54 protein-coding genes (2 of these 54 running past the window's edge) are annotated in these 56,180 nt (G+C 62.1%); 36 read left to right on the plus strand and 18 right to left on the minus strand.

Annotated elements, in window-relative coordinates; genetic code table 11:
• From ACSQ2Z_RS02750 to hemC, 3 genes are all read right to left on the minus strand, one after another.
• Positions 1-933: the 5' portion of a COG4223 family protein gene (locus ACSQ2Z_RS02750; protein ID WP_436079800.1), read on the minus strand. The gene continues 369 nt to the left of window position 1, outside the view; 933 of the gene's 1,302 nt are visible here — the first part of the coding sequence; the start codon lies at positions 931-933; the stop codon falls past the left edge of the window.
• 141 nt (positions 934-1,074) lie between these two features.
• Positions 1,075-1,785, minus strand: a complete 711-nt coding sequence (locus ACSQ2Z_RS02755) for a uroporphyrinogen-III synthase (protein WP_436079801.1) — start codon at positions 1,783-1,785, stop codon at positions 1,075-1,077.
• 4 nt (positions 1,786-1,789) lie between these two features.
• Positions 1,790-2,719, minus strand: a complete 930-nt coding sequence (gene hemC, locus ACSQ2Z_RS02760) for a hydroxymethylbilane synthase (RefSeq protein ID WP_436079802.1) — start codon at positions 2,717-2,719, stop codon at positions 1,790-1,792.
• A gap of 74 nt (positions 2,720-2,793) precedes the next feature.
• Here hemC and tsaD point away from each other — a divergent pair, with 74 nt between their 5' ends.
• The 5 genes from tsaD (at position 2,794) to ACSQ2Z_RS02785 (ending at position 6,484) form a co-directional block, all read left to right on the plus strand.
• On the plus strand, positions 2,794-3,891 hold the full coding sequence (tsaD, locus tag ACSQ2Z_RS02765; protein WP_436079803.1) for a tRNA (adenosine(37)-N6)-threonylcarbamoyltransferase complex transferase subunit TsaD: 1,098 nt from the start codon (positions 2,794-2,796) through the stop codon (positions 3,889-3,891).
• Positions 3,891-4,892 carry an NAD(P)H-dependent glycerol-3-phosphate dehydrogenase gene (locus tag ACSQ2Z_RS02770; RefSeq protein WP_436079804.1) on the plus strand — a complete coding sequence of 334 codons (1,002 nt, stop codon included), beginning with the start codon at positions 3,891-3,893 and terminating at the stop codon, positions 4,890-4,892. The genes tsaD and ACSQ2Z_RS02770 overlap by 1 nt, the downstream gene beginning before the upstream one ends.
• A gap of 20 nt (positions 4,893-4,912) precedes the next feature.
• The gene (locus tag ACSQ2Z_RS02775) at positions 4,913-5,206 is read left to right on the plus strand and encodes a YciI-like protein (RefSeq protein ID WP_436079805.1); all 294 of its coding nucleotides are present in this window, start codon (positions 4,913-4,915) and stop codon (positions 5,204-5,206) included.
• A 1-nt stretch (position 5,207) separates the two neighbouring features.
• Positions 5,208-5,639, plus strand: a complete 432-nt coding sequence (locus ACSQ2Z_RS02780; RefSeq protein ID WP_436079806.1) for an EVE domain-containing protein — start codon at positions 5,208-5,210, stop codon at positions 5,637-5,639.
• A 197-nt stretch (positions 5,640-5,836) separates the two neighbouring features.
• The gene (locus ACSQ2Z_RS02785) at positions 5,837-6,484 is read left to right on the plus strand and encodes a class I SAM-dependent methyltransferase (protein ID WP_436079807.1); all 648 of its coding nucleotides are present in this window, start codon (positions 5,837-5,839) and stop codon (positions 6,482-6,484) included.
• Positions 6,485-6,640: 156 nt separating this feature from the next.
• On the opposite strand, the gene ACSQ2Z_RS02790 is transcribed toward ACSQ2Z_RS02785, so the two are convergent.
• Entirely contained in the window at positions 6,641-7,213 is a 573-nt protein-coding gene (locus ACSQ2Z_RS02790) for a hypothetical protein (protein WP_436079808.1), read from the minus strand.
• A 304-nt stretch (positions 7,214-7,517) separates the two neighbouring features.
• Between ACSQ2Z_RS02790 and sdhC the strand changes: the two genes are divergently transcribed.
• The 19 genes from sdhC to ACSQ2Z_RS02885 all read left to right on the plus strand — a co-directional run bounded on the left by sdhC (position 7,518) and on the right by ACSQ2Z_RS02885 (position 26,220).
• Entirely contained in the window at positions 7,518-7,910 is a 393-nt protein-coding gene (sdhC, locus tag ACSQ2Z_RS02795) for a succinate dehydrogenase, cytochrome b556 subunit (RefSeq protein WP_436079809.1), read from the plus strand.
• Positions 7,911-7,923: 13 nt separating this feature from the next.
• On the plus strand, positions 7,924-8,304 hold the full coding sequence (gene sdhD / locus ACSQ2Z_RS02800) for a succinate dehydrogenase, hydrophobic membrane anchor protein (protein ID WP_436079810.1): 381 nt from the start codon (positions 7,924-7,926) through the stop codon (positions 8,302-8,304).
• Between the two features lie 6 nt (positions 8,305-8,310).
• The gene (gene sdhA, locus ACSQ2Z_RS02805; RefSeq protein ID WP_436079811.1) at positions 8,311-10,155 is read left to right on the plus strand and encodes a succinate dehydrogenase flavoprotein subunit; all 1,845 of its coding nucleotides are present in this window, start codon (positions 8,311-8,313) and stop codon (positions 10,153-10,155) included.
• A 12-nt stretch (positions 10,156-10,167) separates the two neighbouring features.
• Positions 10,168-10,947, plus strand: coding sequence for a succinate dehydrogenase iron-sulfur subunit (locus tag ACSQ2Z_RS02810; protein WP_436079812.1), 780 nt, complete (start codon positions 10,168-10,170; stop codon positions 10,945-10,947).
• Positions 10,948-11,379: 432 nt separating this feature from the next.
• Positions 11,380-11,928: a protease inhibitor Inh/omp19 family protein gene (locus ACSQ2Z_RS02815; RefSeq protein ID WP_436079813.1), complete on the plus strand. Its 549-nt coding sequence runs from the start codon at positions 11,380-11,382 to the stop codon at positions 11,926-11,928.
• Between the two features lie 161 nt (positions 11,929-12,089).
• Positions 12,090-13,244, plus strand: coding sequence for a cell division protein ZapE (gene zapE, locus ACSQ2Z_RS02820; protein ID WP_436079814.1), 1,155 nt, complete (start codon positions 12,090-12,092; stop codon positions 13,242-13,244).
• 197 nt (positions 13,245-13,441) lie between these two features.
• Positions 13,442-14,404 carry a malate dehydrogenase gene (gene mdh, locus ACSQ2Z_RS02825; RefSeq protein WP_436079815.1) on the plus strand — a complete coding sequence of 321 codons (963 nt, stop codon included), beginning with the start codon at positions 13,442-13,444 and terminating at the stop codon, positions 14,402-14,404.
• A 45-nt stretch (positions 14,405-14,449) separates the two neighbouring features.
• Positions 14,450-15,646, plus strand: coding sequence for an ADP-forming succinate--CoA ligase subunit beta (gene sucC / locus ACSQ2Z_RS02830; RefSeq protein ID WP_436079816.1), 1,197 nt, complete (start codon positions 14,450-14,452; stop codon positions 15,644-15,646).
• A gap of 5 nt (positions 15,647-15,651) precedes the next feature.
• Entirely contained in the window at positions 15,652-16,554 is a 903-nt protein-coding gene (gene sucD, locus ACSQ2Z_RS02835; RefSeq protein WP_436079817.1) for a succinate--CoA ligase subunit alpha, read from the plus strand.
• 161 nt (positions 16,555-16,715) lie between these two features.
• Entirely contained in the window at positions 16,716-19,712 is a 2,997-nt protein-coding gene (locus ACSQ2Z_RS02840) for a 2-oxoglutarate dehydrogenase E1 component (RefSeq protein WP_436079818.1), read from the plus strand.
• A gap of 13 nt (positions 19,713-19,725) precedes the next feature.
• On the plus strand, positions 19,726-20,040 hold the full coding sequence (locus ACSQ2Z_RS02845; RefSeq protein ID WP_436079819.1) for a YciI family protein: 315 nt from the start codon (positions 19,726-19,728) through the stop codon (positions 20,038-20,040).
• A gap of 22 nt (positions 20,041-20,062) precedes the next feature.
• Positions 20,063-21,307 carry a 2-oxoglutarate dehydrogenase complex dihydrolipoyllysine-residue succinyltransferase gene (gene odhB, locus ACSQ2Z_RS02850; RefSeq protein WP_436079820.1) on the plus strand — a complete coding sequence of 415 codons (1,245 nt, stop codon included), beginning with the start codon at positions 20,063-20,065 and terminating at the stop codon, positions 21,305-21,307.
• A 13-nt stretch (positions 21,308-21,320) separates the two neighbouring features.
• Complete coding sequence (locus tag ACSQ2Z_RS02855; RefSeq protein ID WP_436079821.1) at positions 21,321-21,734, plus strand: MAPEG family protein; 414 nt, start codon at positions 21,321-21,323, stop codon at positions 21,732-21,734.
• Between the two features lie 41 nt (positions 21,735-21,775).
• The gene (locus ACSQ2Z_RS02860) at positions 21,776-22,417 is read left to right on the plus strand and encodes a LysE family translocator (RefSeq protein ID WP_436079822.1); all 642 of its coding nucleotides are present in this window, start codon (positions 21,776-21,778) and stop codon (positions 22,415-22,417) included.
• A 2-nt stretch (positions 22,418-22,419) separates the two neighbouring features.
• Positions 22,420-22,914, plus strand: coding sequence for a hypothetical protein (locus ACSQ2Z_RS02865; RefSeq protein ID WP_436079823.1), 495 nt, complete (start codon positions 22,420-22,422; stop codon positions 22,912-22,914).
• 2 nt (positions 22,915-22,916) lie between these two features.
• Entirely contained in the window at positions 22,917-23,669 is a 753-nt protein-coding gene (locus ACSQ2Z_RS02870; protein ID WP_436082953.1) for an SDR family oxidoreductase, read from the plus strand.
• Positions 23,670-23,691: 22 nt separating this feature from the next.
• On the plus strand, positions 23,692-25,098 hold the full coding sequence (lpdA, locus tag ACSQ2Z_RS02875; protein ID WP_436079824.1) for a dihydrolipoyl dehydrogenase: 1,407 nt from the start codon (positions 23,692-23,694) through the stop codon (positions 25,096-25,098).
• Between the two features lie 135 nt (positions 25,099-25,233).
• Entirely contained in the window at positions 25,234-25,395 is a 162-nt protein-coding gene (locus ACSQ2Z_RS02880; protein ID WP_436079825.1) for a hypothetical protein, read from the plus strand.
• Positions 25,396-25,419: 24 nt separating this feature from the next.
• On the plus strand, positions 25,420-26,220 hold the full coding sequence (locus tag ACSQ2Z_RS02885; RefSeq protein ID WP_436079826.1) for a serine aminopeptidase domain-containing protein: 801 nt from the start codon (positions 25,420-25,422) through the stop codon (positions 26,218-26,220).
• Positions 26,221-26,321: 101 nt separating this feature from the next.
• On the opposite strand, the gene ftsZ is transcribed toward ACSQ2Z_RS02885, so the two are convergent.
• The 5 genes from ftsZ to ACSQ2Z_RS02910 all read right to left on the minus strand — a co-directional run bounded on the left by ftsZ (position 26,322) and on the right by ACSQ2Z_RS02910 (position 31,814).
• On the minus strand, positions 26,322-27,350 hold the full coding sequence (gene ftsZ, locus ACSQ2Z_RS02890) for a cell division protein FtsZ (RefSeq protein WP_436079827.1): 1,029 nt from the start codon (positions 27,348-27,350) through the stop codon (positions 26,322-26,324).
• 261 nt (positions 27,351-27,611) lie between these two features.
• Complete coding sequence (locus ACSQ2Z_RS02895) at positions 27,612-27,815, minus strand: hypothetical protein (protein ID WP_436079828.1); 204 nt, start codon at positions 27,813-27,815, stop codon at positions 27,612-27,614.
• A 425-nt stretch (positions 27,816-28,240) separates the two neighbouring features.
• A complete protein-coding gene (locus ACSQ2Z_RS02900) occupies positions 28,241-29,470 on the minus strand; it encodes an IS4 family transposase (RefSeq protein WP_436082954.1) in 1,230 nt (409 codons plus the stop codon).
• Between the two features lie 253 nt (positions 29,471-29,723).
• Complete coding sequence (locus ACSQ2Z_RS02905) at positions 29,724-30,815, minus strand: TraB/GumN family protein (RefSeq protein ID WP_436079829.1); 1,092 nt, start codon at positions 30,813-30,815, stop codon at positions 29,724-29,726.
• Between the two features lie 99 nt (positions 30,816-30,914).
• The gene (locus ACSQ2Z_RS02910; RefSeq protein WP_436082955.1) at positions 30,915-31,814 is read right to left on the minus strand and encodes a tyrosine recombinase XerC; all 900 of its coding nucleotides are present in this window, start codon (positions 31,812-31,814) and stop codon (positions 30,915-30,917) included.
• Positions 31,815-31,987: 173 nt separating this feature from the next.
• Here ACSQ2Z_RS02910 and ACSQ2Z_RS02915 point away from each other — a divergent pair, with 173 nt between their 5' ends.
• A complete protein-coding gene (locus ACSQ2Z_RS02915; RefSeq protein WP_436079830.1) occupies positions 31,988-32,914 on the plus strand; it encodes a GNAT family N-acetyltransferase in 927 nt (308 codons plus the stop codon).
• A 318-nt stretch (positions 32,915-33,232) separates the two neighbouring features.
• Positions 33,233-35,047, plus strand: coding sequence for a methyl-accepting chemotaxis protein (locus ACSQ2Z_RS02920; protein WP_436079831.1), 1,815 nt, complete (start codon positions 33,233-33,235; stop codon positions 35,045-35,047).
• Between the two features lie 74 nt (positions 35,048-35,121).
• Here the strand turns inward: ACSQ2Z_RS02920 and fsa are convergent, their stop codons facing one another.
• Positions 35,122-35,775, minus strand: coding sequence for a fructose-6-phosphate aldolase (gene fsa / locus ACSQ2Z_RS02925; RefSeq protein WP_436079832.1), 654 nt, complete (start codon positions 35,773-35,775; stop codon positions 35,122-35,124).
• Between the two features lie 82 nt (positions 35,776-35,857).
• Between fsa and ACSQ2Z_RS02930 the strand changes: the two genes are divergently transcribed.
• From ACSQ2Z_RS02930 to ACSQ2Z_RS02965, 8 genes are all read left to right on the plus strand, one after another.
• Positions 35,858-38,062 carry a primosomal protein N' gene (locus ACSQ2Z_RS02930; RefSeq protein WP_436079833.1) on the plus strand — a complete coding sequence of 735 codons (2,205 nt, stop codon included), beginning with the start codon at positions 35,858-35,860 and terminating at the stop codon, positions 38,060-38,062.
• A gap of 255 nt (positions 38,063-38,317) precedes the next feature.
• The gene (locus tag ACSQ2Z_RS02935) at positions 38,318-38,704 is read left to right on the plus strand and encodes an AGROH133_08824 family phage infection protein (RefSeq protein ID WP_436079834.1); all 387 of its coding nucleotides are present in this window, start codon (positions 38,318-38,320) and stop codon (positions 38,702-38,704) included.
• Between the two features lie 263 nt (positions 38,705-38,967).
• Positions 38,968-39,534 (plus strand): F0F1 ATP synthase subunit delta, encoded by a 567-nt coding sequence (locus ACSQ2Z_RS02940; RefSeq protein WP_436082956.1) that lies wholly within the window; start codon positions 38,968-38,970, stop codon positions 39,532-39,534.
• A complete protein-coding gene (gene atpA / locus ACSQ2Z_RS02945; protein WP_436079835.1) occupies positions 39,534-41,063 on the plus strand; it encodes a F0F1 ATP synthase subunit alpha in 1,530 nt (509 codons plus the stop codon). The genes ACSQ2Z_RS02940 and atpA overlap by 1 nt, the downstream gene beginning before the upstream one ends.
• Before the next feature lie 27 nt (positions 41,064-41,090).
• Entirely contained in the window at positions 41,091-41,975 is an 885-nt protein-coding gene (locus ACSQ2Z_RS02950; protein WP_436079836.1) for a F0F1 ATP synthase subunit gamma, read from the plus strand.
• A gap of 24 nt (positions 41,976-41,999) precedes the next feature.
• Complete coding sequence (gene atpD, locus ACSQ2Z_RS02955) at positions 42,000-43,520, plus strand: F0F1 ATP synthase subunit beta (RefSeq protein ID WP_436079837.1); 1,521 nt, start codon at positions 42,000-42,002, stop codon at positions 43,518-43,520.
• Between the two features lie 130 nt (positions 43,521-43,650).
• Positions 43,651-44,058: a F0F1 ATP synthase subunit epsilon gene (locus tag ACSQ2Z_RS02960; protein ID WP_436079838.1), complete on the plus strand. Its 408-nt coding sequence runs from the start codon at positions 43,651-43,653 to the stop codon at positions 44,056-44,058.
• 248 nt (positions 44,059-44,306) lie between these two features.
• Positions 44,307-45,734 carry a mannose-1-phosphate guanylyltransferase/mannose-6-phosphate isomerase gene (locus ACSQ2Z_RS02965; protein ID WP_436079839.1) on the plus strand — a complete coding sequence of 476 codons (1,428 nt, stop codon included), beginning with the start codon at positions 44,307-44,309 and terminating at the stop codon, positions 45,732-45,734.
• A 182-nt stretch (positions 45,735-45,916) separates the two neighbouring features.
• Here ACSQ2Z_RS02965 and ACSQ2Z_RS02970 read toward each other — a convergent pair whose 3' ends face one another.
• Complete coding sequence (locus ACSQ2Z_RS02970; protein ID WP_436079840.1) at positions 45,917-47,020, minus strand: saccharopine dehydrogenase C-terminal domain-containing protein; 1,104 nt, start codon at positions 47,018-47,020, stop codon at positions 45,917-45,919.
• A gap of 125 nt (positions 47,021-47,145) precedes the next feature.
• Here ACSQ2Z_RS02970 and ACSQ2Z_RS02975 point away from each other — a divergent pair, with 125 nt between their 5' ends.
• Positions 47,146-47,577 (plus strand): Lrp/AsnC family transcriptional regulator, encoded by a 432-nt coding sequence (locus ACSQ2Z_RS02975; protein ID WP_436079841.1) that lies wholly within the window; start codon positions 47,146-47,148, stop codon positions 47,575-47,577.
• On the opposite strand, the gene ACSQ2Z_RS02980 is transcribed toward ACSQ2Z_RS02975, so the two are convergent.
• The 7 genes from ACSQ2Z_RS02980 to ACSQ2Z_RS03010 all read right to left on the minus strand — a co-directional run bounded on the left by ACSQ2Z_RS02980 (position 47,567) and on the right by ACSQ2Z_RS03010 (position 55,956).
• A complete protein-coding gene (locus ACSQ2Z_RS02980; protein ID WP_436079842.1) occupies positions 47,567-47,863 on the minus strand; it encodes a formate dehydrogenase subunit delta in 297 nt (98 codons plus the stop codon). The genes ACSQ2Z_RS02975 and ACSQ2Z_RS02980 overlap by 11 nt on opposite strands.
• The gene (gene fdhD / locus ACSQ2Z_RS02985; protein WP_436079843.1) at positions 47,853-48,680 is read right to left on the minus strand and encodes a formate dehydrogenase accessory sulfurtransferase FdhD; all 828 of its coding nucleotides are present in this window, start codon (positions 48,678-48,680) and stop codon (positions 47,853-47,855) included. The genes ACSQ2Z_RS02980 and fdhD overlap by 11 nt, the downstream gene beginning before the upstream one ends.
• A gap of 287 nt (positions 48,681-48,967) precedes the next feature.
• A complete protein-coding gene (gene fdhF, locus ACSQ2Z_RS02990) occupies positions 48,968-51,847 on the minus strand; it encodes a formate dehydrogenase subunit alpha (RefSeq protein ID WP_436079844.1) in 2,880 nt (959 codons plus the stop codon).
• A gap of 177 nt (positions 51,848-52,024) precedes the next feature.
• A complete protein-coding gene (locus ACSQ2Z_RS02995) occupies positions 52,025-53,581 on the minus strand; it encodes a formate dehydrogenase beta subunit (protein WP_436079845.1) in 1,557 nt (518 codons plus the stop codon).
• Positions 53,578-54,057: a formate dehydrogenase subunit gamma gene (locus ACSQ2Z_RS03000; protein ID WP_436079846.1), complete on the minus strand. Its 480-nt coding sequence runs from the start codon at positions 54,055-54,057 to the stop codon at positions 53,578-53,580. The genes ACSQ2Z_RS02995 and ACSQ2Z_RS03000 overlap by 4 nt, the downstream gene beginning before the upstream one ends.
• A 199-nt stretch (positions 54,058-54,256) precedes the next feature.
• Positions 54,257-55,153 (minus strand): LysR family transcriptional regulator, encoded by an 897-nt coding sequence (locus tag ACSQ2Z_RS03005; RefSeq protein WP_436079847.1) that lies wholly within the window; start codon positions 55,151-55,153, stop codon positions 54,257-54,259.
• A 32-nt stretch (positions 55,154-55,185) separates the two neighbouring features.
• Positions 55,186-55,956 (minus strand): SDR family NAD(P)-dependent oxidoreductase, encoded by a 771-nt coding sequence (locus tag ACSQ2Z_RS03010; RefSeq protein ID WP_436079848.1) that lies wholly within the window; start codon positions 55,954-55,956, stop codon positions 55,186-55,188.
• A 162-nt stretch (positions 55,957-56,118) separates the two neighbouring features.
• Here ACSQ2Z_RS03010 and ACSQ2Z_RS03015 point away from each other — a divergent pair, with 162 nt between their 5' ends.
• Positions 56,119-56,180, plus strand: partial view of a DeoR/GlpR family DNA-binding transcription regulator gene (locus ACSQ2Z_RS03015; RefSeq protein WP_436079849.1) — the 5' end (the start) only. Its footprint extends 703 nt past the window's final position; only the first 62 of its 765 coding nucleotides appear in the window; it begins with the start codon at positions 56,119-56,121; its stop codon lies beyond the right edge, outside the window.

Consider the following 56,180-nt stretch of genomic DNA (forward strand, 5'->3'; position numbering starts at 1 on the left):
TGCCGCGTCGCCGGCAAGGCCGGCCACGGCCGGATCGGTGGCGGCGATGCTCTTCAGGGCGTCGAGTTCGGCAAGGAACGGCCCGCCGCGGTCGATCGCCGTCTTCAGGGCCGTGACAGCCACGGCGCGGGCCAGCTGCACGTCGCTCGCCGGCTCTTCGATCTTCTTCTCCGCCGCCTCGATGCGGGTCGAAAGCTCGGATTTCGCCGCTTCCGTCGATTGTTGAGCATCGGCAAGAGCCGATTTCAGCGTCGCGATCTCGCCGGTGAGGTTGGTGAGCTGGGCATTGAGGCCGGAGAGATCGGTTGTTGCACCGTTGCCGGTTTCGGCTGTCTTCTTTTCCAGCTCGGCGATGCGGGCTTCCAGCGGGCCGAGATCGACGGTTGCCGAGGCTGAGGGGGCTGCCGCGAGCTGCGCCTTGATCGCTTCGACATCGCTGGCAATACTCTGTTCGACCGCAGTCTCCCCCCCGCCGGGACCGAGTGCGGGCAGGAAGCCGGCATATTGCAGGCCGCCGGCGCCGAGAAGGGTGATCAGGCCGCCGAGAATGCCGGCGGCAAGCGCACCGGAATTCGAAGTGCGGCGCGGTTCGGCGTGGATTGGGCCGGCCGGCTGTTCCGCCGCCGTGGCGGCGGAGGTCGGTTCCTCTGCGAAGACGGCTGCCGCCGCTTCCGCGCGTGCATCCTCTTCATCCGATTTGGAACTGTCGCCGGTGTTCGGTTCCGGAATGTCCGTCGGCTCGGGAATGTCGGCGCGGACGGTTTCGTCCGCTTCGCCCGCCCGGATATCCGCCGCGTCGTCGACGACGGCTTCGCCTTCAGAGGCGGCATCGGCGGTTTTCGTATCGTCCTCTGGCGCCGCATTGGCTTCCAGTTCGATCGTCACCGGCTCCTGATCGGACTTCGAGCGGCGCGGAGGATTTTCCGGTCCCATGATGATCTCTTCCCGTTATCACATGAACTTAAGGCACTGCGTTAAACCTAGACACCGAGCGGGAAGAGGGAAAGCCCCCCAGCGACAATTCCTTGCCCGGCTGCTGATGGACAAAGGAGCCAGGTGCCCGCGAAGCGCCGGTCAAAGCAGCGCGAAAAGACTTTTTTCGTTGGGCTGGGCCGCCGTGGCTATATGCCCGATCCCCCGTGGTACGGCGTCCGCGACATGTTCGCTCAGGCAGAGCAGCCGCATGTCGTGAAACGCGGTCTTCGCCGCCATGGCATTCAGAGCGAAGAAATGCCGGGCGGTTTCGTGGGAGTAAAAGAGAACAGCCTCCGGTTTGCGCGATGAAAGCAGGTTTTCGATGGTTTCCGGCGCATGGGCGATGGGAGACATGCGATAGACGTCCGCGACGCGGCAGCGGATTCCCGCCTGCCGCAGCGCCGTTTCGAAACCAGGCGATCGCGGCAGGCCGGCCAGATAGACAAGGCCGTCGTCAAGGCTCTTCGCCGTGTCGGCAATCTGCTGGGCAAGCCCCAAGCCTGTCCCGGGGCCGGCGATAACAGATTGGAAACCCAATGCCTTTGTCGCTTCGGCCGTTGCCGTGCCAACGCAGAAGACGGGCGTCTGCAAGTGCGGTGCCAATTGGTTTTTGATGGCAGACAGCGCACGGATTGCTTCCGCGCTTGTGACGGTAATCGCCGCATGGGGAAGCGCCAGGATATCCAGCGCCGCCTGTGGCCGGTGGATGGCTTCCATCATCGGCAGGACGATGGCTTCATGGCCCAGCGCTTCCAGCCTTGCCGCCGTTGCCGTCGCTGAAGGTTGCGGCCGGGTGACAAGGACGCGCATGGGTTCAGGTCCAGCTCGAGAAGAAGTCCGGTCCGGCCTCGAGACGGATATCCTCGCCGGCCTTTGCGCCCAATTGCTCGGCATCCGAGGCCTTGCCTTCGGTCGTTACCCGGAAATGCTGGCTGCCGTCCGGCGTCAGGATCATGCCGGAGAAGCGGATTGTTTCGCCGTCCGATACGGCATAGCCGGCGATCGGTGTGCGGCAGGAGCCATCGAGCGTCGAGAGGAATGCCCGTTCACAGGTGACCGCCTGATGTGTCCTGACGTCGTTGATCGCGTCGAGAAGGCCGTTGACACGGCCGTCGCCAATGCGGCTTTCGACGCAGATCGCGCCTTGTGCCGGTGCCGGAGGGAAAATTTCGGGATCGAGGATTTCCGTCGGCACGTCGTCCTTGCCGAGCCGTTTCAGGCCGGCGAAGGCGAGCAGCGTCGCATCGACCTGGCCTTCCGCCAGTTTCCTCAAGCGCGTATCGACCAGTCCGCGAAAGGTGATGACCTTGATATCCGGCCGCAGCCGTTGGATCAGCGCCTGGCGCCGGAGCGACGACGAGCCGATGGTGGCGCCCTGCGGCAGGTCCATGAGCTTTGCGGCGGTGCGCCCGATGAAGGCGTCGCGGGCATCCTCGCGCGGCAGGTAGGCGGAGAGGAACAATCCGTCCGGCAGCTTCGTCGGCATGTCCTTGGAGGAGTGCACGGCGAAATCGAGGCCGCCGGAGAGAAGCATGTCCTCCAGTTCCTGGGTGAAAAGCCCCTTGCCGCCGATCGCTACAAGCGAGCGGTCGGTGATGCGGTCGCCCATGGTCGACAGCACGACGATCTCGAACATTTCGGACGGCAAGCCGTGCGCGGCCATCAGGCGATCCCGCGTTTCATGGGCCTGCGCCAGCGCCAGGGGACTACCGCGCGTGCCGATCCGAAAAGGTTTTGTTTGCATCCACTGCGATCCGTTGTTACCGGAGTTCCGTGTATCCGCCTTTCCCCGTGACCGCAATATTTGAGTAATGGCCAATGTCCTCGCCTTTGCGCATCCTCGGTATCGAAACAAGCTGCGACGAGACCGCTGCTGCCGTCGTGCTGCGCGATGCTGAAGGCCACGGCGAGATCCTCGGCGACGTGGTACTGAGCCAGCTCGAAGAACACAGCGTCTATGGCGGCGTCGTGCCCGAAATCGCCGCACGCGCCCATGTCGAGGCGCTGGATACGCTGGTCGAGGAGGCGCTGTTGCGCGCCGGCGTGACGCTTGCCGATATCGACGCGATTGCAGCTACCAGCGGGCCGGGCCTGATCGGCGGCTTGCTCGTCGGGCTGATGACCGGCAAGGCGATCGCGCGGGCTTCCGGCAAACCGCTCTATGCGGTCAATCATCTGGAAGGCCATGCGCTGACGGCTCGGCTGACGGATGGGCTTGCCTTCCCCTATCTGATGCTGCTGGTTTCCGGTGGCCATACGCAGCTTATTCTGGTGAAGGACGTTGGTGCCTACGAGCGCTGGGGCACGACGATCGATGATGCGCTGGGCGAAGCCTTCGACAAGACGGCGAAACTGCTGGGGCTCCCCTATCCGGGAGGGCCGGCCGTCGAGCATGCGGCAAAAAGCGGCAATCCGGATCGCTTCTCCTTCCCGCGCCCGCTGGTCGGCGAGGCGCGCCTCGATTTCTCCTTCTCCGGTCTGAAAACGGCCGTGCGCCAGGCGGCGCAGTCGATCCAGCCGGTGACCGAGCAGGACATTGCCGATATCTGCGCCTCCTTCCAGAAGGCGATTTCGCGGACGCTGAAGGATCGCATCGGCCGGGGTCTGGCGCGCTTCAAGGGTGAGTTTGCGGCGACCGTCGACAATCCAGCGCTGGTCGTTGCCGGCGGTGTCGCGGCCAACCAGACGCTGCGGGCGACGCTGCAGGAGCTGTGTGACAAGAGCGGTTTCCGCTTTGTTGCGCCGCCGCTGCAGCTGTGCACCGACAATGCGGCAATGATCGCCTGGGCCGGGGCCGAGCGGATGGCCGCGGGGTTGCCAGCCGATGCGCTCGACGTCTCGCCGCGTTCGCGCTGGCCGCTCGATGCCGACGCGAAAACCCTGATCGGTTTCGGCAAACGGGGAGCGAAGGCATAATGACTGAAGCCGTCGTCCAGACAGATCGAGTCGTCGTCGTCGGCTCCGGCGCTTTCGGCACGGCGCTCGCCGCCGTTGCCGCCGCATTGGGCAAGGCGCCAGTGACGCTGCTCACCCGCCGCGAGAGCATCGTCGCGGATTTCAAGGAAACCGGCCGTAACGACAGCGCCCTGCCGGGCATCGACCTGCCGGAAACGCTGACCGTTTCCGACGATCCGGTGGTTCTGGAGGGGGCCGGTATCGTGCTCTTTGCCATGCCGTCGCAGGCGCAGCGCGAGGCGGCGCGCTCGCTGCGCGGGTTCATCGGCAAGGGTGCGGATGTCGTCATCTGCGCCAAGGGCATGGAGCGTATGAGCGGCCGCCTGCTGACCGATGTCGTCGAGGAAGAACTGCATCTGCAGAACGTCGCCGTGCTCTCCGGCCCCGGTTTTGCCGCCGACATCGCCAAGGGCCTGCCGACGGCGATGGTGATCGCGGCGAGCAGCATCGAGCGGGCGGCCCAGCTTGCCGAGACGCTGTCCGGCGCGACGTTCCGCCTCTACCCGTCCGCCGACCGGATCGGCGTGCAGCTTGGCGGCGCCTTGAAGAATGTGCTGGCGATCGCCTGCGGCATCGTCGAAGGCGCGGGGCTCGGCGATTCCGCCCGCGCGGCGCTGATCTCGCGCGGTCTCGCGGAAATGTCGCGGTTTGTGGCAGTGCGCGGCGGCGAGGCCGATACGGTACGCGGCCTGTCCGGTCTCGGCGACCTCGTGCTGACGGCGACCAGCCACCAGTCGCGCAATCTTCGTTATGGCATTGCGCTCGGCGCGAGCGGCAGTGCCAAGGGGCAGGCGGGCGAACTGGTCGAGGGCGCGTTCGCGGCCTCCGTAGCAGCAGATGTTGCCCGCGAGCTCGGCGTCGATATGCCGATCACCGAGGCGGTGGCGGCGATCATCGATGGAAAGATGGATGTGAAGACGGCGCTGGAGCAGCTGATGTCCCGCCCGATCACGCAGGAATAAAGCCAATCAAGGAGAATACCATGCTGTTTGCCGTTTTGTGCACCGACAAGCCGAACGTCCTGCAAGTGCGGATGGATACGCGTCCGGAACACATCGTCTTTCTCGACGATCTCAATGCCAAGGGCGGGCTGGCCTTCGCCGGGCCGTTCCTCGACGAGGCCGGCAAGCCGAATGGCAGCCTGGTCGTCATCAAGGCGGAGACGATCGAGGACGCGCGCTCAATCGCGGCCGCTGATCCCTACGCCAAGGCAGGCCTCTTTGCCCATGTTGACATCAAGCCCTGGAACTGGGTTTTCAACAAGCCGGAGGCGTAAGATGGCGCACTGGCTTTACAAGTCGGAACCCTCCAAGTGGTCTTGGGCTATGCAGAAGGACGCCGGCGACAAGGGCACGGAATGGACTGGCGTGCGTAACTATCTGGCGCGCAACAACATGCGGGCCATGCAGCTCGGCGACAAGGGGTTCTTCTACCACTCCAATGAAGGTCTCGAGATCGTCGGCATTACGGAGGTCTGCGCCCTGTCGCATCCGGATTCGACTGCCGAGGGCGATGCCCGGTGGGACTGCGTTGATATTCGCGCGGTCTGCGACCTGCCGAAGCCCGTCTCGCTGAAGGAGATCAAGGCAAACCCGAAATTCGAGAAGATGGCGCTCGTCACCTCGATGCGGCTTTCCGTGCAGCCGGTGACAGACGAGGAATATCTCGAGATCTGCCGTCTCGGCGGCCTCGACAATCCGCCGCGCTGATTTGTGTTTGAGGCTGATGGATCGCCTGCTCCTTGGTGATTGCCCCTCACCCTAACCCTCTCCCCGCAAGCGGGGAGAGGGGACTGCCCCCGAGATTGCCGCCTGTTCCTTCTCCCCGTTGTGACGGGGAGAAGGTGCCCGAAGGGCGGATGAGGGGCCTTCATGCCATGGGCCTATCAATCGGAAGCATCCCAGCCGTGAAAACCGATCCCGAAACCTTCATCAGTGCCAATACCGATGTCATGCCGCCGCCGCATGTGCCGGAAATCCGGCTCAATCTGGCCAGCGAAGCGCATGATCTCTGGCTGAAGACGGAGGAGGAACTGGAAGAAATCGGGCTGCCGCCGCCGTTCTGGGCCTTTGCCTGGGCGGGCGGGCAAGGGCTGGCGCGGCATATTCTCGATCATCCCGAACTCGTCAATGGCAAGCGGGTCATCGATTTTGCCTCAGGTTCGGGGCTGGTGGCGATCGCGGCGATGAAGGCCGGAGCGGCTTTCGTGCTTGCCGTCGATATCGATCCCTGGACGGAAACCGCGATCCGGCTGAATTCAGCCCTCAACGGCGTCGAGATCGCTTTCACCGCAGCCGACATCATCGGCAATCAGCGTCGCGGCGACGTCTATCTTGCCGGCGATGTCTTCTACGACAAGGCTTTTGCCGACCGGATCGTCCCATGGTTTACCACCTTGGCAGGGGAGGGCGCCGCAGTTCTCGTCGGCGATCCCGGCCGCGCCTATTGCCCGCGCGAGCGGATGCAGATGCTTGCGACCTATCAGGTTCCGGTCACCCGGGCGCTGGAGGATAGCGAGGTCAAGAAGACCACGGTCTGGCGTTTTATCGGATAATTCCTGCGGCTTTCTCCCTCTCCACCCGCCGGGGAGAAGAGGAGCTTGTCGCAATCGCCTTCGATCTCCCTTGAGACGAGAGGTCAGGAAGTGACAGAGGGTATTCTCAAGACTATCGCGTACTTGGCGTCACTTTGGCGCGCAAACGGCGGGGCGTCAGCGGCGGATGACGCAGACGCCGGCTTCCCAGGAGCAGGCGCGGCCGGCGGTCGATGGGGTCACGCGGATGATCTTGGCGCGGGGGACGCGATAATCTGCGTCGGTATTGCCGCCGTAATAGCCATAGCCGCCACGTTCGGAGTAGAAATAGGTGCCGTTGCCCGGGTCGGTCCAGGCCGACAGTCCGCCGAAATAGGTACCGCCAAGGGTCTCGGAGGGAAAATCGCCGCCGCCATAGGCGGATTGCCGATAGTTCACGCGCTGGTCAGGATATTCGCGTATGATAATCCGTTGGCCGGGGCGGCGATAGGAACCGTAACGGCGCTCGAAATAGCGTCGGTTGGCGTTCAGGCCGGCAAGACGCACGTTGCGGTGGTGGCGGCGATCAAGGCGGCTATCGACATTGATGCCGGAAAGCACTTCCCGGTCGAGGCGCTCATGATGATGACGGCGGGTGAAATGCCGCTCGCCGTAACGGTCGCGCGCTTCGGCAATATCGGTAAACAAGAAGCCCACCGCAAAGACCGCGATCAGGACTTTCGTCGCATTCGACAGCTTGTTTGGACGCATTTCGGGCAGCCTCTCCGCGTAACACTTAACAAATCCTTAACAGGCAATGTGCGGCAAATGCCGGCAAAAGTCACGGGAATGCGTTGATTTTTCACGGTCTATCGTTAACGCGGTAGCCCTTTCGATTCGCTACGGCGTCCGTTTTCGTCTAATCGATTAAAATGATTTTGCACCGCAAACACACTTGTCGTTAATCAATATGGTGATTAAACGTCGACTGACTGAATTGTGCACAATCATGTGCAATACCGGATGAAAATAGTCCAGTTTTTGGGCGTCCGTCCGGTTGTTCCGTGGGGTTCCGATGACGAATGTCACCAAAAGCCGGCCGCTCTCGCCGCACTTGCAAATTTACAAGCCAATTCCGACCATGATCATGTCGATCGTGCACCGCATCACCGGTAGCGCCCTCTATTTCGGTACCATTCTCGTCGCCTGGTGGCTGATCGCCGCCGCCACCGGCCCGGCTTATTACGACTGGGTCATGTGGGCCTTCGGCACCCTCATCGGCCAGCTTATCCTGTTCTGCTATACCTGGGCCCTGGTGCATCACCTGTTCGGCGGCATCCGTCATTTCATCTGGGATCTCGGCTACGGTTACGAGAAACATTTTGCGACCAAGCTTGCGATCGCCAATCTGATCGCTTCGGTCGTCTTGACGCTTGCGATCTGGATCGTCGGTTACGCGGTTCGCTGAGAGGAGAATTTTCATGGATATGCGCACGCCTCTCGGCAAGGTTCGCGGTCTCGGTTCGGCCAAGGAAGGCACCGATCATTTCTGGCGCCAGCGGCTAACGGCGGTCGCCAACGTGCCGCTGATCATCTTCTTCGTCCTGTTCCTGATCAGATATGCCGGCGCGCCGCATGCGGATGTCGTTGCTGCCCTGTCGAACCCCTTCGCCGCGGTCATCATGGGGCTCATGGTCATCTCCGGCTTCACCCACATGAAGATCGGCATGCAGGTCATCATCGAGGATTATGTGCACGGTGAGGGCACCAAGATCGGGCTTCTCATGCTCAATACGTTTTTTGCGGTCGCAGTTGGCGGGCTCTGTCTTTTCGCCATCCTGAAGATCGCGTTTGCAGGGTAATTCAAAATGGCACCCAATATGTCGCCCGTTATCAACGGCAGAGCCTATACTTATGTCGACCATGCCTATGACGTGATCGTTGTCGGCGCCGGTGGCGCCGGTCTTCGCGCCACACTCGGCATGGCCGAACAGGGTTTCAAGACGGCCTGCATCACCAAGGTATTCCCGACGCGCTCCCACACGGTCGCAGCGCAGGGCGGCATCGCGGCCTCGCTGCAGAACATGACGCCGGACAGCTGGCAATGGCACCTCTACGACACCGTCAAGGGCTCCGACTGGCTCGGCGACGTCGATGCCATGCAGTATCTCGCCATGGAAGCGCCGAAGGCGGTCTATGAGCTTGAGCATTACGGCGTGCCCTTCTCGCGCAATGCCGAAGGCAAGATCTACCAGCGTCCGTTCGGCGGCCATATGCAGAACTACGGCGAAGGCCCGCCGGTGCAGCGCACCTGTGCCGCCGCGGACCGTACCGGTCACGCCATCCTGCACACGCTCTACGGCCAGTCGCTGAAGCACAACGCCGAATTCTTCATCGAATATTTCGCCCTCGACCTGATCATGTCCGACGACGGCAGCCGTTGCACCGGCGTCGTTGCCTGGAACCTCGATGACGGCACGATCCATCGCTTCGCTGCCAAGATGGTGGTGCTGGCGACCGGCGGCTACGGCCGCGCTTATTTCTCGGCAACCTCCGCCCATACCTGCACCGGCGATGGCGGCGGCATGATCGCGCGCGCCGGCCTGCCGCTGCAGGATATGGAATTCGTGCAGTTCCATCCGACCGGCATCTACGGCGCCGGCTGTCTGATCACCGAGGGCGCGCGCGGCGAAGGCGGCTATCTCGTCAATTCGGAAGGCGAGCGCTTCATGGAGCGTTATGCCCCATCGGCCAAGGATCTTGCCTCGCGCGACGTGGTCTCGCGCTGCATGACGCTGGAAATCCGCGAAGGCCGCGGCGTCGGCAAGAACAAGGATCATATCTACCTGCATCTCGACCATCTCGATCCGGCCGTGCTGCACGAGCGCCTGCCGGGTATTTCCGAGAGCGCCAAGATCTTCGCCGGCGTCGATGTCACCCGCGAGCCGATCCCGGTCCTTCCGACCGTTCACTACAACATGGGCGGCATTCCGACCAATTACTGGGGCGAAGTGCTGAACGCCGACAGCGCCAATCCGGAGCGGATCATTCCCGGATTGATGGCCGTCGGCGAAGCCGGCTGCGCCTCGGTGCATGGCGCTAACCGCCTGGGTTCCAACTCGCTGATCGACCTTGTAGTCTTTGGCCGTGCCGCTGCCATCCGCGCCGGCGAAGTGATCGACCGTGCCTCTTCGATCCCGGCGATCAACGAGAAGGCTTCCGAAAAGATCATGACGCGCTTCGACAGGCTGCGTCATGCCGATGGCGGAACGCCGACTGCCGTGCTGCGCGAAAAGATGCAGCGCACCATGCAGGAAGACGCCGCGGTCTTCCGCACGCAGGAATCGCTGGAATCGGGCTGCAAGCGCATGAGCGCGATCTGGCAGGAACTGCCGGATCTCAAGGTCACCGACCGCTCGATGATCTGGAACTCCGATCTCGTCGAAACGCTGGAGCTGGAAAACCTGATGGCCAACGCCATCACCACGGTCTACGGCGCCGAGGCCCGCAAGGAAAGCCGCGGCAGCCACGCCCGCGAAGACTATGCCACCGGTCCTTTCGCCGGCCGCGACGACGTCAATTGGCGCAAGCATACGCTGTCCTGGGTGAACGAGGCGGGCGAGGTGAGGCTCGACTACCGTCCGGTTCACACGGAACTTCTGCAGCCCGGCATCGATCCGTACAAGATCGAGCCGAAGGCACGTGTGTATTGAGGAGAATGAAACATGGTTGAACTCGCTCTCCCCAAGAATTCGCAGATGACTGAAGGCAAGGTCTGGCCGAAGCCGGCCGGGGCCAAGAACACCCGCGAATTGCGCGTCTATCGCTGGAGCCCGGACGACGGCAAGAACCCGTCGATCGACACGTTCTACATCGATGTCGACGATTGCGGCCCGATGGTTCTCGATGCGCTGCTCTACATCAAGAACAAGATCGACCCGACGCTGACGCTACGCCGCTCGTGCCGCGAAGGCATCTGCGGCTCCTGCGCCATGAACATCGACGGAACCAACACGCTTGCCTGCACCAAGGGCATGGACGAGGTGAAGGGCACGGTGAAGGTCTATCCGCTGCCGCATATGCCCGTCGTCAAGGACCTAGTGCCGGACCTCACCAATTTTTACGCCCAGCATCGCTCGATCGAGCCGTGGCTCAAGACCGTTTCGCCGACGCCGGCCAAGGAATGGAAGCAGAGCCACGAGGATCGCCAGAAGCTCGACGGCCTCTACGAATGCATCCTCTGCGCCTGCTGTTCCGCCTCCTGCCCGAGCTACTGGTGGAACGGCGACCGCTATCTCGGCCCGGCCGTGCTCTTGCAGGCCTATCGCTGGCTGATCGATAGCAGAGACGAGGCCAAGGGCGAGCGCCTCGACGATCTCGAAGACCCGTTCCGCCTCTATCGCTGCCACACCATCATGAACTGCGCCCAGACCTGTCCCAAGGGCCTGAACCCGGCCAAGGCGATCGGCGAGATCAAGAAGATGATGGTCGAGCGGCGGGTTTGACGGACTGGCGCTCTAGCACCCGAGTCCGGAGCCTCTTGCGTCGTTGTACTGTCCCCGCCCTTCTTTGTTTGAGAAGAAGGGCGGGCACCTTCTCCCCGTTTTGACGGGGAGAAGGTGCCCGCCGCACCCGCCGATTTCCAGAAGCCGAACAGCCCCTCTCCCAGCTTGCGGGGAGAGGTTAGGGTGAGGGGCAGAGTAGGCGTCTTCGCGGCTGGTTTTTGCGCCGTGGCGGAACGCATCGTTGGGAAAATTCAAGCGACAATAGTGCCTTCACACCGTCCGACAACCTCACGACGCAACGGATGCAACCGTTTCAATCATGCCACAGGCGTCAAAGAATTGCCGTTCTCTTGAATTGAAAGATGGTTTTAAGGTAATTCCGCCTATATGTCAGTCGATAACGCGGTGGCAGAGATGATCGGGAGCAGGAATATGCGGACAATACATGCGGTGGCGGGACTGGCCGTAGTGCTGGCGCTTTCTGGATGTCAGAGGACGTCCATGAGCGATTTCGGCGGAAACAGCATGTCGCCAGCCCCGTTGCAGGCGCAGCCCGTACCGAGCGTGTCTTCCGGCCAGCTCGACGCTCCGGCGACGACCGATACCTCGCAGTTCCCGGCAGCACCGGTCAGCGGCACCGCGACGGTCGGTGGCGTGCAGCAGCCGGCCGGGGTTGACGTCGCGGCGGCCACCAGTGCGCTCGATGTCACCAAGGAATCGATGGTCGGCAACTGGCGCGTCGCGAATGGCGGCAGTTCCTGCGACATGTTCCTGACGCTCACCAATCTCGGCAGCGGCTCGCGCGGCGGCACGCGCGGTTGCGCCGGTGAACTGACCCAGATGGGCTCATGGGAAGTGGCCGGCAAGCAGGTCGTCTTGAAGGATCGCAACGGCAATCCGCTGGCCCGCCTGTTCAAGACCGCCGATGCGCGGTTTGATGGCTCGACCAACAGCGGCCAGCCGGTCAGCCTCAGCCGTTAATCAAAAGCCCGGCAGACGCCGGGCTTTTTCTTGTTCGCCAGCCTGTGGAGCGTTTCCGCTTTTCTCCGAGTCACGAAAGCGCTCTATCTCTTTGTTTTCACGCATTTCCGGACGGAAAATCGTTTCACGCTTTCCCGGAAATGCACCAACCGGTCAAGCGCGTGCCAAATCCCGAAGACAGCATTTCGCGAAAACTCGAGGCCATGATCGCCGCCGGTACAGTGCGTCGCGATCCGGCCCAGCTTGGTATCGCCAGGCGTTTCGATCACCTGCTGATGGAGCTTGCCGGAAACCGCGCGGAGCGCAAGTCGAATGCGCTCGGCTGGCTGTTTGCCTCGCGCAAGCATGAGCACCCGCCGCTCAAGGGTCTCTATCTCCATGGCGGTGTCGGCCGCGGCAAGACCATGCTGATGGACCTGTTCTTCGAAACGGTGCCGATCCAGCGCAAGCGGCGGGCGCATTTCCATGAGTTCATGGCCGATGTGCACGAGCGCATCTTCAAGCACCGGCAGAAGCTGAAGAATGGCGAAACGCGCCAGGCCGATCCGATGCCGCCTGTGGCCTCGGAGATTTTTGCCGAAGCGCGGCTTCTCTGCTTCGATGAGTTTTCGGTCACCGATATTGCCGATGCGATGATCCTGTCGCGGCTGTTCGGTGCGTTGTTCGCCAAGGGCTGCGTGCTTGTCGCCACCTCCAATGTCGAGCCGGGCAATCTCTACATGGACGGCCTGAACCGCGGGTTGTTCCTTCCCTTCATCGACCTCCTGAAAGCCAATACAGAGATCATGCCGCTGGATGCCGGGACGGATTATCGCCTGGCGAAGATGGAGGGCCTGCCGGTCTGGCTGTCGCCGATGGGGCCTGCCGCGGATGCCGCGCTCGACCGGGCCTGGATCCATGCGACGGCCGGGCTTTCGGTTGCGGCCGCGGAGATTGCGCACAAGGGCAGGAAGATCAAGGTTCCGGCGGCGGCCAACGGCTGCGCCCGATTTTCCTTTTCGGACCTCTGCGAGCGGCCGCTGGGCGCCGCCGATTTTCTCGCCATCCTCTCGCATTACCGGACGATCTTCGTCGATCATATCCCGCATCTTGGGCCGGAGCGCCGCAACGAGACCAAGCGTTTCATCATGCTGATCGATACGATCTACGATCACGGCGCCCGGCTATTTGCGACGGCGGCCTCCATGCCGATCGAGCTTCTGACGGCCAAAAAAGGCACGGAGGGCTTCGAATTCGACCGCACGGTCTCGCGCCTGATCGAGATGCAGAGCGAGGACTATGCGCGAAATCATCGTACGGAAACAGTGGCTTCGTGACAATTTCTCGATGAAATTTCTTACGTTTACGTAAGAAATTTATGATCTAACCGATTGAATTTGTTCCACCCAAAAGTATCGGTTGATATTTTAGATTTTGAAGGTTAATTCCTTGCGCCGAAAGGTTTGCCACAGCTCGCGTCTTCGGCGCCACGTCAGGCCTTGTCAGATTTGGATCGCAAGAGGGAAGCACTTTCATGGCGCGCAACAAGATCGCACTTATTGGTTCTGGAATGATTGGTGGCACGCTGGCGCATCTCGCCGGCCTGAAGGAACTCGGCGACATCGTCCTGTTCGACATCGCTGACGGCATCCCGCAGGGCAAGGGCCTTGATATCGCCCAGTCCTCTCCCGTCGAAGGCTTCAACGCCAATCTGACCGGTGCCAGCGATTATTCCGCCATCGAAGGCGCCGATGTGTGCATCGTCACCGCCGGCGTTGCCCGCAAGCCCGGCATGAGCCGCGACGACCTGCTCGGCATCAACCTCAAGGTCATGGAACAGGTCGGCGCCGGCATCAAGAAATATGCCCCGAACGCCTTCGTCATCTGCATCACCAACCCGCTCGACGCCATGGTCTGGGCGCTGCAGAAGTTCTCGGGCCTGCCGAAGAACATGGTCGTCGGCATGGCCGGCGTGCTCGATAGTTCGCGCTTCCGCCTGTTCCTGTCCCAGGAATTCAATGTTTCCGTCCAGGACGTCACCGCCTTCGTGCTCGGCGGCCATGGCGACACGATGGTGCCGCTCGCCCGCTACTCGACCGTCGGCGGCATTCCGCTGACCGATCTCGTCAAAATGGGCTGGGTCACCAAGGATCGCCTCGAGGAAATCATCCAGCGCACCCGCGACGGCGGTGCTGAAATCGTCGGCCTCCTGAAGACCGGTTCGGCCTATTACGCCCCGGCAGCGTCGGCGATCGAAATGGCGGAATCCTTCCTCAAGGACAAGAAGCGCGTTCTGCCCTGCGCAGCGCACCTCACCGGTCAGTATGGCGTGAAAGACATGTATGTCGGCGTTCCGACGATCATCGGTGCCGGTGGCGTCGAGCGCATCATCGAAGTCGAGTTCAACAAGGCCGAGCAGGAAGCCTTCGACAAGTCGGTCGCTTCGGTCGCAGGTCTTTGCGAAGCCTGCATCACCATTGCTCCAAGCCTGAAATAATGGCCCTGAAGCCATTGCCGTTCGGCCCCAAACAGGAAATTTCCGATGAACATTCATGAATATCAGGCCAAGGCCCTGCTGAAGAGCTTTGGCGCACCGGTCGCGGAAGGTGTTGCCATCTTCTCGGCCGATGAAGCCGAAGCGGCTGCAAAGTCACTTCCGGGCCCGCTCTATGTCGTCAAGAGCCAGATCCACGCGGGCGGCCGCGGCAAGGGCAAGTTCAAGGAACTTGGACCCGATGCGAAGGGCGGCGTTCGTCTCGCCTTCTCGATTGAGGAAGCCAAGGCCCACGCCAAGGAAATGCTTGGGCATACGCTGGTGACGAAGCAGACCGGCGAAGCCGGCAAGCAGGTCAACCGCCTCTATATCGAGGACGGCGCCGACATCGAGCGCGAACTGTACCTGTCGATCCTCGTCGACCGCGCCGTCGGCCAGGTCTCCTTCGTGGTCTCCACCGAAGGCGGCATGGACATCGAGACCGTCGCGCATGACACGCCGGAAAAGATCATCAACGTCGCGATCGACCCGGAAAAGGGCGTCACGGCTGAAAACCTTGCTGCATTGACCTCGGCCCTGGAGCTCGAAGGCGAAGCCAAGGCGGATGCCGAAAAGCTTTTCCCGATCCTCTACAAGGCCTTCGTCGAGAAGGACATGAGCCTGCTCGAGATCAACCCGCTGATCGTCATGAAGAACGGCCGCATGCGCGTTCTCGACGCCAAGGTCTCGTTCGACGGCAACGCGCTGTTCCGCCATGAGGACGTCGTAGCGCTCCGCGACCAGACCGAGGAAGACGCCAAGGAAATCGAGGCCTCCAAGTACGACCTGGCTTACGTTGCCCTCGACGGCAATATCGGCTGCATGGTCAATGGTGCCGGCCTTGCCATGGCAACCATGGACATCATCAAGCTCTATGGCGCAGAGCCGGCGAACTTCCTCGATGTCGGCGGTGGCGCTTCGAAGGAGAAGGTGACCCATGCCTTCAAGATCATCACCGCCGATCCCGCCGTGAAGGGCATCCTCGTCAACATCTTCGGCGGCATCATGAAGTGCGACGTCATCGCCGAAGGCGTGATCGCGGCTGTCAAGGAAGTCGGTCTTCAGGTTCCGCTCGTCGTGCGCCTCGAAGGTACCAATGTCGAACTCGGCAAGAAGATCATCAACGAGAGCGGGCTGAACGTCATTTCCGCCGACGATCTGGACGATGCCGCCCAGAAGATCGTAGCTGCAGTGAAAGGTGCCTGATTCCGATGTCCATTCTCATCAACAAAGACACGAAAATCCTCGTTCAGGGTCTGACCGGCAAGACCGGCACCTTCCACACCGAACAGGCGCTCGCCTACCACGGCACCAAGATGGTCGGCGGTATCAACCCGAAGAAGGGTGGCGAGACCTGGGAAGGTTCCAAGGGCGAAAAGCTGCCGATCTTCGCGACCGTGGCGCAAGGCAAGGAAATGACCGGCGCCGATGCATCGGTGATCTACGTTCCGCCGGCAGGTGCCGCGGCTGCGATCATTGAGGCCATCGAGGCTGAAATCCGCCTGATCGTCTGCATCACCGAAGGCATTCCTGTTGCCGACATGGTCAAGGTCAAGGCCCGTCTCGACAAGTCGAAGTCCCGCCTGATCGGCCCGAACTGCCCCGGCGTTCTGACGCCGAACGAATGCAAGATCGGCATCATGCCGGGTAACATCTTCAAGAAGGGTTCGGTCGGCGTTCTCTCGCGCTCCGGCACGCTCACCTATGAAGCCGTGTTCCAGACCACCAACGAAGGTCTCGGCCAGACGACGGCTGTCGGCATCGGCGGCGACCCGGTCAAGGGCACCGAGTTCATCGACGTGCTGGAAATGTTCCTCGCCGACGACGAGACCAAGTCGATCATCATGATCGGCGAAATCGGCGGCTCGGCCGAAGAAGATGCGGCCCAGTTCCTCAAGGACGAAGCCAAGCGCGGCCGAAGCAAACCGATGGTCGGCTTCATCGCCGGCCGCACCGCGCCTGAAGGTCGCACCATGGGCCATGCCGGCGCGGTCATTTCCGGCGGCAAGGGTGGTGCTGAAGACAAGATCGCTGCGATGGAATCGGCCGGCATCCGCGTGTCGCCGTCGCCGGCGCGCCTCGGCAAGACGCTGGTCGAAGTCCTCAAGGGCTGAGACACGGCGATGTGATCGGGCCTGCGATTGCAGCGGCCCGGTTGCCTGCACGCAAAGAAAGGCAGCGGCGCTTCCGGCGCCGGTGCCAGCCAGGTCGACCGGGACTGAAAGCCGGCAGCGTTAACAAGTCAGGAGGCGGACGGACAGGTCCGCGAAGCACCATGGCAAGGCAAGAAGCCAACGAGCAATTTCTGCTGACCTCGTTCCTCGACGGAGCGAACGCCGGCTATATCGAGCAGCTTTATGCGCGCTACGAAAGCGATCCCTCGTCGGTCTCCGGCGAATGGCAGTCGTTCTTCAAGGCGCTGCAGGACCAGCCGGACGACGCGATCAAGGCGGCCAAGGGCGCCTCCTGGAAGAAGCCGAACTGGCCGATCGTCGCCAATGGCGAGCTGGTCTCGGCGCTCGATGGCGACTGGGGTACGGTCGAGAAGGTTATCGAAAAGAAGGTGAAGGCCAAGGCCGAGGAACAGGCCGCCGTCACCGGAGTCGCGCCGAGTGCGGCCGATGTCCACCAGCAGACCCGTGACAGCGTTCGCGCCATCATGATGATCCGCGCCTACCGCATGCGCGGCCATCTGCACGCCAAGCTCGACCCGCTCGGCATTGCAGCACCGGTCGAGGACTATAACGAGCTTTCGCCAAAGTCCTATGGCTTCGAGGAAAGCGATTACGATCGCCGGATCTTCCTCGACAACGTGCTTGGCCTTGAATACGCGACCATTCGCGAAATGCTCGAAATCCTCGAGCGGACCTATTGTTCGACGCTCGGCGTCGAGTTCATGCACATCTCCGATCCGGAAATCAAAGGCTGGGTCCAGGAGCGCATCGAAGGCCCCGACAAGGGCGTCGAATTCACGCCGGAAGGCAAGAAGGCGATCCTTCAGAAGCTGATCGAGGCGGAAGGTTTCGAGCAGTTCATCGACGTCAAGTACAAGGGCACCAAGCGTTTCGGCCTCGACGGTGGTGAATCGCTCATCCCGGCGCTGGAGCAGATCATCAAGCGCGGCGGCCAGGTCGGCCTCAAGGAAATCATCCTCGGCATGGCCCATCGCGGCCGTCTGAACGTCTTGACCAACGTCATGGGCAAGCCGCACCGCGCCGTCTTCCATGAGTTCAAGGGCGGCTCCGCCGCACCGGACGATGTCGAAGGTTCGGGCGACGTGAAGTACCATCTGGGTGCTTCTTCCGACCGCGAGTTCGATGGCAACAAGGTTCACCTGTCGCTGACGGCGAACCCGTCGCATCTCGAAATCGTCAACCCGGTAGTCATGGGCAAGGCCCGCGCCAAGCAGGACCAGATGGCGAAGGTCTTCGAAGGCGACATCATTCCGCTGTATGAGCGCGCCCAGGTCATGCCGCTGCTGTTGCATGGCGATGCCGCCTTTGCGGGTCAGGGCGTGACGGCGGAAATTCTCGGGCTGTCGGGTCTGCGCGGTCATCGCGTTGCCGGCACCGTGCACTTCATCATCAACAACCAGATCGGCTTCACCACCAATCCGGCTTTCTCGCGCTCGTCGCCTTACCCCTCCGACGTTGCCAAGATGATCGAAGCGCCGATCTTCCACGTCAACGGCGACGACCCGGAAGCCGTGACTTACGCGGCCAAGATCGCCACCGAATTCCGGATGAAGTTCCACAAGCCTGTCGTCATCGACATGTTCTGCTATCGCCGCTTCGGCCATAACGAGGGCGACGAACCATCCTTCACGCAGCCGAAGATGTACAAGGTCATTCGCGCCCACAAGACGGTCGTCCAGCTCTATGGCGAACGCCTGATCGCCGAAGGCCTGATTACCGAGGGCGAACTTGAGAAGATGCGCGCCGATTGGCGCGCCCATCTGGAACAGGAGTTCGAGGCGGGGCAGGCCTACAAGCCGAACAAGGCTGACTGGCTGGATGGTGTCTGGTCGGGCCTGCGCGCTGCCGACAATCAGGACGAACAGCGCCGCGGCAAGACCTCGGTGCCGATGAAGACGTTGAAGGAAGTCGGCCGCAAGCTGTCGGAGGTTCCGGCAGGCTTCAACGTCCACAGAACCATCCAGCGTTTCATGGATGGCCGCGCCAATATGATCCAGACCGGTGAGGGCATCGACTGGGCGATGGCGGAGGCACTCGCTTTCGGAACGCTCGCCATCGAGGGCACCAAGATCCGCCTGTCGGGCCAGGATTGCGAACGCGGCACCTTCTCGCAGCGCCATACCGTTCTCTACGATCAGGAGACCGAAGAACGCTATATCCCGCTTGCCAACCTGTCGCCGACCCAGGCGCGTTACGAGGTCATCAACTCGATGCTCTCGGAAGAGGCGGTGCTCGGTTTTGAATACGGCTACTCGCTTGCGCGTCCGAATGCACTGACGCTCTGGGAAGCCCAGTTCGGTGACTTCGCCAACGGTGCGCAGGTCGTCTTCGACCAGTTCATCTCGTCGGGCGAACGGAAATGGCTGCGCATGTCCGGCCTCGTCTGCCTCTTGCCGCATGGCTACGAAGGCCAGGGTCCGGAACATTCGTCGGCCCGCCTCGAGCGCTGGCTGCAGATGTGTGCCGAAGACAACATGCAGGTCGCCAACGTCACCACGCCGGCGAACTACTTCCACATCCTGCGCCGTCAGGTGAAGCGCGATTTCCGCAAGCCGCTGATCATGATGACGCCGAAGTCGCTGCTGCGCCACAAGCGCGCCGTTTCCAGTCTGTCGGAAATGGCGGGCGAGACCTCTTTCCACCGCCTCTTGTGGGACGACGCTGAGGTCATCAAGGACGGCCCGATCAAGCTCCAGAAGGACGCCAAGATCCGTCGCGTCGTTCTGTGCACCGGCAAGGTCTATTACGACCTTCTGGAAGAGCGCGAAAAGCGCGGCATCGACGATGTCTATCTGCTGCGCGTCGAGCAGCTCTATCCGTTCCCTGCCAAGGCGCTGATCAACGAGCTCTCGCGCTTCCGCAATGCGGAAATGGTCTGGTGCCAGGAAGAGCCGAAGAACATGGGCGCCTGGTCGTTCATCGACCCGTATCTGGAATGGGTGCTTGCCCATATCGATGCGAAGTACCAGCGCGTCCGCTACACCGGCCGTCCGGCCGCCGCCTCTCCGGCGACGGGTCTGATGTCCAAGCATCTCGCCCAGCTCGCCGCCTTCCTCGAAGACGCGCTCGGCGGTTGAGAGGCGGCGCGCCATGGCCTATTTTCATCTGAAACTAGTGCCACCCCGCAGCACATTTCCTCACGACGCGACGTCTGAGGAAATGGCTGCGATGGAGCGTCACTCCGTCTATTGGCGAGCGCAAGCCGATGCGGGACGAGCAATTGCGGTCGGTCCCGTGTTCGCCAAGGACGGCGCCTGGGGCATGGCTCTCGTGGAAGTCTCCGATGAGGAGGCCGCCCAGGCCCTTGCCGATGGCGATCCGGTCATCGCCGCCCGCCTGGGCTTCCAGTTCGAAATTGCCGCTATACCCTCACTCATTCTCCGGCACCTGCCGCATAACCGATAACGATCAAAGTCAGGATCTGAAAATGACCACAGAAATCCGCGTTCCCACCCTCGGAGAGTCCGTCAGCGAAGCGACTGTCGGGACATGGTTCAAGAAGGTGGGCGACACCGTCAAGGCCGATGAGCCGCTGCTCGAACTGGAAACCGACAAGGTGACGATCGAGGTTCCGGCGCCTTCCGCAGGCACGCTCTCCGAAATCGTCGCTAGCGCCGGTGAAACCGTTGGTCTCGGCGCACTGCTCGGCCAGATCGCCAACGGTGCCGCCGGCGCCGTTTCTGCCGCCCCTGCAGCGGAAAAGAAGGCGGCCGCTCCGGCCGCAGCTCAACCGGCCGCCGCCGCCGCTGCCCCTGCCGCTCCGCAGGTTGCTTCTGCGATGCCGGCTGCGCCGGCCGCTGCCAAGATGCTCGCCGAAAACAACCTCACCGCCGACCAGGTTGACGGCTCCGGCAAGCGCGGCCAGGTGCTGAAGGGCGATGTCATCGCTGCTGTCGCCAAGGGCCTTTCGACGCCGGCCGCGTCCGAGCCGATCAAGATCATAACCCGTGGCCCATCACCGGCAGAGGACGCGCCGCGCGAAGAGCGCGTCAAGATGACCCGCCTGCGTCAGACCATCGCCAAGCGCCTGAAGGACGCCCAGAATACGGCGGCCATGCTCACCACCTATAACGAGGTGGACATGTCGGCGGTCATGGACCTGCGCAACCGCTACAAGGACCTGTTTGAAAAGAAGCACGGCGTCAAGCTCGGCTTCATGGGCTTCTTCACCAAGGCCGTGACGCATGCGCTGAAGGAAATCCCGGCCGTCAACGCCGAGATCGACGGCACCGACATCATCTACAAGAACTTCTGCCACATCGGGGTCGCCGTCGGCACCGACAAGGGTCTCGTCGTTCCTGTCGTGCGCGATGCCGACCAGATGTCGATCGCCGAAATCGAGAAGGACATCGGCCGTCTTGGCAAGATGGCCCGTGACGGTGCGCTGTCGATGGCCGACATGCAGGGTGGCACCTTCACCATCTCCAACGGCGGCGTCTACGGCTCGCTGATGTCCTCGCCGATCCTCAATGCGCCGCAGTCCGGCATTCTCGGCATGCACAAGATCCAGGAGCGCCCGGTCGTCGTCGGCGGCCAGATCGTCATCCGTCCGATGATGTACCTGGCGCTCTCCTACGATCACCGGATGGTCGATGGCAAGGAAGCCGTGACCTTCCTGGTCCGAGTCAAGGAAAGCCTGGAAGATCCGGAACGTCTGGTTCTCGATCTGTAAGAGGCGCTGAAACATGGACGCGGCAGCGCTGGCGGCATCGCCCTTCCTTTCGCTCCTCGCCTGGAGCGTCGTGCTGCTCGTCTTTCATGTCGGCCTGCAGGGCATGACGTCGACATTGGAACTCGGATCGGCCTGGAATGCCGGTCCGCGCGACGTTGAGAAGAAGCCGTCCGGCAAGCTCGCCGGGCGGGCCGCGCGGGCATCGGCCAATTTCCAGGAGACCTACCCGGCCTTTATTGGGCTGGCGCTCGCGCTTGGCATTACCGGTGATCCGACCGGCTGGGGCCTCATCGGCGCCTGGGTTTGGTTCGCCTTCAGGCTTGCCTATATTCCGCTCTATCTGGCGGGCGTTTCCTACGTCCGATCCCTCATCTGGCTTGGCTCGCTCGCCGGGCTCCTCACTATGGTATCGGCGCTCGTTTTCTGAGAGGAAAGCGGTCGCCTGACAGCGATAACCGGAGACGTGCCGTGCACCCCTATCTTTTCGAACTCGCATCGCTGATGGCGATCTTCTTCTTCGCCATCGTTTCTCCCGGCGCCGACCTTGCCATGGTCATGCGTCAGTCGCTGGTTCATGGCCGCCGCTCGGCGATCGTCACCTCCTTCGGCGTCGGCACGGCGCTGATGTTCCATGTGACCTACACGATCCTCGGTCTCGGGCTGGTCATCTCGCAGTCGATCTACCTGTTCAACATCGTCAAATGGTGTGGCGTCGCTTACCTGCTCTATATCGGCGTCAAGGCACTCAAGGCCGGCAGGACGGATATGACGGTCGAGCACGGAGGGGCTGACCCGACGAAGAAGCGCCAGACCGTGTTGAAAGCCTTCGGTCTCGGGTTTGCCGCCAATGCGCTCAACCCCAAGGCCGTCTTCTTCTTCCTGTCGATCTTCTCGACGGTGGTCAGCGCCCATACGCCGATCGCGGTGAAGTTCGGCTATGGCCTCGTCATGGCAAGCAGCCTGATCCTCTGGTTCGTCGGCGTTAGCCTGTTCATGACGACGCCGAAGATGCGCGCTGCCTTTTCGCGCGCCAGCCAGTGGATTGATCGCGCCAGCGGCCTCGTCTTCATAGCCCTTGGCCTGAAGCTCGCTACTGAAAAGGCAGGCTGAGCATGCGCCTTGCCGCTCCCGCGTCAATCCTGGGTTTCCTGCTGGCTGTAACGCCAGCGACTGCTGCAGATTGCCTGCAGAAGCAGGCGATCTATGGCGATGCGGACGGCGCCTATGAAGTGCGTTTCGAACCGGTGGGCTCGGCCAGCGCCGCAACCAGCAATCATTTCAAGGTCAAGGTGGCGAAAACCGACCTGGTGCTGGATGGCATCGTCATGCCCTCGGGCGAACCGGTCCGGCCAAACGGCATGATCATGAACAATTGCCCGGAGGGCGACGTCACGGGCGAGGAGATTGCCGCCTGCACCGTCTGGGAAGGCGTGATCTACTCGATCGGCGTCGACGGCAAGGTTGGTTCCTTGCCTGAGGAGGGTTCGGAAGCGGCGGCGCAATTGCTCCTGCCCGATTTCGGTCCCGCCGTGCGCAACTCATCCATCTGGGGCAAGGCGACGGTCGCGCCCTGGGATGTTCTGGCTTTGAAGGGATGTGTCCAATGAAGATCAGCGATCAACCCGTCCTTTTGGTAACCGGCGGGAGCCGCGGCATCGGGGCAGCGATCTGCCACTCGGCGGCCGAGCAGGGCTGGGCCGTTGCCATCAACTATGCCTCGAACCGCCCGGCCGCAGATGGGGTCGTCAAGGCGATCGCGGCGGCCGGCGGCAAGGCGGTCGCGATTGAAGGCGATGTCGGCAGCGAAGCCGGGATCGCTGCGATTTTCGACGCGGTGGACAAGGCCTTCGGCCGTCTCGACGGGCTGGTCAACAATGCCGGCATCGTCGGCATGCCGGCCAGGATCGACGAGATCACGCCCGAGCGGCTGGAACGCATGCTGCGTGTCAATGTTTCCGGCTCGATCCTTTGCGCGGCTGCGGCCGTGCGCCGCATGTCGGTCCGTCACGGCGGCAAGGGCGGCGTCATCGTCAATATCTCCTCGATGGCCGCCGTGCTCGGCTCGGCCGGACAGTATGTCGATTATGCCGCCTCCAAGGGCGCGATCGATAGTTTCACCATTGGCCTGTCGCGCGAAGTCGCCTCCGATGGCATCCGCGTCAATGCGGTTCGCCCGGGCATCATCGATACCGACCTTCACGCTTCCGGCGGTCTTCCGGATCGCGCCCGCGAACTCTCGCCGACCATTCCGCTGAAACGGCCGGGCACTGCGCAAGAGGTCGCCGACGCCGTTATCTATCTGCTTTCCCCTTCGTCGTCCTATGTAACGGGCGCCATTCTCAACGTCAGCGGCGGACGATAGCCGCTCTCAAGAAGGACCATTCATGACTTATGATCTTATTGTTATCGGCACCGGCCCCGGCGGCTATGTCTGCGCCATCAAGGCAGCCCAGCTTGGCCTGAAGGTCGGCGTCATCGAAAAGCGCGCCACCTATGGCGGCACCTGCCTCAATATCGGCTGCATTCCCTCGAAAGCCCTGCTGCATGCCTCGGAGGTCTTCCACCAGACCGCCCATGGCATCGACGCGCTCGGTGTCGAGGTGTCTGCTCCGAAGCTGAACCTTGAGAAGATGCTCGCCCACAAGGACGCGACGGTAAAGTCGAACGTCGACGGCGTCGCCTTCCTCTTCAAGAAGAACAAGATCGACGCCTTCCAGGGCACCGGCAAGGTTCTTGGCGAAGGCAAGGTCTCCGTCACCAACGACAAGGGCGAGGAGCAGGTCATAGAGACGAAGAACGTCGTCATCGCCACCGGCTCCGATGTTGCCGGCATCCCCGGCGTCCAGGTCGAGATCGACGAGAAGATCATCATTTCCTCCACCGGCGGTATCGCGCTGGAGAAGGTTCCGGCCACCATGGTGGTCGTCGGCGGCGGCGTCATCGGGCTTGAGCTCGGCTCGGTCTGGTCGCGCCTCGGCGCCAAGGTGACCGTGGTCGAATATCTCGACATGATCCTCGGCGGCATGGACGGCGAGGTCGCCAAGCAGTTCCAGCGTATGCTCGCCAAGCAGGCTGTCGACATCAAGCTCGGCGCCAAGGTGACCGGCGTTGAAAAAACGGCTTCCGGCGCCAGGGTGACCTTCGAGCCGGTCAAGGGCGGCGAGGCTGCGACGATCGATGCCGATGTGGTTCTGATCGCCACTGGCCGCAAGCCGTTCACTGAGGGCCTTGGCCTCGCCAAAGCCGGCGTCGTCATGGATACCCGCGGCTGCGTCGAGATCAACAACCATTTCCAGACCAGCATTCCCGGCATCTATGCGATCGGCGATGTCGTGCGCGGCCCGATGCTCGCCCACAAGGCCGAAGACGAGGGCGTCGCTGTTGCCGAGATCATCGCCGGTCAGGCGGGCCACGTGAACTATGATGTCATTCCGAGCGTCGTCTACACCCAGCCGGAAGTCGCCTGCGTCGGCAAGACCGAGGAAGAGCTGAAGGCGGCAGGCATCGCCTACAAGGTCGGCAAGTTTCCGTTCACGGCCAACGGCCGCGCCCGCGCCATGCTGGCGACCGACGGTTTCGTCAAGATCCTCGCCGACAAGGACACGGATCGCGTTCTCGGCGGTCATATCGTCGGCTTCGGTGCCGGCGAGATGATCCACGAGATCGCCGTGCTGATGGAATTCGGCGGCTCCTCGGAAGACCTCGGCCGCACCTGCCACGCGCACCCGACCATGTCGGAAGCGGTCAAGGAAGCGGCACTCGCGACCTTCGCAAAGCCGATCCATATGTAAGGACGATGCGCAGGGGGCCGTGACAATCGGCCCTTTGCGGCCTCCCCCTCCGGCGGTCTACGATCGTCGCGATTTCAATACGTTACGGCGTCGCAGGTTCGATGTGCCGCGTGACGCTGCAGGGGGAGCATGCCGATGGCGCTACGCAGTTATCCGGTTCCCGTCACCTTGCCGCATCCGGCGCTGCCGCAAGCTGACGGTGAGCGCGCTTGCCGCTTCTGCTTCGGCATTGCCCGGCGCACGTCCGCTACCTCGGGCACGGGCCAGGCTTCGCTCCCGAAGGGCTCTGGACTCTGACCAGACTTCCGGTGAACATGCGGCATGAGCGCCACAAAACTCCTGCTGACCCTGCCGCTGACGATGGTCTTCGCCTATATGTCGCTTGTTGGCGTGGTGTATCTTTCACAGCGTGCCCTCATCTTTCCTGGCGCAAGCGCAGCGCCCGCTCCGGAGCACGCAGCCTGGGGTGAGAACGTCTCCATCAAGACGCCCGACGGTGAGACGCTTCATGGGCTGTACAACCAGGGCACATCCGGCAAGCCGGGCGTTCTGCTCTTTTTCGGGAACGGCGACCGTGTCGGCAATTACGGCTTTCTCGCGCAGGCGCTGGCCGCGCGCGGCATTGGATTGCTGGTGATCTCCTATCGCGGTTATCCGGGATCGACGGGCTTGCCGAGTGAGGAGGGGCTGCTGACCGACGGCATCGCAGCATTCGACTGGCTTTCAGCACGCTCCAAAAGCGAGATCGTTGTTCTCGGCCGCTCGCTGGGCACCGGCATCGCCGTGAACACGGCAGCGCAGAGGCCGGCCGTCGGTTTGGTTCTGGTGTCCGCATTCCTGTCGGTTCTGTCCGTCGCAGAAACGCGCTATCCATTCCTTCCGGTCGCGCTTCTTATCAGGGATCCCTTCCGCTCGGATCTCAAAATAACGAAGGTGAGCCAACCAAAGCTGTTCATTCACGGTCGGCGTGACGACAGCATCCCCCTATCTTCGGGCGAGGCGTTGTACCGCGTCACGCCCGAACCCAAGCAGATGCTGATCGATGATGGGGCGGGTCACAATGATATCTGGAACAACAGCACGGTTGGATATGTCATCCGGTTTGTCGAGGCGCTGAAATGAACCGCGCCAGGGCCTGATAACCAGCGGCGATCATCCGTTTTTCCACGTCATGCCGCTATCGAGCGGGAAGCGCTTGCCGCCCGCTCGGAAACAGTTTTGGCTCACTGCAGTGTCCGCGCTTGCGCCGGTTGAGCCGCAACACCGGCGACGTCGCCTGTGGTCAGTGCCTGTGAATCCAGACCGGTGGCCACCACTGAAACGCGGAAGACGCCGTCCAGGCCCTTGTCGAAGATTGCGCCGACGACGATGTCGGCGTCCTCGTAGACTTCCTCGCGGATGCGGGTCGCGGCTTCGTCCACTTCGAACAGCGTCATGTCGGAGCCGCCGGAAATCGAGATCAGCACGCCCTTGGCGCCCTTCATTGACACTTCGCTCAAGAGCGGATTGGCGATCGCCGCCTCGGCCGCCTTGGAGGCGCGGCCGTCGCCGATTGCCTCGCCCGTTCCCATCATCGCCCGGCCCATGCCCTTCATCACCGATTTGACGTCGGCAAAGTCGAGGTTGATCAGACCTTCCTTGACGATCAGGTCGGTGATGCAGCCGACGCCGGAATAGAGAACGCGATCGGCGATGACGAAGGCATCGGCAAAGGTGGTCTTGGCATCGGCGATGCGGAAGAGATTCTGGTTGGGGATGACGATCACTGTGTCGGCCGCCTCGCGCAGTCGCTCGATGCCTTCCTCGGCTGCCTGCATGCGCCGCTTGCCCTCGAAGCTGAACGGCTTGGTAACGACGCCGACGGTGAGGATGCCGGCCTTGCGGGCTGCTGCTGCAATCACCGGCGCGGCCCCTGTTCCCGTACCGCCGCCCATGCCGGCGGTGACGAAGCACATATGGGTGCCGCCAAGATGATCCATGATCTCGTCGATCGATTCCTCCGCCGCCGCGCGGCCGACTTCCGGAAGCGATCCGGCGCCGAGCCCTTCGGTCACCTGCGCGCCAAGCTGGATCAGCCGCGGCGCCTTCGACATGGTCAGCGCCTGCGCATCGGTGTTGGCGGCAACGAAGTCCGCGCCTTGAAGGCCTTCGGCGATCATGTTGTTGATGGCGTTGCCGCCACCGCCGCCGACGCCGATGACGGTGATCTTCGGTCTCATCTCCGAAATCACGGGTTTCTTGATCTCTGACATCTCGTCATCTCCTTGGAACGTGGTCGCTGCCCCGGCACGTGTGGAAGCGCGTTCCGGGAGCTGCAACAAGAATGCGAAGCGGAGCGGGCGCGAATCAGGCCGCCGCAGGTTATGTCCGCAAAAAGGCAGAGAGACGGCGCGGGTGCAAGTGTAAGGCGGACTATTGTTGGCCGCTGCGTCAACATCAGCGCGGAAAGCACCGCCGCTTCGATGCACTCTGCAGCTTCACCCCCCCCTCTGTCACTTCGTGACATCTCCCCCTCAACGGGGGAGATCATTCTTTTCCTTCGCAAGTTTTGGTAGGGCGAGGCATGAAATCTCCCCGTTGAGGGGGAGATGTCCCGGACGGACAAAGGGGGGATGCTCTTGATAATCCAGCTTTAAGCAACACGTTGCCGAAAGATCGGGGACGAAGGGGCCGACAGCAACCGCTTCGTCGAGATCATTGGCCGCGAGAAATTTCATCCTCGCAAATCCCCGCCTGGAAAACCTGTGCAATGATCATGGCGTCCTGTCGCGGATACACCGCAAGACGTTTGCGGCGAGGCAGGGCTGGCGCTCCACGGGAAACCTCGTGGCCTTCGTCTGGAGGCTGCGAACGTCAGGCGGACCGGAAGGAGAGCCCCCGGAAAATGGATCCCCTCCGTCCTTATGGGGCGGGCGTGCCTGTGGGGCACACATGTCGGGACAGGTCGTCCCGAGGCAGAGGGTCTAAGTCCAATACGGTTCACATAACGACTCTGATGGCGTTTTTGATGTTGACGGGCGGTGGTGGCCTGTCGGCTTTTCGTCGGACAGGGAAGTTACTCATCTTGCGTTTGACGCCGCGTTTGTTTCGGCGATGAGCGCGGGGTGGGACGCGCTCCTGGAGGATCTCGGCGAGGATGGCGCTATGCAGGGCGGCTCGACGCCGAGGGGGGAATAGCGCCGAAGGCGGGGAGCTTTCGGCGGATGACGCGAACTGCGTGCAGAAAGGAGAGCCGATCGGGGTCCTCGTCGGCCTGGAGGGCGGCTTCATGCATGAGACCGCGAATGGCGAAGTGGGCCATCAACAGGCCGAAGACCTCCTGGCGCACCAGGTCGGGGGTTTTGCTGCGCAAGACGATCTTGGCGCCGCGCAGGTGGGTCTTGAGTTCGCCCAGGGCGGTCTCGATTTCCCAGCGCTCGTGATAGAGCGCGGCCAGGTCTTCGGCGCCGGCCTTGGCGTGGTCGAGAACCGTGGTGGCCAGGCGATAGATGGGCTCGGCACCCTCGACGCCGTCCAGGCGGTAATCGATGACGCGAACTGCGACGCCCTTGGTCTTGCGCCGGCGATCGGTCTCGGACGGATAGATGTGGCTCAGATAGGAGCCGTCGGGCAGCCGTTGCTCGTCTTTCAGGCGCGCATTCTGCTTGATCCTCCAGAGCAGGTCGGCTCCGGTGGCGCTGGCCTGGGTCCACATCGCGTAGCCAAAGAAATTGCGATCCGCCAAGCAAAGCATGCCTTGGCGCAGGGCTGGCAGAACCTCTTTGGTCAAGGCGATCTCGCTGGTGGTGCAGCCAGCCATCTTCGTGCCGAACAAGACATGCGTGCCGTTCTCCACCAAGGAGACGAAGCGGACTTGCGGGAAGGCGCTTTCGCCATGACCCGCGCCCGGCCGACCGAAGGCGGCCTCGAGAGCCGGATCGTCGGCGACGTCGAACGTGCTGCCGTCGAGGCTGACCAGACGCCACGCCCCGAACCAGGCCCCCTTGGTCCCCCGTGTCGCGATGGGCTGCACCATCGCGTCATGCAGGCGCTGCACCGCCTCGAAGCCGAGCCGCGTGCGGGCTTGGGAAATACCCGATTTTCCCGCCACCTTGAGCGCAGCCCCCGGCCCGCTCAGCCATTGGACGCCCTCCAGCATGCACCGCAGCACCTCTTTACAGGAGGCGTTCATGAACAGCGCCAGGGCGATGACGTAGTAAACCACCACATGAGCCGGCAGATCGCGCTGGCGGATGCTGGTCTTGCCCGACGCGGCCAGAACCTCATGCACCTTGCCGATCGGAAATGTCTTGGCGATCACCCCCAGACCGATGAAATCCGTGATCCGGCGTCCCGCCGCAAGCCCCGCCACCGTACGCCCCATCAATCCCACCCCCGATTCGCAGGTGGGCATTGATTCACAGCCATCGTTAACTGAATGTTAATTTTACTCTAAGTGAACCGTATTGGGTCTAAGTCGGGGTCTGTAGGGAGGAAAGCTCCCGAGAGAACGCCAAACGGGGCGCTGGAAGGCGTCACATATGTTTATTCATTAGAGGCGGCTTCCAGTGCCCCGTCCGAGTCAATGCATGCTTGAAAACCACGGCGGCAAACCGCGCGGGGAGGTTTACGGCTGCGTGGAAGCGTCAGTTCCCGGAAGACATGCTGGTGATTATGAAACCATCCTTGCGCAACAGTTCGATCACGCCTTCATGTCCCGGCAGGTGCAGCGCGCCGACGGCCATGAAGACGCTGCCGCCGTCGAGGATCGGCTTGGCACGGCTTGCCATGGTCTTGTTGCGGTCGACGACGATGCGCTGCTCGAAATCCGCGTAGTCGGTGCTGTTGTCGGACGACATCTCTTGCGAAATGGCCTTCATCAGCGGCATGACCATGCCCGTGTCACCGGTCAGATAGAGTTCTGTCGTCGTCTCCATCACGTCGGCGACGGCGTCGCCGAGATCAAGGGTCTCGATCAGCGCGTCCAGATGAAATTGCACCGGCAATGCATCCATGGCCTTCAGTTGCTCCACCAGAGTTTCCAAACCCTTGAGCGCTTTGCCCTGTGTCAGCGCATCTTCCGCAAGTTTCTTGTCGAGGAAGGAGGCGCCGGCCGCCTTGCGGCTCAGCTCGCAGGCGGGAAGGGCGACGAAGCTGGCAATCATCCAGGGTTTCATCTTCGCAACCAGCGCCAGCGGAATGCCGCGCTCTTTCAGTCCTGCCGTCAGCTTTTCCTGTTCCTCGGCCTTCAGAAAGTCCTTGATCGACTTGCCGTCGGTGAACATCGTCAGTTCCGGCTGCATCAAAAGGGCGGCCGCCGCCTTGCGCTCGTCGACGATTTCGTCGGATTCGACGATCACCGTCCTTGCGGTCTCATACGCCTCGTTGGCCCCCTTCGGCATGGCAAGTACGCGCGGATCGGTCACATGCATGGTGCCCAGCAGATAGGACGGCGCGATGCCGGGCTTCTCGATCTTCCAGAACAGGCCCTTGCCGTTCGGCACGGCAGCGGCTTGCCTTTCAAGCCCCGCAAATCGCGCGGGATCGGCGGCGCGCATCTCGGCGATCAGGTTCTTGCCGCCGCAGGCATTCTGCGCCGCATGGGCCGGCGAAAGGGCGACAAGCGTAACGATCAGGCTGAGAGCAAACAGCACATGCAATGTTGCGATCAGGGCGAGAGTGGTGTTGCCCAGTTCCCTTGCCATGGTGCGTGCCGGCTTTGCCAGATGTTGAAACATTGTCGATCCTGTGTGCGACGGGTCATCGTACCGACCCTAATCGTGCAAGCCTCACGGTCCGTTTAACAAAGCTGGTTAATGCTCCCACGAAGGCAAAATTCAGGCGCGCGGATGCGCCCGATCGTAGATTTCCAGAAGTCGGGCGGAATCGACCCCGGTATAAACCTGGGTGGTCGAAAGGCTGGCATGGCCGAGCAGTTCCTGGATGGTCCGAAGATCGCCGCCGCCGGCCAGAAGATGCGTGGCGAAGGAGTGGCGCAGCGCATGCGGCGTCGCAGTATCCGGCAGGCCCAGCGCACCACGCAGCCTCTGCATCTCGCGCTGGATGATTGCGGCCTGCAGCTTGCCCCCCTTGGCGCCACGAAACAGCGGGCCATCCTGCACGAGATGGCAGGGGCAGAGTTTTTCATATGCCCTGACGGCATCGATCGCCGCCGCGAGCAGCGGCACCACGCGGGTCTTGCCGCCCTTGCCATGAATGCGCAGCGCCGTCGGCATGCCTGAAAAATCTGACGGTGTCAGGTCGAGCGCTTCGGAGATGCGCAGGCCGCAGCCGTAAAGCAGGGTGAGCACGGCGGCGTTGCGCGCGGCAATCCATGGCTCCTCGGCAAGTTGCGCCTCATGGGTGACGACGGTCAAGGCGTCCTTGTCCGTCAGCGGCTTCGGCAGCGACTTCGGCTGTTTCGGTGAGCGAACGGCGGAGGCGCCCGCTGCATTGGCAAGCCCTTTCTTTTCCAGATGCCGCAGGAAGGAGCGAAGCCCCGCAAGCCCGCGGCCGAGCGTTCGCGCGCCAGCACCTGCTTTCCTGCGGGCGGCAAGGAAACCGCGCAGGTCGCCTGGGCGGAGCGAGTGGATATCGCTCAAGCGGACCGGCCCGCTCAGGTGGCCGGTCAGGAAATGCAGGAACTGCCGCGTGTCGCGCTCGTAGGCCTCGACGGTCTTGTCCGACAGGCGCCGTTCGTCGCTAAGCCCCGCCAGCCAGCGCTGGCGCTCCGCCATCAGTTCCGGATGGCCAATGATCAGCAGTTCGTTCACGCGCTTGCTTTCCTGATGTCTGGTTGCCCACAACTCTGCTCCTGATGCCGTTATGTTTTTCCTAATGACCCTTGGAAATTGTCATGTTCGGATCATATTCAACTGCAATAGCTGAGGCCGCACGAGGCGGGAAAAAGATGGCAAGACGCGATTCGGCAACCGGTTTCACCTATTTTGCGGAGGCAATCGCCCTGGTATCGCAGGGCCAGCCGGGTCATATCGTCGATACGCTGATTGCCGAGCGCGGTGAGCGCATCGTCAAGCATCCGCTCTGGCCGGTGATGCGGCCGTTTCTCTATACGGTCTTGAACTATCGCAAGGCCATCGAGTTTGCCGACAGCGTCGCCAACCTGCCGGGCTTTCACGCCTTCCAGTATTTAAGCGAGATCCTCGCCCTCGACATCCGTACCCGCAACGCGGAGCGTATTCCGCAAAAGGGCGGGTTCCTGCTGGTCAGCAACCATCCGACCGGGATTGCCGACGGTGTCGCCGTTTTCGATCTCTTGAAACAGCGCCGTCCCGACATGATGTTCTTCGCCAATCGCGATGCGATCCGCGTCAATCCGCGCCTGGTCGAAATGGTTATTCCGGTCGAATGGCGCGAGGACTACAAGACGAAGCTGAAGGCGCGTGAAACGCTTCAGGTCACCAACCGGGCGATCTCGGAAGGCAAGGCGACCGTGCTTTTCCCATCGGGCCGCATCGCCTACTGGGGAGACAGCAAGCTCAATGAGCGCCCCTGGAAGACATCGGCCGTCGGCTTTGCCCGCAAGTACGATCTGCCGATCCTGCCGGTGCACATGTCGGCGCGCAATTCCGGCCTGTTCTACTGGCTGGCGAAGTGGTCGACCGAACTGCGCGACATGACGGTGTTCCACGAGCTTCTGAACAAGAAGGGCAACATCTTCGACTTCACCATCGGCAACCTCATCGAACCGGAAGCGCTAGACGGCGACCCGGCCGAGGTGACGCGAGCCTTGGAGCGGCACACGGTGTTCGATCTGGCGCGTGATGGCGATGCGAGGTTCGAGGCGATTGTTTCGCCGAAAACGGCGCTCGCTTAAAATCCCTCGTTGCGAGATCGCAGTCGTTTTGCCAGCGGCGGATGTCGCCGTCTCCGGCTGGCGACAGGACGTGCTGCGGACAACCCCCTGTAAGAACAGTGCAATTCCAATGCGGTTAATCACAAGGTAATAATTATCATATAATTTAGTACTTAGATGAGGACGTTACCTGCCCGCCCATCCCAAGGGTGAGGCTGGCTGCATGATGCCAACGTCGACGCCGGTGAAATCCGGAATTTTCAAGCTCGCATCAGCCACTGTCTCCCCCTCGCGGGAGGCCGCTTTCACGTGGCGAAATTTATTTTATTGGAGGATTGCATGAAGCTCACCATTGCTCGCGGGCTTTTGATTTTCGGAGCGATCGTTATCGCCGGCCTGATGTTGTCCATCGGCATCAAGACCTACGCTTTCAACAAGCTGCGCGTGAACGGACCGGTTTACACCCAGGTCATCTACGGCAAGGACCTGATCGCAGACATTCTGCCGCCGCCGCTCTACACGGTCGAATCTTACATGCTGGCGATGGAAGCCGTGTCGAACCCTGAATTCGCCAAGTCAAATCTCGACAAGATTGCGGTCTTGAAGAAGGCGTTCGACGAGCGGCGGGTCTACTGGAAGTCCTCGACTGCTCCCGGTTCGCTGATGGTCAAGCTCGAAAACGACGTGGTGGCGCGGGGAGATATCTACTGGGGGGTGATGGAGAAGAAATTCCTTGCCGCATTCCAGAGCGGGGACGTGGCCGCCATAAAGCGAGCCCTGACCGAACTCAAGACGAGTTTCCATCATCACGAGATCGCGGTGAACGAACTGGTCGCCATGGCCGACAGCTTTCTGAAGGAGCAGGAGGCAGGTGCTGCCTCGGACACCGCCATGCTCTCCGCCGCCGCTGTCGTCAGTTCGGTTGTTTCGGTCTGTTTGCTGCTGGCCGGTCTTTGGTCCTTTCGCCGCCGCGCGGTGCAGCCGCTTGCAGCCATGTCGTCCTATCTGCAGACGCTTGCCAGCGGCAACTACGATCAAGGCGTTCCCTATGCCAACCGCTCGGACGAGATTGGCGCAGTCGCGAAATCCGTCGCGATCCTGCGGGAAGCAGGCATCGAGCGGCGCAATGCCCGCCAGCGCGCCGACGAGGAGCGCCGGAAGCAGGATGAGCGCGATGCCGTTCTCGGGAAGCAGAAAGCGGCGGAGGAAGCGGGGCGACTGCAGGTCATCAAGCAACTGACCCACGGCCTGGAGCGTCTCTCGACGGGCGATCTGTCAGTCCGTCTCGAGCAGCCCTTTGCTGCGGAATATGAAGCACTGCGTTCGGAGTTCAACGGCAGCGTCGAGCGCCTGGCCGAAACGATCTCGACCGTTCTCGAGACATCCGCACGACTGCGTACCAATTCCCTGGAAATTGCTGGCGCTACCGACGACCTGGCGAAGCGGACCGAGTCGCAGGCGGCCTCGCTCGAGCAGACGGCCTCCGCCTTCGACGAGATCACCGTAACGGTGCGCAGTTCATCGGAACGCGCACGCGAAGCAAGCGTGGTGATGGGCGCCGCAAGGGATGGCGCCGAGAAATCGGCCGTTGTTGTTCGCGAAGCCGTTGCCGCCATGGAACGGATCGCGGGATCGTCGACGCAGATCCGCCAGATCATCACGGTCATCGACGAGATTGCCTTCCAGACCAACCTTCTGGCGCTGAACGCCGGTGTCGAGGCGGCCCGGGCGGGCGATGCGGGCAAGGGCTTTGCAGTCGTCGCCCAGGAGGTGCGCGAATTGGCCGGCCGTTCGGCAAAGGCGGCAAGGGAGATCACGACGCTGATCGAGGCCTCGGCCCGCGAGGTCGCCGGCGGTGTGCAACTCGTCAACCAGACCGGCACGGCATTGACCGGCATTGAGGGGCACGTGCACCGGGTAACGGGCCTGATCGGCGCGATCGTCACCGCCGCCGACGAACAATCCTCAGCGCTTGCGAATATCAATGCGGCATTGCACCAGATGGATCAAATGACCCAGCAGAATGCCGCCATGGTCGAGCAGACCAATGCCGCCTGCCGCGAGCTGAGCGACGAAGTGCAGGACCTGAACCGCGCCGCCGGCCGCTTCCAGGTTTCCGGAAAGTCGCAGATCGCGACAATGAGAGCGGCGTAGCGTCGGCCCCTATCGTAAAAAAAGCCCCGCGATCGTGTCGCGAGGCTTCCATCATCATTCCACGCTCTTAAAAATCAGGCGATCTTCTGGCCGGTCTTTGCCCAGTCGGCGAGGAAGGTTTCGAGGCCCTTGTCGGTCAACGGGTGCTTGACGAGGGCCTTCAGGGTTGCCGGCGGGGCGGTGATGACGTCGGCGCCGATCAGGGCTGCTTCCTTGATGTGGTTGACCGTGCGGATCGAGGCGGCGAGGATTTCGGTCTCGTAGCCGTAATTGTCGAATATCTGGCGGATTTCGCGGATCAGGTCCATACCGTCGAAGGCGATGTCGTCGAGTCGGCCGACGAAGGGCGACACGAAGCTGGCGCCGGCCTTGGCGGCGAGAAGTGCCTGGTTGGCCGAGAAGCACAGCGTTACGTTGGTCTGGTGACCATCGGACGTGAGGTTCTTGCAGGCCTTCAGGCCGTCGAGCGTCAGCGGCAGCTTGATGCAGATGTTGTCGGCGATCTTCGAGATGACAGCCGCTTCCTTCATGATCGATTCATAGTCGGTGGCGGCGACTTCGGCGGAAACCGGACCTTCGACGATGCCGCAGATCTCCTTGGTGACTTCCAGGATGTTGCGCCCGGATTTCAGGATCAGCGACGGATTGGTCGTCACGCCGTCGACGAGCCCGAGGTCGTTCAATTCCCGGATTTCGTTCACATCGGCTGTATCGACAAAAAACTTCATGGGTATTCTCCCTTGGGATGCGGGGGCTGCTTGATGTTTCGGGGGTTTTCTTTAACGCAATCCGCAGGCAAGGTCACGGCCGATGACTGAAGATTCGACCGATTTGTTTGACGGCCTGTTCGCCCGCCGGGTCGTGCCCGTGCTGGTGCCGATGCCCGCCCCGAAAGCCTACTCCTATGCGGTGCCGGAAGGCACGGCCGTCGAACCCGGATCGATCGTACAGGTGCCGCTCGGACCGCGCCAGGTCATGGGCGTCGTCTGGGACGGCACGGATGACGGCGGCGTCGATCCGAAGAAGCTCAAGGCGATTACCCAGGTCTTCGATTGCCCGCCGCTCGGGAAAGACATGCGCGCCTTCCTCGACTGGGTCGCCACCTACACCGTCTCGCCGCCCGGCCTTGTTGCCCGCATGGCGCTACGCGCGCCCGCCGCCTTCGATCCGGAGCCGATGATCGAAGGGCTGCGGCTCACCGATACGCGGCCCGAACGGATGACTGCGGCGCGCCAACGGGTGATTGCCGCTGCCGACAACGGCTTTGCCTGGACGCGCTCGGGCCTTGCCCATGCGGCGGGAACCTCGTCGAGCGTCATCGACGGGCTCGTGGCGCAGGGGGTGTTCGAAACCGTCTTCATGGCGCCGCCGCCGGTCGTGGCCGCGCCGGACCCGGATTACGTCGAGCATCGCCTCGAAGGACCGCAGAAGCAGGCGGCGCAGGACCTGCTGGAGAGCGTGGCGGCAGGCGGTTTTTCCGTCTCGCTGATCGACGGCATCACTGGCTCCGGCAAGACCGAGGTCTATTTCGAAGCGATCGCGGCGACGCTGAAGGCCGGCAAGCAGGTGCTGATCCTTTTGCCGGAAATCGCCCTGACGGCGAGCTTCCTTGAGCGGTTCCAGGACCGCTTCGGCTCGAAGCCGGCCGAATGGCACTCCGATCTCGCGCCGCGAACGCGTGAAAAAGTCTGGCGGCAGGTGACCGAGGGTGGAGTGCGTGTCGTCGCCGGCGCCCGCTCCGCGCTTTTCCTGCCGTTCGAAAATCTCGGCCTCATTATCGTCGACGAGGAGCATGACCCGGCCTACAAACAGGAAGACCGCGTCTTCTATAATGCGCGCGACATGGCGGTCGTGCGTGCCCGCATCGGCGATTTTCCGATCGTGCTCGTCTCGGCGACGCCGTCGGTCGAAAGCCGGGTGAACGGCGATCTCGGCCGCTACAGACCGATCCACCTGCCGACACGCTTCGGTGATGCCGCCCTTCCGGATCTCGGTGTCGTCGACATGCGCCGCCATCCGCCGGAGCGCGGTGGCTTCCTCTCGCCGGTTCTTCTCAACCAGATCGGCAAGGCCGTCGGGCGCGGCGAGCAGGCGCTATTGTTCCTCAATCGCCGTGGTTATGCGCCGCTGACGCTCTGCCGCGTCTGCGGCCATCGCTTCCAGTGCCCGGATTGTTCGAGCTGGTTGGTCGAGCACCGGTTTCGCGGCCAGATCCAGTGTCATCATTGCGGCTATGCGCAAAGGACGCCAGAGAGTTGCCCGGAATGCGGCACCTTCGATCATCTCGTCGCCTGCGGGCCGGGCGTTGAGCGCATCGCCGAAGAGGTCGACCGGCATTTTCCCGAGGCCCGCACGATCGTGCTCTCCTCCGACCTGATGGGCGTCAAGCGGCTGCGGCTGGAACTGGAGGCCATTGCGCGCGGCGAGGCGGATATCGTCGTCGGCACCCAACTCGTCGCCAAGGGGCATAATTTTCCGATGATGACCTTCGTCGGCATCGTCGATGCCGATATCGGTCTTGCCAATGGCGACCCGCGGGCCGCCGAGCGAACGTTCCAGCTCTTGAGCCAGGTTACGGGGCGGGCCGGGCGCACCGGCCTGAAGAGCCTTGGCCTGCTGCAGACCTACCAGCCGCAGCATCCGGTAATGCAGGCGATCGTCTCGGGCGATTCGGAAGCCTTTTACGAGCGCGAGATCAATGAGCGCGAGAAGGCGCTTCTGCCCCCGTTCGGGCGACTGGCGTCGATCATCGTTTCGGCCGATACGAGAGCTGATGCGGAGGGGCACGCTAGAGGCCTGCGGCAGGCGGCGCCCCGCGTCAGCGGTATCAGCATTCTCGGGCCTGCCGAAGCTCCGCTCGCCCTGATCCGCGGCCGCCACCGCTTCCGGCTTCTGGTCCACGGCCGCCGCAACAGCGACATGCAGGCCTTCGTGAAGACCCTGCTTGCCAGAGGGCCGAAGGTGCGCGGCTCCGTCAGCGTCCAGCTCGATATCGACCCGCAGAGTTTTCTTTAGCGACCGTGTACGGCCTTGCCCCTCATCCGGCCTATCGGCCACCTTCTCCCCATGAATGGGGAGAAGGACCGGGCGGCGAGCTGCGTCGTCCCCTCTCCCCGTTCACGGGGAGAGGCTAGGGTGAGGGGCAGATCGCCGCATTCAGTTATCATGCTGATCTGGCCCCGGATTACTGCCGCCTCGCGATTCCCTTTTTTGCTGCGCTGGGTTATTGCTGCCTCATTGCAGCAATGGTTTGAGATTCAAGAGGGCACCATGGAGTTCTACATTCCGACGGAAACGGGAGAATTCCTGGCGTTCTGTGCGGCCGTGGTCACGGCGCTGATCGGGCTTGTCTTTCTCTTTGCGCCCGGTATCGCCTATCGCGCCGTCGGCATCGATCTGCGCGAAGGCCGGCGCGGGGGGCATGCGGAAGCGCGATCGACCATGGGCGGCTTTCATCTTGGGCTTGGCATCGCGGCCCTGCTCCTCGCCCAGCCGATGGTCTATCTGGCGCTCGGGGCGGCCTTTTCGCTCGCGGCCTTCGGTCGCATGCTGTCAATGCTGTCGGATCATGGCAATACAGTCATGAACTGGTTGTTCCTCATTGTTCAGATCGTGCTTGCGGCCTTGCCCCTGGCTTATGTCTTCGGCCTCGTCTGAGGTCATTTTGGGACAGGCACACGGAGACCTCGTCAGCTCATACCCTATTTTTGGCGAAATTCGGCCAAAAGGATGCACACTTATCGCGCATTCGTGCGGTTGGCGTGTTGCGAGTCCAGATATCCTATGCTAGACGAACCGCGACTTGTGGGGGAAGCAGGCCGCCCGGCCTGTGTAGCTCAAGAAAATATCGCAACAAATTCAAGGTGTTGGGTTTACGGTTCTCCGCAGACATCGCCCTTGGATTAAAATCAGAGAAGCTTGTGCCCGTGGCAGACACATCCCAGCTTATTTCCGGTGTTGCAGAAAGGTACGCGTCTTCGCTTTTCGATCTCGCGCTGGAAGCGGGATCGGTGGAGAGCGTTGGGTCTGATCTGGATACGTTCCAGCGCATGATCGATGACAGTGCCGATCTGAAGCGCCTCATTGTCAGCCCGGTCTTTTCCGCCGACGACCAGTTCAAGGCCATTTCCGCGATCGTCGCGAAGGCCGGCATTACTGGGCTGGTTGGCAACTTTCTGAAAGTCGTTGCACGCAATCGCCGCCTGTTCGCGGTCCCTGGCATCGTCAAGTCTTATCGCGAAATCGCCGCCCGTCATCGGGGCGAGGTTGCCGCTGAAGTGACTTCTGCCCATGCGCTGACGGCAGCTCAGCAAACTGAATTGAAGGCGGCGCTCAAGGGCGTCACCGGCAAAGACGTGGCGGTCAACGTCACCGTCGATCCGTCTATTCTCGGTGGTTTGATCGTCAAGGTCGGGTCCCGCCAGATTGACACTTCCCTTCGCACAAAGCTCTCGAGCCTTAAGCTTGCACTGAAAGAGGTCGGCTGATGGATATCCGCGCCGCGGAAATTTCCGCAATTCTGAAAGATCAAATCAAAAACTTCGGCCAGGAGGCAGTTGTCTCCGAAGTCGGTCAGGTGCTCTCCGTCGGTGACGGTATTGCCCGCGTCTACGGTCTGGACAATGTCCAGGCTGGTGAGATGGTTGAATTCCCGGGCGGAATTCGCGGCATGGCGCTGAACCTTGAAGCCGACAACGTCGGTGTCGTTATTTTCGGCGCGGACCGTGGCATCAAGGAAGGCGACACCGTCAAGCGGACCGGTGCAATCGTCGACGTTCCGGTTGGTCCGGAACTGCTCGGCCGCGTCGTTGACGCGCTCGGCAACCCGATCGACGGCAAGGGTCCGATCAACGCCAAGCAGCGCTCGCGCGTTGACGTCAAGGCTCCGGGCATCATCCCGCGCAAGTCGGTTCATGAGCCGATGTCGACCGGCCTCAAGGCCATCGACGCTCTGATCCCGGTCGGCCGCGGTCAGCGCGAGCTGGTCATCGGCGACCGCCAGACCGGCAAGACCGCCATCATTCTCGACACGATCCTCAACCAGAAGGCCATTCACGACAATGGCCCGGATGCTGAAAAGCTGTATTGCGTCTACGTCGCTATCGGCCAGAAGCGCTCGACGGTTGCCCAGTTCGTCAAGGTGCTTGAAGAGCGCGGCGCGCTGAAGTACTCGATCATCGTTGCTGCGACGGCCTCCGATCCGGCTCCGATGCAGTACCTCGCACCGTTTGCCGGTTGCACCATGGGCGAATACTTCCGTGACAACGGCATGCATGCCCTGATCGGCTATGACGACCTGTCCAAGCAGGCCGTGTCCTACCGCCAGATGTCGCTCCTGCTACGCCGCCCGCCGGGCCGCGAAGCTTACCCGGGCGACGTTTTCTACCTGCACTCCCGCCTTCTCGAGCGCGCTGCAAAGCTGTCGGACGAAAAGGGTGCCGGTTCGCTGACGGCTCTGCCGGTCATCGAAACGCAGGGTAACGACGTTTCGGCGTTCATCCCGACCAATGTGATCTCGATCACCGACGGCCAGATCTTCCTTGAAACCGACTTGTTCTACCAGGGTATCCGCCCGGCCGTGAACGTCGGTCTGTCGGTTTCCCGCGTCGGCTCGGCTGCTCAGGTCAAGGCGATGAAGCAGGTTGCCGGCTCGATCAAGGGCGAGCTTGCGCAGTATCGCGAGATGGCCGCCTTTGCCCAGTTCGGTTCGGACCTCGACGCCGCGACGCAGCGCCTCCTGAACCGCGGCGCACGTCTGACCGAACTCCTCAAGCAGCCGCAGTTCTCGCCGCTGAAGACGGAAGAGCAGGTCGCGGTCATCTTCGCCGGCGTCAACGGCTACCTCGACAAGATCGCCGTCAACAAGGTTGGCGCGTTCGAGCAGGGTCTGCTCTCGTACATGCGTTCCGAAGGCAAGGACATTCTTGAGGCTATCCGCAAGGACAAGGCAATCAGCGACGACGTGAAGGGCAAGCTTAAGGCTGCCATCGACACGTTTGCGAAATCCTTCGCCTGATCGGGTACCATTTAGGACGGATAACGGATGCCTTCACTTAAGGATCTGAAAAACAGGATCGCCTCCGTGAAGGCGACGCAGAAGATCACCAAGGCGATGAAAATGGTCGCCGCGGCGAAGCTTCGGCGTGCCCAGGAGGCGGCCGAGGCCGCCCGGCCTTATTCGCAGCGGATGAGCGCTGTTCTCTCGAACATCGCTCAGGCTGTTGGCTCGGCCGACAGCGCACCGCGCCTGATGACCGGCAGCGGCCGCGACCAGACGCATCTGCTCGTAGTCTGCACGGCGGAGCGCGGTCTTTGCGGCGGCTTCAACAGCCAAATCGCCCGCTTCGCCCGTGACCACGTGCGCAGGCTGCTTGCCGAAGGCAAGACGGTGAAGATCGTCTGCGTCGGCAAGAAGGGCTTCGATATCCTGCGTCGCGAATTCGCCTCGCTGATCATCGACCGCGTCGACCTGCGTGAAGTCAAGAAGATCGGCTTCGAAAACGCCGACCAGATCGGCAAGAAGATCATCGGCCTGTTCGAGAAGGACGAGTTCGATGTCTGCACGCTGTTCTATTCGGAGTTCAAGTCGGTTATCAGCCAGGTTCCATCCGCGCTCCAACTGATCCCCGCTGCCGTTCCGGCAGAGGCGGTTTCGACGGAAGCGGGTGCCGCGGCGATCTACGAATATGAGCCCGACGCGGGCGAGATCCTCAGCGATCTCATTCCGCGCAACATTTCGGTGCAGGTTTTCCGAGCTCTGCTCGAAAATGTTGCCGGTGAAATGGGTGCCAAGATGAGCGCGATGGACAACGCCACGCGCAATGCCGGTGAAATGATCAACAAGCTGACGCTCTCCTACAACCGTCAGCGCCAGGCTCAGATCACCAAGGAACTCATTGAAATCATTTCGGGCGCGGAAGCGCTCTAAGGTTACGGAAAGAGGGTAAGGATTATGGCTAAGGCAGCTACCCCCACAGATACAGCAGCGGCTAAGAAGCCTGCAGCAGCCCGCAAGCCGGCGGCTGTGAAGGCATCCGCAGTCATCGCATCGGCGGGTGCAGTCGGTCGCGTGACGCAGGTCATCGGCGCCGTCGTCGACGTGACCTTCGAAGAAGGTCAGTTGCCGCAGATCCTGAACGCGCTGGAAACCGACAACCATGGCAACCGCCTTGTTCTCGAAGTGGCCCAGCACCTCGGCGAAAACGCGGTCCGCACGATCGCCATGGACTCGACCGAAGGTCTGGTCCGCGGTCAGCCGGTGACCGACACGGGTTCCCCGATCACCGTTCCGGTTGGTCTCGAAACCCTCGGCCGCATCATGAACGTCATCGGCGAGCCGGTTGACGAAGCCGGTCCGCTGGTCACTTCAGGCAAGCGCTCCATTCATCAGGACGCGCCGTCCTATGTCGAGCAGTCGACCGAAGCACAGATCCTCGTCACCGGCATCAAGGTCGTCGACCTACTCGCACCTTATGCCAAGGGCGGCAAGATCGGCCTGTTCGGCGGCGCCGGCGTCGGCAAAACCGTTCTCATCATGGAACTGATCAACAACGTCGCCAAGGCGCACGGTGGTTACTCGGTGTTCGCAGGCGTCGGTGAACGTACCCGCGAAGGCAACGACCTCTACCACGAAATGATCGAATCCGGCGTGAACAAGCATGGCGGCGGCGAAGGCTCCAAGGCTGCCCTCGTTTACGGCCAGATGAACGAACCGCCGGGCGCCCGCGCTCGCGTCGCTCTGACGGGTCTGACGATCGCCGAACAGTTCCGCGACGAAGGCCAGGACGTTCTATTCTTCGTGGACAACATCTTCCGCTTCACCCAGGCAGGTTCCGAAGTGTCGGCTCTGCTCGGCCGTATTCCTTCGGCCGTGGGCTATCAGCCGACGCTCGCCACCGACATGGGCCAGATGCAGGAACGCATCACCACGACCACCAAGGGTTCGATCACCTCGGTTCAGGCCATTTACGTCCCAGCCGACGACTTGACCGACCCGGCGCCGGCAACCTCGTTCGCCCACCTGGACGCAACGACCGTTCTGTCGCGCTCGATCGCCGAAAAGGGTATCTATCCGGCCGTCGACCCGCTCGACTCGACCTCGCGCATGCTCGACCCGATGGTTGTCGGCGAAGAGCATTACGAAGTGTCGCGCAAGGTGCAGACGACCTTGCAGCGCTACAAGTCGCTCCAGGACATCATCGCCATTCTCGGCATGGACGAACTGTCGGAAGAAGACAAGCTTGCCGTTGCCCGCGCCCGCAAGATCGAGCGCTTCCTGTCGCAGCCGTTCTTCGTCGCCGAAGTCTTCACCGGTTCGCCGGGCAAGCTGGTAGCTCTCGAGGACACGATCAAGGGCTTCAAGGGCCTCGTGAATGGCGATTACGACCACCTTCCGGAAGCCGCCTTCTACATGGTCGGCTCCATCGAGGAAGCGATCGAAAAGGCCAAGAAGCTAGCTGCCGAAGCTGCTTGATGAATTTCGAACGGGGCGCCCGAATGGCGCGCCCCGTTCGTCAATCGCTGCGGCTGGCAAGATCCGGCCGCGCCGAACGGAATTCTCTGCCGGCGGATTTGGCCGGTAGCTCCAAAAGAAGCGAATGATCATGGCTGATTTCAATTTCGAACTCGTCTCTCCGGAACGCCTTCTGCTGTCCGAGCGCGTCAGCGAAGTCGTCATTCCGGCAACGGAAGGCGAGATGACCGTCATGGCCAATCACGCGCCGACGATGACGACGATCAAGCCGGGTATCGTGACCGTCAAGGCCGCCGACGGCAAGGTCAGCCGTTACGTCGTGTTCGGTGGTTTCGCCGATATCCTGCCGACGGGCTGCACGCTGCTCGCCGAATCTGCCGTTCCGGCCGAGGAGCTTGATCGCAACCTGATCGAGAAGCGCATAGAGGCAGCGAAGATCGAACTCGAAGACATCGCGCACAGCGATGAGCAGCGTACGCGCGTCGAGACGTTCCTGACCGAGCTTACCCAGCTGAACGGCATTCTCGTCGCCTTCTGAAAGCAGCGTCAATGACGTTCCAACCCCGCTCCGGCGGGGTTTTTTATGCCTTTGATTCCGATGTTCATCATATACGCGACGAACCCGCCGCCTTTCGGACCGGTCATCGCTGTGGCACCGCATTGATTTTATAAATTTTCGCATCCGCGAAATGTTTTATATAGCTTCGCTTTCCGTTAGGCTGCGCGGGCCGCAGGCATTTTTTTATGTTTCGGGCGGATGGCCCGACAAGAGACAAGAGGATGTGTATGTCTTCGAAGATCGTGCCGGTCATCATGGCCGGCGGCAAGGGAACGCGGCTGTGGCCGCTGTCGCGATCGGCGGCGCCCAAGCAGTTTCTCCAGTTTCTCGGCGAACATTCGCTGTTCCAGAAAACCCTGCAGCGGGTGGCGGATCCGGAATGGTACACGCCGGCCGTCATTGTCACAAACGCGGAGTTCCGCTTCATCGTTGCCGAGCAGGCGCGCGCGCTCGAGGCGCCCCTGTCGAGCATCCTGCTTGAGCCGATCGCCCGCAACACGGCGCCGGCGCTTGCTGCCGCCGCCTTCGCCGTCCTGCGTGAATATGGCGAGGACGCGGTCATGCAGGTTCTCGCGTCGGATCACGAGATCGACGCCGGAGAACACTATTTCAATTGCATCCGCATTGCCCGGGAGACCGCCAAGTCCGGAAAGCTGGTGACGTTCGGCATCCAACCGACCGAACCGGCCACCGGCTATGGCTACATTGAAACCGGCGATGATCTGGAGACCGGTGCAAAAACCGTCGCCCGCTTCGTAGAGAAGCCGAACCGCGAACGCGCCGAGGAGTTGCTGGCGAGCGGCCGCTATCTCTGGAACTCCGGCATGTTCATGCTGCCTGTCGGCCAGTTCCTGGCGGAACTGCTACGTTTCGCACCGGCCGTGCACGATGCGGCTCAGCGGGCGATACAAGAGACGAAGCACGATCTCGACTTCGACCGTCTTGACGAGGCTGCTTTCTCGCAGGCGCCGGATATTTCGGTAGACTATGCGGTCTTTGAAAACACGCCCGATGCGGCGGTCGTCCCATCGTCCTTCAGCTGGTCCGACCTTGGCAGCTGGGACTCCGTCTGGGCCATCGGCGAAAAAGACGAGCAGGGCAACGTCGTTGGCGAAAACGCTTCGGTGAGCAACACCCGCAACTCTCTCGTGCTGTCGCGGGATATCCATCTCGCCGTTCACGGGCTGGAGGATGTCGCCGTCATCGCCAGCGAAGACGCCGTGTACGTTGGACACCTCAAGGACAGCCAGGACGTTGGTAAAATCGTCAAGAGACTTGCCCTGTCGGCAAAGACGCGTCCGCTGACGGAAACACACCCGACCTCCTATCGCCCCTGGGGTGACGTCTCCTCGGTGCTGAGCGGCGAACGCTTCGAAGTGAAGCGGCTGCATGTCAGACCCGGCCGCAAGATCTCCCTGCAGAAGCATCATCATCGTTCGGAACACTGGATCGTCGTGCGCGGTACGGCGGAAATCACCGTCGGTGGCGAGACCCGCCTGCTGCATGAAAACGAGTCCGTCTATATCCCGCAAGGCGTCGTGCACCGGCTGACCAACCCCGGCAAAATCCCGCTGGAACTGATCGAGGTGCAGACAGGCTCCTACCTCAAGGACGACGATACCGTCCGGCTGGCCGACGAATTCGGCCGGACCTAGAGTTTCGGGGTATGGCCCTCATCCGGCCCTTCGGGCCACCTTCTCCCCGCTGGGGAGAAGAGGGAGAAAGCCGCAAATCCATATGCGATTGCCCTGCCCTTGAGGGGGAGATGCCACGAAGTGACAGAGGGGGGCTTCCCGATGCTGTCCTGTGGAAAATCGCCGCGCGCTTCCCCCGCCGGTCAGCCTGCCATTTTATCCGCGTAGGCCTTCTGCTCGTAGTAATGGCCGAAACGGCTCTTGAGGAAAGCGTCGAGGCCGATTTCCTCCTGGCGGATGAAGCCGTTCGACGGCAGTTCGCCCTTGGCCAGCATGTCGAGCACGGCGCAGATGCTGCAGGCTGTGGTGATCTGGATGGCGCTCATCATGCGGCCGGCGATGACGGCGCTGTAGACCTTGTTGGCATAGGTTTCCTGAACCAGGCGGCCATCCTTGCGGCCGGCGACGGTCACGAAGATGATGACGACATCCTGCATGGTCGAGGGCAGTGCGTTTTCGAAGATGTCCTTCAGCACTTCACGGCGATGGCGCAGGCCAAGATCGTTGAGCAGCGCCTTCATGATGGCGGCATGGCCGGGATAGCGGATGGTGCGGTAATTGAGCGTGCGGACCTTGCCCTTGAGGCTCTCGCACAGCGTGCCGAGGCCGCCGGAGGTGTTGAAAGCCTCGTAGGTGACGCCGTCGAGCGAAAACTCTTCACGTTCTTCGAGAGCTGGAACTTCGATGAGCTGGCCCTCGACGATTGCCTCGCAGGGCTCGATATATTCGTTGATGACGCCGTCCGTGCTCCAGGTCAGGTTGTAGTTGAGCGCGTTGGAGGGATACTGCGGCAGGGCGCCGACGCGCATGCGCACACTGTCGAGCGTGTCGAAATGATGGGCAAGATCATTGGCGACGATCGAGATGAAACCCGGCGCCAGGCCGCATTGCGGGATGAAAGCGGTGCTTGCCGTTTCGGCGATGGCCTTCACCCGGCGGGTAGATTCGACGTCTTCGGTGAGATCGAGATAGTGCACACCGGCCTTCGAGGCGGCTTCGGCGATGGCGATGGTCAGATGGAACGGAGCGGCGCTGAGAACCGCGAATTTGCCGGTGAGCAGGCCGACCAGCGCGTCGCCGTCGGCGATATCGATCTCGGTGGTGGCGATCACGTCCTGCTTTTCGATCATGGCGAGCTGTTCGGCGCTGCGGTCGGCGAGTGTGACGTGGTAATCGCCGGAATGGGCAAGCAGCCGGGCGATGGTCGAGCCAATCTTGCCGGCTCCGATGACGACGATGTTTTTCATAAATGGGTCCCCCGAAACGTGAATCTGTCTTTTGTAATTATCGGAGGTTTGCCTGTTGATATGAAGCGCTGATCTGATAGAAATGCCGCCCAATAATAGGCAAATTGCCGTCAAGGATGATCATAATGACGTTGATCGACAAGGACAGGCAGCTTCTGGCGCTGCTCAGCGAAAACGCCCGCATGCCGACCGCGCTGCTCGCCCGCAAACTGGGGCTTTCGCGCACCACGGTGCAGGCGAAGATCGAGAGGCTGGAGCGGGATGGGGTGATCGCCGGCTATGGCGTACGGCTGTCGGAGGATTTCGAGAAGGGACTGGTCAAGGCGCATGTGCTGATCACGCTGGCGCCGAAGGCGCTGGCGCGGGTGACGCAGGAACTCTATGCCATCGAGGACGTGCGGGTGCTGCATTCCGTTAGCGGTAGTTTCGACCTGATCGCCGTCATTGCGGCCTCGTCGATCAGCGAACTTGATCTGGTCATCGACCGGATCGGCGAGATCGACGGTGTCGAAAAGACCCTGTCGTCGATCATCCTGTCGACGCGAATCAATCGCTGAAGCCGGCCTGCTGCATGTCGAGATCGATGTGTTCGGACGTTTCGGACGGTTGCGCCGGGCCGCCGGGCCGTTTGATGCTATCGGCGGCTGCGATCACGATCGGGTCGAACCCTGCGTCACCCTGCTCGACAAGCTCGAAGAACGCCTTGCGCATGCGCGGTTCCCAGAACTTGTTGACGTGTGCCGCCACGCCCTGGACGCGTTCGTCTTCCGGCTGCGACTTGAAGAAGGTGGCGATCTGGTTCGCCATCCGCACGAGTTTGGCGCTGGTGTTGTCAAGCGACATCGGCGATTGCTCCGGACTGGACACGGTCTGAATGGGTGAAAATCTCGAAGTCGGCGCCGCGCACCAGCGCGATCAGCGTCATGCCGGCCTCCTCCGCCGTGCGGATGGCAAGCGCCGTCGGGGCGGAGATGGCGATGATGACGGGGCTGCCGATGATGGCGGTCTTCTGCACCATCTCGACGGAAACGCGGCTGGTGATGACAACGGCGCCGCTTGCCCCGGGATAACCGGCCCGCGCCGCCGCACCCACCAGTTTGTCCAGCGCATTGTGCCGGCCGACGTCCTCTCGCACCGCGATCAGCCCCTTGCCCGGCACGTAGAAGCCGGCGCCGTGCACGGCCCGCGTCTCGAAATGCAGCGGCTGCTGGCCGTTCAATAGCGCGACCGCCTCGACGATCTGCTCCTCGGACAGGCGTAACGGTGATGCCGTGACCGAGGGCGTCTTACGCACGGCCTGCTCAATCGATTCGATGCCACACAGCCCGCAGCCGACCGGCCCAGCCATATGGCGACGGCGGGCGACGAGCGCCTCGTTCTGCTCGTCCTTGAGGATGATCTGCAGGTCGATGCCCTTTTCGTCTGGAACGGCTTCGATCGATTCGATCTGCGCGGGATCGACAATGATTCCCTCCGTCAGGCTGAAGCCGACAGCGAAATCCTCGAAATCGCCGGGTGTCGCCATCATCACCGCATGGGTGGAGCCGCCATAGGAAAGTGCAATTGGGGTCTCCTCTGGAACCACGCGCGACCCGGCGCCAAGTTTGCCGTTGCGACGGGCCGTTTCGGTGACTTTCTGGGTGAGTTTGAACTGGGTCATGCCGCTTGCTCCCTCTTCTCCCCAGCGGGGAGAAGGTGGCGCATAGCGCCGGATGAGGGGGGCGAAGCCACCTTACGGAGAGCCGTGGTGGGCATAAGCAGCTTTGTGGTCACGGGCGCGTACAGAATATGCCGAATCACCCCCTCATCCGCCCTTCGGGCACCTTCTCCCCGCTGGGGAGAAGAGGGTGAATGCCGCGCACACTCCGGCCAATCTCCCCCCTTGAGGGGGAGATGTCCCGAAGGGACAGAGGGGGGTGTGAGCCGCAAATTCAGCATTGCAATGACCTACTCCGCAGCCTCCATCTTGCCGGCGATCCGGCGCGACTGGCGGGCCTGTTCGTCGTAGTCGACCTGCCATTGCGACGGGCCGTTCGACGGCGAGACCTGCACCGCCGTCACCTTATATTCCGGACAGTTGGTTGCCCAGTCGGAGTAGTCGGTGGTGATGACGTTCGCCTGCGTCGTCGGATGATGGAATGTGGTGTAGACCACGCCGGGGGCGACGCGCTCGGTGATCAGTGCCCTCAACGTCGTATCGCCGGAGCGGCTCATCAGCTTCACCCAGTCGCCGTCGCGCACACCGCGCATCTCGGCATCGTTCGGGTGGATTTCCAGCCGGTCTTCCTCGTGCCAGACCACATTGTCCGTGCGCCGCGTCTGGGCACCGACATTGTACTGGGACAGGATACGGCCGGTGGTGAGGAGCAGCGGGAAGCGCGGGCCGGTCTTCTCATCGGTCGCCACATATTCGGTGCGGATGAATTTGCCTTTGCCGCGCACGAAGCCGTTGACATGCATGATCGGCGAACCGAGCGGCGCCTTCTCGTTGCAGGGCCACTGCACCGAGCCCATCTTCTCCAGATAGTCGTAGGAGACCATGGCAAAGCTCGGCGTCGTCGCGGCGATCTCGTCCATGATCTCGGATGGATGGCTGTAGTTCCAGTTCAGGCCCATGGCCTGCGCCAGCTTCTGCGTCACTTCCCAGTCAGCATAGCCGTTGCGCGGCGTCATCACCTTGCGGACGCGGTTGATGCGGCGCTCGGCATTGGTGAAGGTGCCGTCCTTCTCAAGGAAGGTCGAGCCGGGCAGGAAGACATGCGCGTAGTTGGCCGTCTCGTTGAGGAACAGGTCCTGCACGACGACGCATTCCATCGCGGCAAGACCGGCCGAGACATGCTTGGTGTCCGGGTCTGACTGGAGAATATCCTCGCCCTGGATGTAGATGCCCTTGAACGAGCCGTCGACGGCGGCATCCAGCATGTTGGGGATGCGCAGGCCCGGCTCGTTGGAAAGCGTCACGCCCCAGAGTTTTTCGAAGATGTCGCGGGTGGCATCGTCGGAGACGTGGCGGTAGCCCGGCAGTTCATGCGGGAAGGAGCCCATGTCGCAGGACCCCTGGACGTTGTTCTGGCCGCGCAACGGGTTCACGCCGACACCGGGGCGGCCGATATTGCCCGTCGCCATGGCCAGGTTGGCGATTGCCATCACCGTGGTCGAGCCCTGGCTGTGCTCGGTGACGCCGAGGCCGTAATAGATCGAGCCATTGCCGCCGGTGGCGAACAGGCGGGCGGCGCCGCGGATTTCCTCGGCCGGGACGCCGGAGAGCTTTTCGACCTCTTCCGGGCTGTGATGCGGTTCGGCGACGAAGGCTGCCCAGTCCTCGAATTCCGACCAGTCGCAGCGTTCGCGGATGAATTTCTCGTCGTAGAGGCCTTCGGTAACGATGACATGCGCCAACGACGTCATCACGGCGACGTTGGTGCCCGGGCGCAGCGGCAGGTGATGCGACGCCTTGATGTGCGGCGAGGAGACCATGTCGATGCGGCGCGGATCGACGATGATCAGCTTGGCACCCTGACGCAGCCGCTTCTTCAGCCGCGAGGCAAAGACCGGATGGCCGTCGGTCGGATTGGCGCCGATGATGATGACCACATCGGTCTGCTCGACCGAATCGAAATTCTGCGTGCCGGCCGAGGTGCCGAAGGTGGCGCCGAGGCCGTAGCCGGTCGGCGAATGGCAGACACGGGCGCAGGTATCGACATTGTTGTTGCCGAAGCCGGCGCGGACCAGCTTCTGGACGAGATAGGTTTCTTCATTGGTGCAGCGCGACGAGGTGATGCCGCCGACCGAATCGCGGCCGTGCTGGTACTGGATGCGGCGGAATTCGGCGGCCGTGTGGGCAAGAGCCTCCTCCCAGCTCACTTCGCGCCAGGGGTCGCTGATCTTTTCGCGGATCATCGGGTTGAGAATGCGTTCCTTGTGGGTCGAATAGCCATAGGCGAAGCGGCCCTTGACGCAGGAATGGCCGCGATTGGCCTGGCCATCCTTCCAGGGCACCATGCGCACCAGCTCTTCGCCGCGCATTTCCGCCTTAAACGAGCAGCCGACGCCGCAATAGGCGCAGGTGGTGACGACCGAATGTTCCGGCTGGCCGATTTCGATCACCGATTTTTCCGTCAGCGTCGCCGTCGGACAGGCTTGTACGCAGGCGCCGCAGGAGACGCATTCGGAGTCGAGGAAGTTTTCATGCATGCCGGCCGAAACGCGGCTGTCGAATCCGCGTCCCTCGATCGTCAGCGCGAACGTGCCCTGGACCTCTTCGCAGGCCCGCACGCAGCGCGAACAGACGATACATTTCGCCGGATCGAAGGTGAAATAGGGATTGGATTCGTCCTTCGGCGCCCAGTTTATGTTGATGCTGCCGTTGCTTCGCGCCTTGACGTGGTTTTCACCGTCATAGCCGTAGCGCACATCGCGCAGGCCGACCGCGCCAGCCATGTCCTGCAGCTCGCAGTCGCCATTGGCGGCACAGGTCAGGCAGTCGAGCGGGTGGTCGGAAATATAGAGCTCCATGACGCCGCGGCGGACATCCTTCAGGCGCTCCGTCTGGGTGGAGACCTTTATCCCGGGTGCCACCGGCGTCGTGCAGGAGGCGGGCATGCCGGCCCTGCCTTCGATTTCCACCAGACAGAGCCGGCAGGAGCCGAAGGAGTCCATCATGTCGGTGGCGCAGAGTTTCGGCACCTCGATGCCGGCCTCCATCGAAGCGCGCATGATCGAGGTGCCTTCCGGCACTGTGATCTCGTTGCCGTCGATGGTGAGCGTCACCATCTTTTCCGAGCGGGAAGCGGGAGTGCCGAAGTCGATTTCAGAGATGAGGGGCATGGGCTTCTCCCGAAAAACTTGATGCGGTCCGCGAGGAGACGGTCCCCTCATCCGGCCTGTCGGCCACCTTCTCCCCGTAAACGGGGCGAAGGGACAAGCGGTCAACTCTGTAGTCCCCTCTCCCCGCTTGCGGGGAGAGGGCTAGGGTGAGGGGCAAACCTGCTGAAAAATTCGTCATCATTCCGCCGCCTCCACCATCGGAGCCGGGGAAAAATCGTCCGGGAAATGGGTCATCGCGCTCATCACCGGATAGGGCGTAAAGCCGCCCAGCGCGCAGAGCGAGCCGAATTTCATCGTGTTGCAGAGGTCAGTCAGCAGTTCGCGGTTCTTCTCCGGTTCGATGCCTTGGGCGATATTGTCGGCCACCTCGACGCCGCGGATCGAGCCGATGCGGCAGGGCGTGCACTTGCCGCAGCTTTCGACCGCGCAGAATTCCATGGCGAAACGCGCCTGCTTCAGCATGTCGGCGGTGTCGTCGAAGACGACGATGCCGGCGTGGCCGATCAGCCCGTCCTTTGCCGCGAAAGCCTCGTAGTCGAAGGGCGTATCGAACAGCGCGCGCGGGAAATACGCGCCGAGCGGCCCGCCGACCTGGACGGCCTTTACCGGTCGTCCCGATGCCGTGCCGCCGCCGATGTCGTCGACGATCTCACCCAGCGTCAAGCCGAAAGCTGTTTCATAAAGCCCGCGATGCCTGACATTGCCGGCGATCTGGATCGGGATCGTGCCGCGCGAGCGGCCCATGCCGAAGTCCTTGTAGTAGATCGGCCCTTTGTCCATGATGATCGGCACCGAGGCGAGCGAGATGACGTTGTTGATGACGGTCGGACAGTCGAACAGGCCCTTGTGGGCGGGCAGCGGCGGCTTGGCGCGCACGATGCCGCGCTTGCCTTCGAGCGAGTTCAGAAGTGCCGTTTCCTCGCCGCAGACATAGGCGCCAGCGCCGGTGCGGATCTCGATATCGAAAGCATGGGCCGAACCGAGCACCGAGGTGCCGAGCACACCGGCCCTGTGGGCAATCTCGACCGCTTGCGTCATCGTCGCGATCGCATGCGGATATTCCGAGCGGATATAGACAAAGCCCTTGGTGGCGCCGGTCGCGATGCCGGCAATCGCCATGCCCTCGATCAGCACGAAGGGATCGCCCTCCATGATCATCCGGTCGGCAAATGTGCCCGAATCGCCCTCGTCGGCATTGCAGACGATGTATTTTCGCGCACCCGGCGTGTCGAGAACCGTCTTCCATTTGATGCCGGTAGGGAAGCCGGCGCCGCCGCGGCCGCGAAGGCCGCTTTCCGTCACATGGGCGACGATATCGGCCGGTGCCAGGGTGACGGCGCGCTCCAGGCCCTTCAGCCCGTCATGGGCCCGGTAGTCGCTGAGCGACAGCGGATCGACGATGCCGCAGCGGGCAAAGGTCAGACGCGTCTGGCTTTTCAGGAACGGCAGTTCTTCGGTCTTCCCGAGACAGAGCGCGTGATTGCCGCCCGTCGCCAGTCCGGCGTCGAGCAGGGAGGCGACGTCGGATGCCTTGACCGGGCCGTAGGCGATCCGGCCTTCGGGCGTCTCGACCTCGAGCATCGGCTCCAGCCAGTGCAGACCGCGGGAGCCGTTGCGCACGATGGTAGCGTCCAGTCCGCGCGCCTCGATTTCATCTGCGAGCGCCTTGGCGACCCGTTCGGCGCCAAGTGCCAGCGCCGCCGCATCCTTGGGAACGAAAACCTTGACGGTCATGCCCGCACCTCCGCCACGAGGTCGTTCACCGCATCCGCATCGAGCCGCCCGTGAACCTCGCCATCGAGCATCGCGGCGGGTGCGGCGGAACAGAGCCCGAGACAGTAGACGGGTTCAAGCGTTACCGCTCCATCCAGCGTCGTCTGGTGGAAATCGATGCCCAGCAGCGTTTTCAACCGTTCGGCAAGCCGATCGCCGCCCATCGACTGACAGGCTTCGGCGCGACAGAGTTTCAGCACATGCCGGCCTGCCGGGTGGTCGCGATAGTCATGATAGAAGGTGACGACGCCGTGCACTTCGGCACGCGACAGGTTGAGCTCGCGCGCAATGATCGGCAAGGCCTCTTGCGGCACATAGCCGAACTCGGCCTGGATTTCATGCAGGATCGGCAGAAGCGGCCCTTCGAGCGACTTCATCTCGCTGACGATATCCAGCGTCCGGACGCCGATATCGCGGCTTGATAGATGCAGGTTCAACGTTCAGACCTCCCGAACTGAAACGAATTTCGCTTGGCGATGATGGAGCGAATCTGCCGAGACCACTTCGATCGGCGCTCCCTCCAAGAACATCCGGCCGGTCAGGGCAAAGCCGCAATCACGCTTCACGCAGGAAATTAGCTTTGCAGCCGCTGCGGAAGGGGTCAATACGCGTGTTTCGTTGAGTGATAGATATTTTCTATCGAAACGATTGCGCCTCGGCAAGAATGCGGGCTTCATGCAAAAGAGCGGAGACAAGCGGGGTGAATGGCTCGCGATGTGTTGCGACCAGGCCGACCGTATGCTGTGCGTCCGGCTCGACGATCGGGATCATTCGGATTTCATCGTGAAACCCGAACGATTTCCCGACGTTGTAGGGCATGATGCTGGACCAGTGACCGGTGCGGACATGCGAAAAAAGCACGATCATCGAGTTCGATTCGAGCGTCGGGGCGACGGTTACGCCAGCTTCCGCGAAATGCTGGTTGATGATGCGCCGGTTCTGCATATCGGCGGTCAATAGACAAAGCCGAATACCGCCGACCTCCTTCCAGGTCACGCTTTCGCGATCCGCCAGTTGCGTTCCGGCGGCCGTGACGAGATGATAACGCTCTACCTGGAGCGGTACGCTGGTGACGCGCCCCAGCGGTTCGTTCTCGAGATAGGTCAGGCCGGCGTCGATCTCGAGATTTTCCAGCAATCCGAGGATCTTGAGCGATGTGGTGGAGAGAACCGAGAAGGTCACTTCCGGATGCTTTTCCTGGAAGGGAGCTGTGATGCGCGGCACCATGGCAAGTGTGGTAGGTACCGCCGCCAGCCTGATGTGACCGACAAGGCCGCGCCGGGCCGCGCGCATTTCCTCGTGCATGGTGCGTGTGTCGCCGACGATCCGGCGGGCCCATTCCAGCACGCGCTGGCCTTCAGGCGTCAGGCTCTGATAGCGCGAGCCGCGATTGACGAGCATGACGCCGAGCTGATCTTCGAGCTGCTTGATCGCCGCCGAGAGCGTCGGCTGGGTGATGCCGCATTGTTCGGCGGCGCGGCCGAAATGGCGCTCCTGGGCAAGGGCGATGAAGAATTCCAGCTTGTCGATCACGTCGATCCCTCCGATTGCCGTCTCCCTGCTTCTCAGCAGATCAACTGGCCGCCGTTCACTTCGAGAACCTGCCCCGTGATATAGCCCGAGAGCGCGTGCGACGCGAGGAAGAGATAGGCGGGCGCGCAGTCTTCCGCCGTGCCGAGCCGCTGCAGGGGGATGGTCTTGCGCGTCGCTTCCAGTTTCTCGGCCGAGGAATAGCGTTCGTGGAAATCGGTGGTGATCGTGCCCGGCGAAACACAATTGACCCGAATGCCCGCCGGCGCCAGCTCGCGGGCCAGCGCCTTGGAATAGGTCGAGACGAAGGCCTTGGTCGCCGAATAGATCGATGAGCCGGCGCTGCCGCCGGTCACCGCCGAGATCGAAACAGTGTTGACGATGGCCGGATGCGTGCCGCGCCGGAGAAGCGGCAGCAGGGCGCGCGTGGTCTGGACCACGGATGTCTGGTTCAGTTGCACCACCGTCTCATATTGTTCATCCGTCAGGTCGTCGGCCGAAAACCGGCCGACCATGGTGCCGGCATTGTTGACCAGAACGTCGATCGCCTGGAACCGGGTTGCGATGCCGGCTGCGAGCATCTCGACGCCGCCTATGGTCGAGAAATCGGCATAGGACGAAAACGCCCGGCCTTCCGTCACGGCTGCATCGAGAAAGTCGGGCAGCGGTTCGCGCGCCGTGCGTCCGCCGTGCAGATAGACGGTTGCGCCGCAATCGAGAAACTGCCGCGCCACCTCAAGACCAATACCGCGCCCGGCGCCGGTGACGACGACGTTCATGCCCTTGAACAGCGATGGGTGAAACATTCCGGATTCCCTCTCAGCGACCACAGGCTGTCGCATCCCGGCCTGAATTGCAACGCACAAGCGCATGCTTGGTTATTTTCAAGTGCCCGCCGCGTTTATGAAATTGCGTCGCTTTCGTTTTTGCATATTATGAAAAAAAACGAAAACAGCGGGGGAGTATCCATGTATCTGACGGGCCGGCAGTCGGAAATCCTCGATCTTGCCAAAACGGAGGGCCGCGTTCT

Origin of the sequence: Pararhizobium sp. LjRoot235, assembly GCF_964254145.1 — a bacterium.
In the GTDB taxonomy this organism is placed as follows: Bacteria; Pseudomonadota; Alphaproteobacteria; order Rhizobiales; family Rhizobiaceae; genus Pararhizobium.

Excerpts from the sequence above, each read along its gene's own strand:
- ACSQ2Z_RS02920 (WP_436079831.1), top strand. The coding sequence starts at position 33,233 with ATGAAGCTCACCATTGCTCGCGGGCTTTTGATTTTCGGAGCGATCGTT.
- lpdA (WP_436079824.1), top strand. The coding sequence starts at position 23,692 with ATGACTTATGATCTTATTGTTATCGGCACCGGCCCCGGCGGCTATGTC.
- fdhF (WP_436079844.1), bottom strand. The coding sequence starts at position 51,847 with ATGCCCCTCATCTCTGAAATCGACTTCGGCACTCCCGCTTCCCGCTCG.
- sucC (WP_436079816.1), top strand. The coding sequence starts at position 14,450 with ATGAACATTCATGAATATCAGGCCAAGGCCCTGCTGAAGAGCTTTGGC.
- ACSQ2Z_RS02775 (WP_436079805.1), top strand. The coding sequence starts at position 4,913 with ATGCTGTTTGCCGTTTTGTGCACCGACAAGCCGAACGTCCTGCAAGTG.
- hemC (WP_436079802.1), bottom strand. The coding sequence starts at position 2,719 with ATGCAAACAAAACCTTTTCGGATCGGCACGCGCGGTAGTCCCCTGGCG.
- ACSQ2Z_RS02840 (WP_436079818.1), top strand. The coding sequence starts at position 16,716 with ATGGCAAGGCAAGAAGCCAACGAGCAATTTCTGCTGACCTCGTTCCTC.
- ACSQ2Z_RS02845 (WP_436079819.1), top strand. The coding sequence starts at position 19,726 with ATGGCCTATTTTCATCTGAAACTAGTGCCACCCCGCAGCACATTTCCT.
- sdhA (WP_436079811.1), top strand. The coding sequence starts at position 8,311 with ATGGCACCCAATATGTCGCCCGTTATCAACGGCAGAGCCTATACTTAT.
- ACSQ2Z_RS02815 (WP_436079813.1), top strand. The coding sequence starts at position 11,380 with ATGCGGACAATACATGCGGTGGCGGGACTGGCCGTAGTGCTGGCGCTT.
- ACSQ2Z_RS02895 (WP_436079828.1), bottom strand. The coding sequence starts at position 27,815 with ATGAAATTTCTCGCGGCCAATGATCTCGACGAAGCGGTTGCTGTCGGC.
- ACSQ2Z_RS02770 (WP_436079804.1), top strand. The coding sequence starts at position 3,891 with ATGACTGAAGCCGTCGTCCAGACAGATCGAGTCGTCGTCGTCGGCTCC.
- ACSQ2Z_RS02885 (WP_436079826.1), top strand. The coding sequence starts at position 25,420 with ATGAGCGCCACAAAACTCCTGCTGACCCTGCCGCTGACGATGGTCTTC.
- fdhD (WP_436079843.1), bottom strand. The coding sequence starts at position 48,680 with ATGACCCAGTTCAAACTCACCCAGAAAGTCACCGAAACGGCCCGTCGC.
- odhB (WP_436079820.1), top strand. The coding sequence starts at position 20,063 with ATGACCACAGAAATCCGCGTTCCCACCCTCGGAGAGTCCGTCAGCGAA.
- sucD (WP_436079817.1), top strand. The coding sequence starts at position 15,652 with ATGTCCATTCTCATCAACAAAGACACGAAAATCCTCGTTCAGGGTCTG.
- ACSQ2Z_RS02755 (WP_436079801.1), bottom strand. The coding sequence starts at position 1,785 with ATGCGCGTCCTTGTCACCCGGCCGCAACCTTCAGCGACGGCAACGGCG.
- ACSQ2Z_RS02915 (WP_436079830.1), top strand. The coding sequence starts at position 31,988 with ATGGCAAGACGCGATTCGGCAACCGGTTTCACCTATTTTGCGGAGGCA.
- atpA (WP_436079835.1), top strand. The coding sequence starts at position 39,534 with ATGGATATCCGCGCCGCGGAAATTTCCGCAATTCTGAAAGATCAAATC.
- ACSQ2Z_RS02980 (WP_436079842.1), bottom strand. The coding sequence starts at position 47,863 with ATGTCGCTTGACAACACCAGCGCCAAACTCGTGCGGATGGCGAACCAG.
- sdhD (WP_436079810.1), top strand. The coding sequence starts at position 7,924 with ATGGATATGCGCACGCCTCTCGGCAAGGTTCGCGGTCTCGGTTCGGCC.
- ACSQ2Z_RS02950 (WP_436079836.1), top strand. The coding sequence starts at position 41,091 with ATGCCTTCACTTAAGGATCTGAAAAACAGGATCGCCTCCGTGAAGGCG.
- sdhC (WP_436079809.1), top strand. The coding sequence starts at position 7,518 with ATGACGAATGTCACCAAAAGCCGGCCGCTCTCGCCGCACTTGCAAATT.
- ACSQ2Z_RS02910 (WP_436082955.1), bottom strand. The coding sequence starts at position 31,814 with ATGGCGGAGCGCCAGCGCTGGCTGGCGGGGCTTAGCGACGAACGGCGC.
- ACSQ2Z_RS02780 (WP_436079806.1), top strand. The coding sequence starts at position 5,208 with ATGGCGCACTGGCTTTACAAGTCGGAACCCTCCAAGTGGTCTTGGGCT.
- ACSQ2Z_RS03010 (WP_436079848.1), bottom strand. The coding sequence starts at position 55,956 with ATGTTTCACCCATCGCTGTTCAAGGGCATGAACGTCGTCGTCACCGGC.
- ACSQ2Z_RS02930 (WP_436079833.1), top strand. The coding sequence starts at position 35,858 with ATGACTGAAGATTCGACCGATTTGTTTGACGGCCTGTTCGCCCGCCGG.
- mdh (WP_436079815.1), top strand. The coding sequence starts at position 13,442 with ATGGCGCGCAACAAGATCGCACTTATTGGTTCTGGAATGATTGGTGGC.
- tsaD (WP_436079803.1), top strand. The coding sequence starts at position 2,794 with ATGTCCTCGCCTTTGCGCATCCTCGGTATCGAAACAAGCTGCGACGAG.
- ACSQ2Z_RS02865 (WP_436079823.1), top strand. The coding sequence starts at position 22,420 with ATGCGCCTTGCCGCTCCCGCGTCAATCCTGGGTTTCCTGCTGGCTGTA.
- atpD (WP_436079837.1), top strand. The coding sequence starts at position 42,000 with ATGGCTAAGGCAGCTACCCCCACAGATACAGCAGCGGCTAAGAAGCCT.
- ACSQ2Z_RS02995 (WP_436079845.1), bottom strand. The coding sequence starts at position 53,581 with ATGACCGTCAAGGTTTTCGTTCCCAAGGATGCGGCGGCGCTGGCACTT.
- ACSQ2Z_RS02880 (WP_436079825.1), top strand. The coding sequence starts at position 25,234 with ATGGCGCTACGCAGTTATCCGGTTCCCGTCACCTTGCCGCATCCGGCG.
- ACSQ2Z_RS02965 (WP_436079839.1), top strand. The coding sequence starts at position 44,307 with ATGTCTTCGAAGATCGTGCCGGTCATCATGGCCGGCGGCAAGGGAACG.
- ACSQ2Z_RS02790 (WP_436079808.1), bottom strand. The coding sequence starts at position 7,213 with ATGCGTCCAAACAAGCTGTCGAATGCGACGAAAGTCCTGATCGCGGTC.
- ACSQ2Z_RS02855 (WP_436079821.1), top strand. The coding sequence starts at position 21,321 with ATGGACGCGGCAGCGCTGGCGGCATCGCCCTTCCTTTCGCTCCTCGCC.
- ACSQ2Z_RS02960 (WP_436079838.1), top strand. The coding sequence starts at position 43,651 with ATGGCTGATTTCAATTTCGAACTCGTCTCTCCGGAACGCCTTCTGCTG.
- ACSQ2Z_RS02905 (WP_436079829.1), bottom strand. The coding sequence starts at position 30,815 with ATGTTTCAACATCTGGCAAAGCCGGCACGCACCATGGCAAGGGAACTG.
- ftsZ (WP_436079827.1), bottom strand. The coding sequence starts at position 27,350 with ATGTCAGAGATCAAGAAACCCGTGATTTCGGAGATGAGACCGAAGATC.
- ACSQ2Z_RS02935 (WP_436079834.1), top strand. The coding sequence starts at position 38,318 with ATGGAGTTCTACATTCCGACGGAAACGGGAGAATTCCTGGCGTTCTGT.
- ACSQ2Z_RS02970 (WP_436079840.1), bottom strand. The coding sequence starts at position 47,020 with ATGAAAAACATCGTCGTCATCGGAGCCGGCAAGATTGGCTCGACCATC.
- fsa (WP_436079832.1), bottom strand. The coding sequence starts at position 35,775 with ATGAAGTTTTTTGTCGATACAGCCGATGTGAACGAAATCCGGGAATTG.
- ACSQ2Z_RS02810 (WP_436079812.1), top strand. The coding sequence starts at position 10,168 with ATGGTTGAACTCGCTCTCCCCAAGAATTCGCAGATGACTGAAGGCAAG.
- ACSQ2Z_RS02975 (WP_436079841.1), top strand. The coding sequence starts at position 47,146 with ATGACGTTGATCGACAAGGACAGGCAGCTTCTGGCGCTGCTCAGCGAA.